We start from the raw sequence: 56096 nt of genomic DNA, 5'->3' as shown, positions 1-56096 counted from the left end.
TCGGGCGGCCTGCTCGGCTGTCACCCGCCCGGACGGGCCCTCCGCCGCCTCGGCCTCCTGAAGGTCGAGCAGGGTTCTGGATGCCTTCAGCTCCGCGGCGTGGTGGTGCCGCACGCGGGCCCATGCCTGTAGCCATTCTGCGTGGTCCCTCTCGGGTACTTCGCAGGCTCGCAGGAAGGCCACCAACTGCTCCGGTGAGCTGGGTACCTGCTGGCGGCTGACGATGCGCTGAGCGGCGCTGCTGGAGAGCGTGGTTCTGGCGGCCCGGGCCCGGCGCTCCATCTCGCGGCGCGAGGGCGCTCCCCCTCTCTCGTGGATATCGGCCAGTCCGGCGCCGAGGTCCGCCAGGTCTCGCATCATGCGCGGCTTGGGAACGGATCTGCGATCCCCCGCATGCTCCTCCGAGTGTTCCTCACGGCGCGCCGCCAGCCACAACCGATCGGTTTCGTCCACGTCCAGGCCACAGGCCGTGGCATACGCGCGGGCCACCTGACGTCCGGGCACGCTCCGGCCGCCGGCCGCGCGCTGCAGTGTCGCCGCGCTGTACGCCGAGGTGCGCTGGGCCAGTTCGGCGTAGCTCAGCCCCTTGCGGGAACGCCCCTTGCGTAAGAACAGGGCGAGTTCGGCTCTGGCCGTGCCCGGCCAGGGCACGGCTCGTTCTGGCCTCCCCACGTCCGTTGCCCGTCACCGGCACGGCGCCGCGGCGCGCCCGCAACCTGAGCGCCGTACCCGGTCGTTGCCTCCGAGCGCTGCCAGGGCGGAGACGGCTGTCGCGGCCTGCGCTGCCACAGCAACGGTGCCGGCCATGGTGAGACCTGACAGCACAAGAACGATCAGGACGACGACTACTACTGCGCCGATGGCCGTGGACGGGACGCGCGCCGGCCTGGAGCAGCAGGGCACTCGGCGCGACCAGTCGATGGGAGAATGCTTGGGCAATGGGTCCTCCTGACCTTTGAGAAAACAGATGTCGGCAGTGGCCGCACGACCACGCTCCTGGCTCCTAAGTGATCCGGCCGTGAGGAGTAGGCGCTCCTGAACGGCTCCCGAAATCCTGCCAGGAGCAGCACCACCGCAGGACCGAAGCGGGTGGGTTGGCGCATGGCTGAGTCAGCCTGCAAATCCGACCCAGCCGTCTGGCGACCGCTACGTATGCCACCAGCAACCCGCTTTCCGCTCTGGCGCGATCTGAGTCAACCCACTGACCAGGAACTCCACGTCATGGCCAGCGGGACACCCCGCGCCGTGATCGTTTCAGCACCATTGGAAAAGTCACTTCGGTCCGCCCTCGCTTGTCACAACGCCCGCTGCCTGACAGGCTCGCGGCCGCCGATGCTCCAGAGCATGGGCTCCTCCCTGACGCTCCTGGCTCCACCATCAGCGGTACGGGATTTCCCCGCAGGCCAGGTTGGCGCGTGGCTTGCCTCGGGGCCGGCCCGCGTCGGTCCGGCCCCGTTCATGGTCAGCCCCCACCGAGCCGCGCGCAGCCGCTCCGCCGGGCACACCGGCGCGATCCTGGCCGTCCGAGTGCCGCGCGATCGATGAAGGATGTGCTCCCGGGGCCGAGCCGATCGGACCGGGAGTCTGGCCGGTCGGCAGGCGCGGGCGGGGGGCGGGGGTGCCTAGCGTTGTCCGGGCAGGCGGGACGGACCGCCGGGCAGTGAGGAGGCGTTCGATGGGGCAGCGAGGGACGACGGCGGACCTGGCCGGGCTCGGGGTGACCACGGAGTTCGAGCCGGACGTCATGGAGGTGCTCGTCGCGACGGTGCGCCGGGCGGTTCGGAGCGAGCCGGCGTGCGCGGGGACGGACACCCTGCTGGAACAGCTGGTGAGGGAGGACTCGGAGGCGGGGGCGGCGATCGCCCCGGGGATGCGGAAGTCCGGTGGGCTCAGTGGCTTCATACAGGCCCGGGCGGGCCGGGGCTGGGTCAGCGAGGACGAGGCACACGGCGGACCGGGGACGGAGGCCGACGAGGCCGAGGTCGATGCCGCCTGGCGGGAGGCGTGGTGGCGGTTCGGGCTGGGGTCGCGCCAGGCGGCGCGGGAGGGGAGCCCGGCCGGGCCGCCCGCGATGAGCGGGGGGATGCGGAGCTGTCTGCTGCACGCGCTGGCGTCCGCGCGTGCTGAGGGGACGGTCTCCGTGCGCGGCCGGCACGTGGCCAGGGCGCTGCTCGCCCTGCCGGGCAGCAGGGCGAGGGAGGCGCTGCTGCTCCGGCGGCTGGACCCGGCCGAGGCGCTGACCCGGCTGGACCGGCTGGGCGCCGAGGCCGAGGCCGAGGAGAGCGAGCGGCCGGAGTCGTACGGCGTGCTGCTGCTGCGTCGGGCCGGGACGGTGGGCAGGAGCGGCAACCGGCTGTCCCGCGCGTTCACTTCGTGGACCGCGCAGTCCGGGCTGAACGGTTCACCGGTGCTGTTCGCCGTGAACGTCGAGGCCAGGCGCCAGGCGGTGCGATGCGGGCGGGACGTGGCGGAACCGGTGGATCTGCTGCTGGGGGTGCTGGCCCTGGACCGGGCGTTGGCCGTGGCGGGGCGTTCGCTTCCGGAGGGGCTGGCGGAGGCCAATGCCGCGTCGGCGGTCCTGCGCCGGCACGGAGTGCGGCAGGTCACCCTCGTCGCTTCGGCCGTCGCTTCGGCCGTCGCTCCGGTCGCGGCGGTGTCGGCCGGTGATGCCGGGGAGGGGGACCGGGCGCGGCTGACCGCCGCTGCCGAACGCGCCGTCGCCGTCGCCCGGCTGCGGGCCGCCGAGCGGGAGTCGCCCACCGTCGGCACCGTCCATCTGCTGTCCGCGCTGCTCGACGACGCCCACGTGGCGGAGCTGCTGGCCGCCGAGCAGGTCGACCTCGCCGCGTTGCGGGCCGAGCTGGACGGCCTGCCGGGTGCGTGAGAGCGGGGACGGCCGGGCGGATAGCGTTCCGGGGGTGCGGGTGCGTAGCGGTGGTCAGGAATACGGCGGCACGGGCGCGCCCCGGCCGTCCGTACGGGTGCGGCGCGCGCTGGCCCGTGTGCCGCACCGGGTGCGGCGGGAGGCGGTCGCCGGATGGGCCGCGGCGCGTGGTGCCGAACGTCGTACCGTCCTCGTCGAGGGGCTGCTCTGTCTCCTCACGGCCTCTTTCGGGCTGGTGCCGCTGTTGCTCGTGGTACCCGCGCGGCCGGGGCTTGCCGTGCTGGAGGCCCTGTGGGCGGTGCTGCTCGTCGCCGTGCGCCGGGGCCGGCCGGTCGCCGCGGTGCTGGGCGCCTCCGTGCTGGTCGTGGGGGTCAACGTGTGGACGGTGGCGGTGGCGCCGCTCGTCGTGATGTCCGCGACCCGGCGCATCGCACCGACGCGACGGGCATGGCAGGTCGTCGGGGCGGCCTCGGCCGTGGTCGGGGTGCTGACCGTCGCCACCGCACCGTTCCGGACCGAGCGCCTCGCGTTCCAGGTGGTGGGCAACGCCGTCTCCTTGGTGCTCCTCCTGGTGCTTCCCGCCCTGGCCGGGACGCTGCTCGGGCAACGGCGGCCGCTCGTCAGCCTGTTGCGCGAACGCAACGCCTATCTGGAGCGGGCCCGCGCCCTGACCGCCGAGGCGGCCCGGACCGAGGAGCGGAACCGGATCGCGGGCGAGATGCACGACCTCCTGGGTCACCGGCTGAGCCTCATCTCCGTGCACGCGGGGGCACTCGAACTGGCGGCCGCACGGCAGGCGCCGGCCCTCGCCGGGCAGACCGAGCTGCTGCGCACGACCGCCGGTACGGCGATGGAGGAACTGCGCGAGATCCTGGGCGTCCTGCGGCACGCCGACCTCACCGGTCCGGGGGACGACCGGTCCGGGGACGGGCGGGGGACCCGGGAGGACATCGCCGCGCTGGTGGACGAGTCCCGGCGGACCGGCAGCGCCGTCGAGCTGGACTGGTCCGTCCCCGACGGGGAGGAGCTGGGACCGCGGACGCGGCAGGCCGTTCACCGGGTGGTCCGCGAGGGACTGACCAACGTGCTGAAACACGCGTCCGGCGCGCCCACCTGGGTACAGGTGAGGAGCGTCGGCGGCGGGATCGAGGTGTCCGTCACCAACGCCCCGCCGCCCGTGGCCGGGCCCTCCCGCGGGGGCAGTCACAGCGGACTGGCCGGCTGCGAGGAGCGGGTCGGGCTGCTCGGCGGCACGTTCGAGGCGGGCGCCCTGGTGAACGGCGGCTTCCGCGTCGCCGCCCGGTTGCCCGAGCGATCGGCCGTCGGGCAATCGGCCGTCGGGCAATCGGCCGTCGGGCGCTCGTCCCCCCGTCGCCCGTCTGCTCCTCACCCGCTCGTCCGCCCCGGGCCGGGAGGGGCCCGTGCCCCGCTGCCGGACGAGATCCTGACCTGGCCGCGCGTCCTCGGTTCGGGCTGTGCCGCGCTGGTCGTGGTGCTGCCCACCGTGGGCTTCCTCGTCGTCCTGCTGGTGCTGGCGGTCCTGGGATGAGCTGAGGACGGGCGGTCCTAGGATGAGCCGATGATCCGAGTCCTGGTCGCCGACGACGAGGCGCTGATGCGCGCCGGAATCCGGCTCATCCTGGAGAACGCCGACGACATCGAGGTGGTCGCCGAGGCGGGCGACGGCAGGGAAGCCGCCGCGGCCTGTCGCGACCAGGACGTCGACGTAGCCCTGGTCGACGTCCAGATGCCGGTGCGCGACGGTATCGCCGCGGCCGAGGACATCTCCCGTCTCTCGCCCCGGACCTGTGTCGTGATGCTGACCGCCTTCGGGCAGGACGCGCACGTGACGCGGGCCCTGCGGGCCGGGGCGAGCGGCTTTCTCCTCAAGGACACCGGCCCCGCCGACCTGATCCGCGCCGTCCAGCTCGCCGCCAGGGGCGAGCCGGTGCTGGCCCCCCGGATCACCCGGCAGCTGCTGGAGCGGCATGTGCGGTCCGGCCGGGACACCGAGGCCGCGCTGCGCCGGATCGACGAACTGGCCCCGGCCGAACGCGATGTGCTGCGGCTGCTCGGCACCGGTCTGTCCAACGGGGAGATCGCCGACCGGCTGTATCTGAGCGCCGGCACGGTCAAGGCGCACATCAGCCGCATCCTCACCCGCACCGGCTGCGCCAACCGCGTCCAGGCCGCCGTCCTCGCCCACGACGCCGGGCTCCTCGACGAGCCGTAGGTCACCGCGCGTCCGCCTGACCCCCGCTCACGTCGCCTCCGCCTGCCCCCCGCTCGCGTCGCCTCCGCCCGACCCCGCTCACTTCGCGTCCGCGTAGCACTCCACCACCGCCGTCGTGAACGGGAACCGCACCGGCGTCGGCCCGAACGTCAGCCGTCCCGCCAGCTCCGCCGCGTCCCGGATCGCCGCGACGACGGTGTCGGCCTCCTCCTCGGGACAGTGCACGATCACCTCGTCGTGCTGGAAGAAGACCAGCTCGGCCGCCATGTCCGCGCAGGTCCGGCGCAGCGCGGCGAGCAGCAGCAGGGCCCAGTCGGCGGCGCTGCCCTGGACGACGAAGTTACGGGCGAAGCGGCCCCGCGCGCGGGCGTTGGAGGACGCGTACCCCGGCACCCACTCCTGCGGACGCTCCCCGGAACCGGAGGAGCCGGAGGCGTCGGAGGAATCGGAGGGGCCGGAGGGGTCGTCCTGCGGCAGGCCCGCCTCCTCCGTGCCGTCGGCCGCGCCGGCCGCGGGCGGGCAGGTGCGGCCCAGCCAGGTGCGCACGAGCCGCCCCTCCTCGCCCGCGCGGGCCGCGTCGTCGACGTACGCCACCGCGCGGGGGAAGCGGCGTCTGAGCGCCGCCAGGTTCTTCAGGCCGTCGCCGGAGGTCTGGCCGTAGACCGCGCCGAGCACGGCGAGCTTGGCCTGGGCGCGGTCGCCGGAGAAGGCGCGGTCGGAGACGGACTGGTAGAGGTCGCTCTCGCGCCCCGCCACCTCCATCAGACCGGGGTCGCGGGAGATCGCCGCCAGCACGCGCGGCTCCATCTGGTCGGCGTCGGCGACGACCAGCCGCCAGCCCGGGTCGGCGACGACGGCCCGCCGGATCACCTTGGGGATCTGCAGCCCGCCCCCGCCGTTGGTGACCCAGCGCCCGGTGACGGTGCCGCCGGCCAGGAACTCGGGGCGGAACCGCCCGTCGCGCACCCAGTCCTGGAGCCAGGACCAGCCGTGGGCGACCCAGACCCGGTACAGCTTCTTGTACTCGATCAGCGGCTTCACGGCCGGGTGGTCCAGCGACTCCAGCTCCCAGCGGCGGGTGGAGGCGACCTTCACGCCCGCCTGCCCGAACGCCTTGACCACGTCCGCGGGCAGATCGGGCCGCACCCGGCGGCCGAACGCCGCCGACACCTCCTCGGCCAGCTCGGCCAGGCGCCGCGGCTCGCCCCCGCCCGCATACCGCTCGCCCAGCAGATCGTGCAGGACCTGGCGGTGCACGTCGGCCCGCCAGGGCAGCCCCGCGCGGTTCATCTCGGCGGCCACCAGCATCCCCGCCGACTCGGCGGCCGTCAGCAGCCGCAGCCGGTCGGGGTGCGCCGAGCGGTCGTGGCGGCGCTGCTGCTCGGCGTAGACGGCGAGCAGGTCGGACAGGGGGAGGTGGACGGCCTGGGGTTCGAACAGCGGGGACTGCGCGCCCGGCTCGGCGGAGCGCTGCGGCGGGTCGGGCGGTACCGGGCCGCCGTGCAGCCGGGCCAGGGCGGCCGCGGCCGAGTGGGGCTCCCCGTACCGCCCCTCGTGGCCGAGCAGGAGGGTCTCGGCGGCCTCCACGTCGTAGCACCGCTCCACTCGCACCCCCGCGGCGAGCAGGCGCGGCGCGATCTCGGCGGTGGACCGCCACACCCAGCGCGTGACGTCCGGCCTGGCCCGTACGGCCTCGGCGAGGTCGGGCTCCCGCCGCACCGGTCCGGCGGGCAGCCCGTCGGGGCCGAGGGCGGCGACCTCCACGCCACCGTCCTCGGCCACCGCGAGCGCCCACCTCTCGGCCATGTCGCGAGTGTCGCAGGCGGGACTGACAACGCCCTCGTGACGGACGCCTTCGTGACGGCCGCCCTCGCGACGACGGCCTCAGCCCGCTTCGGACGTGGGTCCGGTCTCCCCGGCCGCGCCGGTCTTCTCCTCGGTGGCCTGGACGAGCTGCGCCAGCGCAGCGACGATGAAGCGCTCGGTGGCCTCCTTGTCGAGGCCGAGCCCGCTGAGCACGCCCTCGCCGTGCTCGTGCTCCAGCAGGGCGAGCAGGAGGTGCTCCGTGCCGATGTAGTTGTGGCCCAGGCGCAGGGCCTCGCGGAAGGTGAGTTCGAGGACCTTCTTGGCCGCGGGACCGTAGGGCACCAGCTCCGGGACCTCCGCGGCGGCCGGCGGAAGTGCGGCGGTCGCCGCCTCGCGGATCGCGTCCAGGGTCACGCCCTGCCCGGCGATCGCCTTGGCGGAGAGGCTCTCGCGCTCGGTGATCAGGCCGAGGACGAGGTGTTCGGGCAGGCCCTCGGCGTTGCCGGCGTTCTTGGCCGCGTTGTGGGCGGCCATCACGGCGTTGCGCGCGCGGGGCGTGTAGCGGCTGAAGCCCTGGCTCGCGTCCAGGTCGGCCGACTCCTTGGGCACGAAGCGCTTCTGCGCCGCCTGCCGGGTGACGCCCATGCTCTTGCCGATGTCCGTCCAGGACGCGCCCGAACGCCGGGCCTGGTCCACGAAGTGGCCGATCAGGTGGTCGGCCACCTCTCCGAGGTGCTCCCCGGCGATGACGGCGTCCTGGAGCTGCTCCAGGGGCTCCGGGTGCACCTTCTTGATCGCGGTGATGAGTTCGTCGAGGCGTACGGATGACGTGATGCTCGGGTTCGTCGTCATGTGTCAACCGTAGGTTGCACCCCGGCGGCTGTCAACTAATGGTTGACAGTCGGTCGGAGGGCTCCCGGTCACTTCGGCGACGCCACCACCAGACGCACCGCCAGCCCCGTGAACACCGTCCCGGAGACGATGTTGAGCCAGCGGTTCACCCGGGCGCTGCGCCTGAGGAGACTTGCCAGCCGCCCCGAGAGCAGCCCGACGAAGCCGTCCCACAGGAAGCCCATCATCACCAGCGTTCCGCCGAGCACCAGCAACTGGCCGGGGACGTGCCCGAGCGAGGGGTCGACGAACTGCGGCAGGAACGCCACGTTGAAGAGGATCACCTTGGGGTTGAGCAGGTTGGTGATCGCGCCCTGCCAGAAGGCCCGCCGCATCCCCGCGGCCCTCGGCGCCGCGTCGTCCTCGCCCGGCACCGACCGGTCCCGGAAGGCCTTCACCGCCAGGTACAGCAGATAGGCCGCGCCCGCCCAGCGCAGCACGTGGTACAGCGTGGGCAGCGTCGTGAAGAGGGCCGACAGTCCGAGGGCCGCGGCGACCGCGTGCACGAGCATCGCGCAGGCCACCCCGAACGCGGCCATCACACCGGCCGTGGGACCTCCCCGCCCGCCCATCGCCACGATGAACATCATGTCGGGACCCGGCGTGACGCACAGGGCGAAGGCGGCGACCAGGAACGCCGTGTAGAGAGTTGTGTCCACCATCGGGCCATGGTGGACCCCGGCGGGTGCGGACCCGGCCGAATTCCGCGGAGTGAGACGGACCCGGCGGCCGTGGCACCATCGCCGGGTGAGTACGCCCCGCACCGTCGACCGTGCCTTCGAGACCGCCCTGTACGACACCGCCGACGCCGCCCTCGACACCGCCGCCTCGCTGCTCGCGGCCGATCCGGCGGCGGACGCGGAACTGGCCCGGCGCGGCGAGGAGTTCGTGGCCACGGCCTGGCGGCGCGGCTGGCAGCCCGCCGACCTCGTACGGATCGTGCGACGCGAACTGGACGACGCGCACGTACGGCTGGTGGCCGCGCTGATCCGCGCCCAGGCGCCGCACGACCGTCCGCGCGGTCACCGCTGGGCCGCGCAGCTCGACGACGTACCGGACGCGGACGACACGGCGCCGCCCCGCACCGACCGCTTCTCGCACGCCACCGCCGTACTGGAGCTGTACCGCCTGCTGGTGCGGCTGCCCGGCCTGGAGCCGCTGGAGGCGGGGGAGGCGCCGCGTCGGGAGCGGGGGAACCGGCCGGAGTCCCGTGCCCTCGCCCGCATCCGCGCGCTGCTCGCCAAGGCGGAGGCGACCGGGTACCCCGAGGAGGCGGAGGCGCTGAGCGCGAAGGCGCAGGAGCTGATGGCCCGGCACAGCGTCGACGAGGCGCTGCTGGCCGCGCACGCGCACGCGTCCTCGCCCGACACTCCGGGCGCCTGCCGGATCGGGGTGGAGCCGCCCTACGAGCAGGCCAAGGCGGTGCTGCTGGACGCGGTGGCCGACGCCAACCACTGCAGGGCGGTGTGGAACGAGCCCTTCGGTTTCTCCACCGTCGTCGGTTTCGAGGCCGACCTGGAGGCGGTGGAACTCCTCTACACCTCCCTGCTGGTGCAGGCCGAGGCCGCGATGACGAAGGCGGAGGCCGGGCAGCGGGCCGGCGGGCGCAAGCGCACCAAGACCTTCCGGCAGTCGTTCCTCGCCGCCTACGCCCACCGCGCGGGCACCAGGCTGCGGGCCGCGGCGGAAGCGGCCACGGGTGCGGCCACGGACGCGGCGGCGGACGCGGACCTGCTGCCGGTGCTCGCCTCCCGCGAGGTCGCGGTCACCGACCGCATGGAGCGCATGTTCCCGGAGACGGCCACGACCCGGCTGCGCGGCGCCGCGGACGCGGCCGGCTGGACGGAGGGCACCCGGGCGGCCGACGCGGCCCGGGTCGGCCACCACCGGCCACTGGGACGGGGCTGAGGCGAGACCGGCGCCGACCGTCCGGCCCCGCTTCCCGCTCACCGCTTCCCGCTCCCCACTCCCCGCTCAGGAACCGATGCCGGTGGTCGGCAGGCCCGGGGGCAGGGAGCCGCCCTCCGACTTGGTGTACGTCTCCTCGCCGAGGCCGCCCTCCCAGGCCACCGTGAGCGAAGTGGCGTCGACCGAGGCGACCTTGCCGGTCGACCGGTCGTCGCTGCCGCCGGTGCACTTGAGGCGGATCGTCCGGGTGCCGGAGGTGTCTTCCGTCGCGCCGCTGCACACGGTCCCGCCGGTGGCGAACAGGGCCGCCTTGTCGCCGGTGACCATCAGGGCGACGGCCTGGCCGTCGGTGGTCGCCAGCCAGCTGCCCTCCAGCTCGCCCGCGGCACCGGCGGACGGCGATCCGCCCGCGGTGCCGCCCGGGTCCGTGCTCGCGGACGCGCCGGGCGCCGCCGAGGACGCGTCGCCGCCGCCCGAGCCGTCGTCGGAGCCCCCGTCGTCGGTGCACGCGGTCAGGGCCAGCGCGCCCGCCAGCCCGAGGCCCAGCGCCACGGCCCGCACGGACCGGCGCGCCCGACGGCCCGGGACCCCACCGCGCGGGACGCCCCTACGCGGCACGGTCGCCGTATCCGCCGTATCCGCCGTATGCGTACCGTCCGCCGCGTTCGCCGTACCCGCGGCCCGCGCAGTGCGTGCCGTGGTCTCCGCGTCCTCCGTGCTCGCCGTGTTCCCCGCAGTCACCCACGTCACCGGAAGCTCCAAGCTGTAGCCGGACGGCCCTTCGGCCCCGAACAGCCGCAAGCTACCAGGAGGACTTGCGCACCCCGGGGAAGATGCCCGGCATGTGCCTGCCCGCGCAGATGCACCCGGGAGTGCCCGAAGACCCGGAAGTACGCCCCGACGGCCGGCCGCCACGTCGACTTCCGAGCGGAGCGCTGAGACGCCGTGCGCAAGGGAATCCACCCCGAGTACCGCCCCGTCGTCTTCCGCGACCGGGCCGCGAACCACGCAGAGATCTCGAACGTCCGTGGCCCGGCCGCTCGCGGACGTGCCCGGCGGCGTCGTCCTCCACCACGACCTGGCGACGGCCGCGTGACGAACGCGTCGAGGCCCCGGTGTTGTCGTAAGTTGTTGCATATTCTTCGAATTCGGGGGCACATGCGGGAACGACTTTCCGGGGCCCGGCGTCGTAGAGGGCAGGGCTCGGTAAGGCGGTCGTCACAGCTGTAACCGCGGGAACACCGCGCGTGCACGTGCATTTGCTCATGCATCCCGCACGTGAACAGGGTTATGATCCGGATCAGTTGACCACTGCATCAATGGCCACATCAGCCAGTGCACACCGGGGAGCGACCTGTGAACCACGACGTGTACGACGTGTACAACGGCATGGCCGCCACGCAGTTGCACGACGCGGCCTGGCAGAAGAGCCGGCGCAGCAACTCGCAGGGATCGTGCGTGGAGTTCGCGCGCCTGCCCGACGGCGCGGTGGCGGTGCGCAACTCCCGCTTCCCCGACGGTCCCGCGCTCGTCTACACGCGTGCCGAGATCGAGGCCATGCTGCTCGGCATCAAGGACGGCGAGTTCGACCACCTGATCGCGAGCTGATCCCGGCCCGCCCGGCCGGCCGGGCGGCGCCTAGACGCGGAACAGCGCCCAGACCACCTTGCCGTTGAGGGTTCCGGCGAGCGGGTGCCAGCCCCAGCTGTCGCTGAAGGAGTCGACGAGGAACAGGCCGCGGCCCGACTCCGCCGAGAAGTCGTCCGTCTCACGGGCCACCGGGCTGTCGTGGCTGGGGTCGCGCACCGCGCACACCAGCCGCTCGGTCCAGCGCATCAGGTGCAGCCGTACCGGACCGTGCCGCTCGTCGTGGCGCGGGGTGTCCGCGGGCAGCGCGTGGCGCAGGGCGTTGGTGACGAGTTCCGAGACCACCAGGCAGACGTCGTCGAAGCGGTCGCCGGTGTCCCAGCCCTCAAGCGTTCTGCGGGTGAACCGCCGGGCCTCGCGCACCGCTTCGAAACGGGGCGGCAGGGCGCAGGAGGCGGCGTTGGACACGGCTGCGGGATCGAGTGGCGGAAGGCCCTGCCGTAACGGCTCGAGCATGGTCGATCCATTCGTCCCCATGCGAGGCACTCCCGGGAGTTCGCGGTCGTAGCGATGCGGCGCGGTGGTGCGGGGACCATGGTTTCGGATGCGTACCTCAGATGCAAGGGCAGATGCACGTGCACGTGACCGAAATGGACCTGCCCGTACCGCTTGTTGGGCAATTTTTCCGTCATCTTCGCCTCCCCTTCATCTCTTTCGACGGCCGGTTCCGGTCCGCCGCGTGCATGATCCTGCACGTTTCCTTTGGCTCGATTCCGTTTCCGTAACCGGACGAGTACTGCTCGAAGTGTTTTAGTGGCAGACTGCGGCCCCTGAAGACGGTTGGGGAGGCTGGCGAACGTGAGCGCGGGAGAGCCCGGATCGGTGGTGCGGCGCATGCTGCTCGGATCACAACTCAGGCGACTGCGTGAGACGCGGGGGATCACGCGAGAGGCGGCGGGCTACTCGATCCGCGCCTCCGAGTCGAAGATCAGCCGGATGGAGCTGGGCCGGGTGAGCTTCAAGACGAGGGACGTCGAGGACCTGCTGACGCTGTACGGCATCACGGACGAGCAGGAGCGCGCCTCCCTGCTCTCCCTGGCCAAGGAGGCCAACGTCGCGGGGTGGTGGCACAGTTACTCCGACGTGCTGCCCAGCTGGTTCCCCACCTACGTGGGGCTTGAGGGCGCCGCCTCGCTGATCCGGGCCTACGAGGTGCAGTTCGTGCACGGCCTGCTGCAGACCGAGGAGTACGCCCGCGCGGTCGTCCGGCGCGGCATGAAGGGCGCCGGCGAGGCGGACGTCGAGCGGCGGGTGGCGCTGCGCCTGGAGCGGCAGAAGCACCTGTTCGCGGAGAGCGCCCCCGAGTTCCACATCGTGCTCGACGAGGCCGCCCTGCGCCGCCCGTACGGCGACCGCGAGGTGATGCGCGGGCAGCTCCAGCACCTCATCGAGGTGTCCGAACGCCCCAATGTGCGGCTCCAGATCATGCCGTTCGGCTTCGGCGGCCACTCCGGCGAGAGTGGCGCGTTCACGCTCCTCAGCTTCCCCGAGTCCGACCTCTCGGACGTCGTCTACCTGGAGCAGCTCACCAGCGCGCTGTACCTGGACAAGCAGGAGGACGTCACCCAGTACGAGACGGCGCTGAAGGAACTCCAGCAGGACAGCCCGGGGCCGGACGAGAGCCGGGACCTTCTGCGGGGACTCCTTCAACTCTCGTGAAACCTCAGTACGATGACGCCCAATCAGGCGGCTCGCTCGGCGGCTGCGGCAGCTAAGGGGATTGAGGGAACACATGTCGTCGTACTTCACCGACCTCGCGCAGCAGTACATCGACGGCGAGTGGCGTCCGGGCACCGGCTCCTGGGACATCATCGACTTCAACCCGTACGACAACGAGAAGCTGGCCTCGATCACGATAGCCACCGTCGACGAGGTCGACGCCGCCTACCGGGCCGCCGAGCGCGCGCAGAAGCAGTGGGCCGCGACGAACCCGTACGCGCGCCGCGCGGTGTTCGAGAAGGCGCTGCGGCTGGTGGAGGAGCGCGAGGCGGAGATCAGCGAGGCGATCATCGCCGAGCTGGGCGGCACCCGCCTGAAGGCCGCCTTCGAGCTGCACCTCGCCAAGGAGTTCCTGCGCGAGGCGGTCCACCTGGCGCTGCGCCCCGAGGGCCGGATCATCCCCTCCCCGGTCGACGGCAAGGAGAACCGCGTCTACCGGGTGCCGGTCGGCGTCGTGGGCGTCATCAGCCCCTTCAACTTCCCCTTCCTGCTCTCCCTGAAGTCGGTCGCCCCGGCCCTCGCCCTGGGCAACGGCGTCGTCCTCAAGCCGCACCAGAACACGCCGATCGTCGGCGGCACCCTGGTCGCGAAGATCCTCGAGGACGCGGGACTGCCGGGCGGCCTGCTCAACGTCGTGGTCACCGACATAGCGGAGATCGGCGACGCCTTCCTGGAGCACCCGGTCCCGAAGGTCATCTCCTTCACCGGCTCCGACAAGGTCGGCCGCCACGTGGCCACGGTCTGCGCCGGGCACTTCAAGCGCTCGGTCCTGGAACTGGGCGGCAACAGCGCGCTGGTGGTCCTCGACGACGCCGACGTCGACTACGCGGTCGACGCCGCCGTCTTCAGCCGCTACGTCCACCAGGGCCAGGTCTGCATGGCCGCCAACCGCGTGCTGGTCGACCGCGCGGTGGCCGACGAGTTCACCGAGAAGTTCGTCGCCAAGGTGAAGACCCTCAAGACCGGCGACCCGCGCGACCCGTCGACCGTCATCGGCCCGGTGATCAACTCCTCGCAGGCGGACGCGGTCTCCGGCGTCGTCGAGCAGGCCCTCGCCGAGGGCGCGACCGCCCTGGTGCGCGGCTCGGTAACCGACAACCTGGTCGAGCCGTCGGTCCTGACCGGCCTGCCCGCCGACTCCGCGCTGCTGCGGCAGGAGGTCTTCGGCCCGGTCGCCTTCCTCGTCCCCTTCGACGGCGAGGAGGAGGCCGTACGCCTCGTCAACGACACGCCGTACGGGCTGAGCGGTGCCGTGCACACCGGGGACATCGAGCGCGGCGTCGACTTCGCCAAGCGGATCGACACCGGCATGTTCCACGTGAACGACGGGACCGTGCACGACGAGCCGATCGTGCCCTTCGGCGGCGAGAAGCACTCCGGCATCGGCCGTCTCAACGGCGACACCATGCTGGACGCCTTCACCACGCAGAAGTGGATCTCGGTGCAGCACGGGCGGAGCGGGTTCCCCTTCTAGGGGTTCTGGACGTTCCAGAGGTTCCAGAGGGGCGCGGCGGGCGGACCGCGGCGCCGGATCTAGTCTGGTTCCCATGTCAGCGATCCGTCTCCTCGTGCTCGGCGCCGTCCGCCAGCACGGGCGGGCCCACGGCTACCAGGTGCGCAACGACCTGGAGTACTGGGGCGCGCACGAGTGGTCCAACGCCAAGCCCGGCTCGATCTACCACGCGCTGAAGCAGATGGCGAAACAGGGACTGCTCGTCGCGCACGAGGTCGCGCCGTCCACGGCGGGCGGGCCGCCGCGGGTGGAGTACGAGATCACGGAGCAGGGCACCGAGGAGTACCTCACCCTGCTCCGCGACTACCTCACCGCCTACGACCAGCGGCCGGACGTGCTCACCGCGGCGCTCGGCTTCATGGTCGACCTCCCGCGCGAGGAGGCCCTCGCGCTGCTGGAGGAGCGGGTGCGGAAGATCGAGGAGTGGCGTAGCGCCGTCACCGAGTACTACCTGCCCGCGGAGGGGCCCGGCCAGTACGGGCACATCGGCGAGATCATGAACTATTGGGTCCACTCGGCCGACTCGGGCGCCGAGTGGACCCGCGGCCTCATCGAACGCGTCCGGGGCGGCGCGTACACCTTCGCCGGCGAGGGCGAGCCGTTCGTCGGGGTGCTGGCGGAGGACGAGGAGAACCCCTTCGCGGCGGGGCGGCCGCACTACGGGGACGCTCGCTAATCAAGTTTGACCAATCGGAGAGCGGGCATTATCTTCTGAGCCGGTAGTCAAATTTGGCTAGCTTGGCCTCTCGAAGGGGAACGGGGAGGGACAGTGGCCGACGCGGCGATCACCGTCGAAGGTGCACGCAAGGAGTACGGCAGCAAGAACGCGTTGGACGGACTCGACCTCACGGTCACGCGCGGCACGGTGCACGGCGTGCTGGGCCCGAACGGAGCGGGCAAGACGACCCTGATCCGGATCCTGTCCACCCTGCTGCGGCCCGACGCGGGCCGCGTCGAGGTGGCGGGGCACGACGTCGTCGCCGAGGCGTACGCGGTACGGCTGCGCATCGGTCTGCTCGGCCAGCACGCGGCGCTCGACGAGGAGCTGGGCGGCCGGCAGAACCTGGAGATGTTCGGCCGCCTCCACCACCTGGGCGCCCGGCGTGCCCGCGCGCGTGCCGACGAACTGCTCGCGCGCTTCGACCTCGCCGACACCGGACGCAAGCCGGTCGGCGCCTACAGCGGCGGCATGCGGCGCCGCCTGGACCTGGCCGCGTCCCTCATCACCGAACCGGAGGTGCTCTTCCTGGACGAGCCGACCACCGGCCTCGACCCGCGCGGCCGCGCCGAGGTGTGGGACTCGGTCCGCTCGCTGGCCGGCGCGGGTACGACGGTCCTGCTCACCACCCAGTACCTGGAGGAGGCCGACCAGCTCGCCGACCGCATCTCGGTCGTCGACGCGGGACGGGTCGTCGCCGACGGCACGGCGGACGAACTCAAGGCGGCCACCGGCGGCGACCGCGTCGACGTCGTCCTGCGCCACGCCGGCCAACTGGGCGCCGCGGTGGCCCTGCTGCCGCTCACCGGCGTCCGCGTCGACCCCGACCGGCGGCTGCTCAGCGCTCCGGTCACCGACCGGATGGCGGCGCTCTCCGGCGTCGTACGGGCGCTGGAGGAGGCCGGTGTCGAGGCCGAGGACGTGGCGCTGCGCCGGCCGACCCTGGACGAGGTGTTCCTGCACCTCACCGACCGCACGAAGGAGGCCGCGTGAGCGCGAGCGCCACCACCCAGGGCACCACTCCCACTTCCCCCATGACCCATGCCCTGTCCGACTCCTGGACCATGACCCGCCGCGAGCTGGCCCGCTGGCAGCGTCAGCCGGTGACGGTCGTGGTCAGCCTGGTCTTCCCGGTCATGCTGCTGCTGATGTTCGGCTACCTGGTCGGCGGCGGCCGGGGCGTGAGCGGCGAGTACGTCGGCTACCTGGTCCCCGGCATGCTGGCCCTCACCATGGCCTTCGGCCTGGAGGGCACGATGATCGCCGTCACCCGGGACCTGGACAAGGGCGTCGTCGACCGGTTCCGCTCGCTGCCGATGGCCAACGGGGCGGTCCTGGTGGGCCGTTCCGCCGCCGACATGCTCCAGTCGGCACTCGGCCTCGCCGTACTGATCGGCGTCGGGTGGGCCCTGGGCTGGCGGGCCCACGGCGGCCCGGGCGCCTTCCTGGGCGCGGTGGGCCTGCTCCTGCTCTTCCGTTTCGCCATGCTGTGGATCGGCATCTTCCTGGCCCTGGTCGCCGGGAAGCCCGAGCTGGTGCAGGCGGTGCAGATCCTGGTCTGGCCGGTCGGCTTCCTGTCCAACGCCTTCGCCACGCCCGGCTCCATGCCCGGCTGGCTGGGCACGGTCGTCCAGTGGAACCCGATGTCCCAGACCGCCACGGCCGTCCGCGACCTCTTCGGCAGCCCCGGCGGCGAGTCCGGCCACCTCTGGGCGGCCGTCGCCTGGCCGCTGGCGCTGCTCGCGGTGTTCTTCCCGCTGGCGGTGGCGAGGTTCGCCCGGCTGAGCCGCTAGGGCCCGTCCGGCGGATCCTGCCGCGGACGCGGGGTCACCGGCTTCGACGAGGTACCGCGTCCTTCCTGCGACCCGGTCCGCCGGACATCCCTCAGTGGTGGAAGCCGGTCGCCGCGCCCTTGTCCCGGGTCAGCGGGTGCGGCTGCCGGCGCAGCTCCGGCAGCAGCCGCTCCAGGTCCTCCAGGAGCAGGTCCGCCATGTCCGCCGAGAAGCCGTTGCGGCACACCACCCGCAGCACGGAGAGGTCCTCGCGGTGCGGCGGGAAGGTGTACGCCGGCACCAGCCAGCCGCCCTCGCGCAGCCGCCGGGACACGTCGAAGACGTCGTACGCCGTCACGTCGTCGGCCGTGGTGAAGGCGAACACGGGCAACTGGTCGCCGCGCGTCAGCAGCCGGAAGTCGCCCAGCGCCTCGACCCGCCCGGCGATCGAGCCCGCGATGTCCCGCGCGGCCTGCTGCACGGCCCGGTAGCCCTCGCGGCCCAGCCGCAGGAACGTGTAGTACTGCGCGACCACCTGCGCGCCCGGCCGGGAGAAGTTCAGCGCGAAGGTAGGCATGTCGCCGCCCAGGTAGTTGACCCGGAACACCAGCTCCTCCGGAAGCGCCTCCGAGTCCCGCCACAGCGCCCAGCCCACCCCGGGGTAGACCAGCCCGTACTTGTGCCCCGAGGTGTTGATCGAGGCGACCCGCGGCAGCCGGAAGTCCCACACCAGGTCCTCGTCGAGGAAGGGCGCGACCATGCCGCCGGAGGCCCCGTCGACGTGCACCGGGACGTCCAGCCCGGTCCGCTCCTGGAGGGCGTCCAGGGCGGCGCACAGGTCGGCGATCGGCTCGTAGGAACCGTCGAAGGTGGAACCGAGGATGCCGACGACCCCGATGGTGTTCTCGTCGCACAGCTCGGCCGCGGCCTGCGGGTCCAGGTGGAAGCGGTCGCCCTCCATCGGGACCTGCCGGGCCTCCACCTCCCAGAAGTTGCAGAACTTGTCCCAGCAGACCTGCACGTTCACGCCCATCACCAGATTGGGCCGCACGTCCTTCGCCGGGTACCGGTCGGCGTTGCGGAGCGCCCAGCGCCGCTTCAGCGCCATCCCGGCCAGCATGCACGCCTCGCTCGACCCGGTCGTCGAGCAGCCCACGACCGCCTCCGGGGCGGGCGCGTGCCACAGGTCGGCGAGCATCGCCACGCAGCGCCGCTCCAGCTCGGCGGTGCGCGGGTACTCGTCCTTGTCGATCATGTTCTTGTCCCGGCACTCGCTCATCAGCACCCCGGCCTGCGGCTCCATCCAGGTGGTGACGAAGGTTGCCAGGTTCAGCCGGGCGTTGCCGTCCAGCATCAGCTCGTCGTGGACCAGCCGGTACGCGCTCTCCGGCGGCAGCGGGGAGTCCGGCAGCCGGTGGGAGGGCGGGGCCTCGGTCATGCCGCCGAGCGGGTTCGCCGCCGCGTGGAAGGGGTTCACGGCGAGCCGGCGCCGGTCGCGGTCGTCGTCGTGGTGCGGGCGGGGACCCTTGTGCAGTGACATGCAACCGACGGTAGGCCGGGGTCCCGCGCCCCGCACCCGGGGCCGTACCGGCGTGCACGGGCTTGCACCTCACGTCACGTGAGGAGGCAGCGTGGTGGACATCGGAGAAAGGAGCGGAAGTGAGCTACTCCGTGGGACAGGTGGCCGGCTTCGCCGGAGTGACGGTGCGCACGCTGCACCACTACGACGACATCGGCCTGCTCGTACCCAGCGAGCGCAGCCACGCGGGCCACCGGCGCTACAGCGACGCCGACCTCGACCGGCTGCAGCAGATCCTGTTCTACCGGGAGCTGGGCTTCCCGCTCGACGAGGTCGCCGCCCTGCTCGACGACCCGGCCGCGGACCCGCGCGCGCACCTGCGCCGCCAGCACGAGCTGCTGACCGCCCGGATCGAGAAGCTGCGGAAGATGGCGGCGGCCGTGGAGCAGGCCATGGAGGCACGCAGCATGGGAATCAACCTCACGCCGGAGGAGAAGTTCGAGGTCTTCGGCGACTTCGACCCCGACCAGTACGAGGAGGAGGTCCAGGAGCGCTGGGGGAACACCGACGCCTACCGCCAGTCCAAGGAGAAGACCGCCTCGTACACCAAGGAGGACTGGCAGCGCATCCAGGACGAGGCCGACGAACTCACCCGGCGCTTCGTCGCCCTGATGGACGCGGGTGAGCCCGCCGACTCCGAGGGGGCCATGGACACCGCCGAGGACCACCGGCAGGGCATCGTCCGCAACCACTACGACTGCGGGTACGAGATGCACACCTGCCTGGGCGAGATGTACGTGTCGGACGAACGTTTCACGCGGAACCTCGACGCCGCAAAGCCGGGCCTCGCCGCCTACCTGCGCGACGCGATCCTCGCCAACGCCGTCCGGCACCGGGGGTGACGCCCACCGGGACGGCGGCCGAGGGGGGTGGGCCGCCGTGGTGATCCGCCGGCGGCGGGAGGGGCCGTTACTTTTCCTTGCGCGGCCCCACGGCTTCCGGCAGGCACGCGATCGAGGCCGACCGGTCAAGTTACCCCTAACTTGAGGCCTGGCCTGCGTGTTACGTTCGGTCGCCTTGACGACGGGCTCGTGCGGCAGGGCTGTCCACCCGACCCGGCACGTTCACCGTGACCGTCGGCACCGCGGGGGGAGCGCTTGTGCTGGGCCACAGGGGAGAGGCGAGCCCGGGAGCCGGGGCCGCGAAGGGCGCGGGGTCGGTCGCGAGCGTCAGCAGACACCACTCCCGGCTGCTGCTCACCGGTGTGCTGCTCGGCCTGCTGGGCGTGGCCGCCTCGCTCGCTCAGCCCCGGGCCATCGGCGAGCTGATCGAGGCGGCGGGACGAGGCACCCCCATGGCCGGGCCCGCCGCCACGCTCGTCGGTCTCTTCTGCGCCGGCGCGCTCTTCTCGGCGCTGCAGGCGTACACCATCGGGCGGGCCGGCGAGGACATCGTCCTCGATGTCCGCCGCCTCCTCGTAGGACGGCTGCTGCGGGCCGACCTCACCGCATTCGCACGGCAGCCCCAGGGAGACATCCTCACCCGCACGGTCACCGACACCTCACTGGTGCGGATCGCCCTCTCGCAGAGCCTCGCCCAGTTGATCGTCAGCGGCGCGACGGTCGTCGGCGGTGTCGTGCTGATGTTCCTCATCGACTTCTGGCTGATGGTCATCACCCTCAGCTGCCTGGGAACCGCCAGCATCGTCTCCGTCGTGCTCGCCCGCAGACTGCGCAGGGTCGCCCTGGAGAACCGCGACGACACCGGCGCCTTCGCCGCCGACGTGCAGCGGGTGCTCTCCGCGCTGCCCACGGTGAAGGCGTCCCGGGCCGAGTCCCGGGAGGCCGCCCGCATCGGGGAACTGGCCGAGCGGACGCGCCGCTCGGGTGTGCGCGTCAGCGCCTACAACGCCCTGTTGATGCCGTCCATGAACGTCGGCACGCAGGGCGCCCTGGCCGTGGTCGTGGGTGTGGGAATGTCGTGGGTGGCCCGGGGCGAGATGGACATGGCGAGCCTGACCACCTTCATCATGTACCTGTTCCAACTGGTGTCGCCGCTGGTGATGTTCTTCATGGGTGTGGGCCAGTTCGTGCAGGGGAGGGCCGCCGTCCAGCGGGTGGACGAGCTCGCCCGGCTGCCCCAGGAGGACCCCGGCCCGCCCGGCACGGTGCCCTCAGCCCTCCCCGCACGGCTCCCCCCGGACGAACCGGCGGTCGAGTTCCGCGACGTCCGCTTCGGCTACCGCCGCGGACGGGAGGCGGAGCGCACGCAGGTGCTCGACGGGGTCTCGTTCAGGGTCCCGGCACGGGGGCTGACGGCGGTGGTCGGGCCGTCGGGGGCGGGCAAGACCACCATGTTCCAGCTCATCGAACGGTTCCACGCGGCGGACGGCGGCCAGGTCCGGCTCGGCGGACGGGACATCGGGGCCCTCCCCCTCGACACGGTCCGCACCCTGGTGGGCTACGTGCAGCAGGACAGCGCGGCCCTGCGCGGAACCATCAGGGAGAACCTGACCTACGCCAGCCCGGACGCCGACGACGCCGCCATCCGGGAAGCGGTGGAGCTGGCCGGCCTCACGTCGGTGATCGCCCGGCTCCCGCGCGGCCTCGACACCGAGCTGGGCGACCAGGGCAGTGGGCTGTCCGGGGGGCAGCGCCAGCGCCTGTGCATAGCCCGCACGCTGCTTCAGCGGCCCGCGGTCATGCTGCTCGACGAAGCCACGTCCAACCTCGACTCCGACTCGGAACGGGACTTCCGCGCCGTGCTGCGCCAGGTCTCCCGGCGGTGCGCCGTGATCGCCATCGCCCACCGGATCTCCACGGTGATCGATGCCGACGGCATCGTGGTGCTGGAAGAGGGCCGGGTCCGGGCCGTCGGAGTGCACCACGAACTGATGGAGCACGACCAGCTCTACCGCCGCCTGGCCGGTTCCCAGCTGAACGCCGGGCCCCGGCCGGCCGGCCACACGCCGCGGCTTCGGCCCGTCACGAGTGAGGAGTACCGGTGACCGCAGCGGACGTCGCCATCGTGGGTACCGGACCCAACGGCCTCGCGGCCGGCGTGGTCCTCGCCCGAGCCGGACTGCGGGTGCACCTCCACGAGGCGGCCGACACCATCGGGGGAGGGCTGCGCACCGCCCCCCTCTTCGACTCCGGTGTCGTGCACGACATCTGTTCCGCCGTCCATCCCATGGCCGCCGCGTCGCCGTTCTTCCGCGCGTTCGACCTGGCGGCCCGCGGGGTCGAGCTGATGCAGCCGGAGATCGGTTACGCCCATCCGCTGGACGGCGGACGCGCCGGACTCGCCTACCGCTCGCTCGCCGAGACCTGCGCGCGTCTGGGAGCCGACGGAGCCGCCTGGCACCGGTTGATGAGCCCGCTGCTCGAGCGCAGCGAAGCGGTCGTCGACCTCATCCTCTCCGGGCAGCGCTCGGTACCCCGGGACCCCGCCGCCGCCCTGTTGCTGGCCGGCCGGATCGCGGCGCACGGCAGCGGTCTGGGTGTCCGGGCCTTCCGGGGGCAGGAGGCCCCGGCCCTGCTCGCGGGCGTCGCCGCCCACGCGGTCGGCAGGCTGCCGAGCCTGGCGTCCTCGGCGGTGGCCATGCTGCTGGGCCACCTCGCCCACGGCACGGGGTGGCCGGTGCCGCGCGGTGGCAGCGGCCGGATCGCCCAGGCACTGGCCGAGGACATCACGGCGCACGGCGGGGTCTTCCACACCGGGCACCACGTGACGGACCTGGCGGAACTGGGCGGTGCCCGTGCCGTGCTGCTCGACACCAGTCCCAAGGGGCTGCTGGCCCTCGCGGGCGACCGGCTGCCCCGCTCCTACCGGCGCGCCCTGGAACGGTTCCGGTACGGCCCGGGTGCCGCCAAGGTCGACTTCCTGGTGTCGGAGCCGGTCCCCTGGGCCGACCCCGAGGTGGGCCGTGCCGCAACGGTGCACCTGGGCGGCACCTACGCCGAGTTGGTGCGGCAGGAGACGGCGAACGCCCGCGGGGTGCGGACCGGGAAACCGTTCGTCCTGGTGGTGGACCCGGTGGTGGCCGACCCCGGCCGGGCCCTGCCCGGCAAACGTCCGCTGTGGGCGTACGCGCACGTGCCGAACGGCGACCCCACCGACCCCTACGAGCTGGTCCGGGCCGCCATCGAGCGCCACGCCCCCGGATTCGGGGACACGATCGTCGCCCACCGGTCCGTACCCGCCGCCGCCTACGAGGCGTACAACCCCAACTACGTCGGCGGGGACATCGGTTCGGGCGCCATGACGCTCCGTCAGAGCCTCGCGCGTCCCGTACCGCGCCTCGACCCCTACCGCACTCCGCTGCCCGGCCTCTTCCTGTGCTCCTCGGCCACTCCACCCGGGCCCAGTGTGCACGGAATGTCTGGTTATCTGGCGGCCCTTTCCGCGCTCAGGCATCGTTTCGGGATAGGTGACGCACCTGACTTGGCGCCCGGTCCGATGCCACTCGCATTCGCTCGCCCCAGGTAATGACGGGGCTCGCGCCACCTGACGCCCGGACAACTCCCGGCAGTGGCCCGAGTGGTGTCGGAATCGGCGGCGGATCTCCATAGAAGTGGCCACTCCGCATTTGGTACGGTGAGGCAACGAGGTCTCCCCACAGACTTCCGTTGGGGCGTTACCGTACGGCGTTCGACCGGCCGTACGGCTGGTTGTGCATTCTTTGCGGCCGATCCGTCGGCGCATCACGTCCTGGCCGGTTCCAGACCCCCGGCTTCATGACGCTCTCACCGGTTCGGCAGTGGGGACAGCATGAGGGGGAATAAATGGAAGACGGAGTTGACGATATAGGGTACGGCCGGCAGTTCGAGGGCTGGTACGACCGCTTGATCCCGGATGACAGGGTCACCCGCGAGGCCGTGAAAGGTCTGCGTGACCGCCATCCCGACCCCGAGTCCGGCACCCTGGAATTGGGTGTGGGGACCGGACGGATCGCGATCCCGCTCTCCCGCGAAGTCGGCCCGGTGACCGGTGTGGACAGCTCTCCGGAGATGCTCGACGCGCTGCGCGTCAAGCTGAAGGAGGGCGCGGACGTCACCCCGGTGCACGGGGACATACGCGCCTACACCTCGCCGGCCCGGTACGGGCTGGTGTACTGCGTGTGCGCGACCCTCTCGTGCCTGACGACCCCCGACGACCAGCGGCGGGCCGTGCGTCGCGCGGCCGACCTGCTGGTCAGCGGCGGTCGGCTGGTGATCGAGACCCACAACAAGCCGGCGATTCTCCAGCTGCACGAGGGCCGGGCCCGCACCACCTACTTCGTCCCCTACCCCGAGCCGGGAACGGGGGTGCAGACGCACTCCGTCCTGCTCGACGGCGGCCTGTGGCAGTGCTCGCACATCCTGTACCAGAGCGACGGGACCACCCGGGTGGGCAGCGAACTCACCCGCCTGACCACGCCGGACGACGTCGACGGATACGCCCGCGCGGCCGGTCTGGAACCGGAAGCCCGGATGTCGCGCTGGGACGGCACGCCCTACAGCGAGGCCGCACCGCTCTTCATGTGCAGCTACGTCAAGCCCTGAACGCTGTGCAGAAGGCCCAGTCGGCTTAGGAGGGGTTTCAACTTGGGACGTCCGCCAGTACTTCCGACAGACAAGAAACTCTGCCTGGTGGTCAGGGTGATGAGCGGCGAACTGACGGCGGCGGAAGCCGCGCGGGAAGCAGGAGTGTCCGAGCAATCGGTCTCCAATTGGCGCAGGCAGTTTATTGAGGGCGGCCGCAACGGGCTGGCCGGTGAAAGCGGAAGGGACACCGAGGAAGCGTCCCGTATGGCTGAGCTGGCCAAAGAAAATGCCATGTTGAAGGCGACGATAGGCGAGCTCTACATGGAGCTGCGGAAGTACGGCCGAGCCCCGGCGTTACGGCCGCCGCAGCCTCGTGGCAGAACGGCTCGGGTGCCTGGTCAACTAACGCGTTAATTGATTCCGGAATCGGCTGTTAGCCTTCCGGGCAGACAGTCACTTCACATCACGGGGGAGGGAATGTGGCGTCTTTGGAGCGCCAGTTTGCCGCCGGCCTGATCGGACTGGTCGGCACTAGCCTTCTGACCGGTGCGGCAACCCGGTTCACGGGTACACGCGAACGTGCGCGGCGGTGCATGCTGCACGAGCGGCCGGACGGAAGCCTCGTCGAGGTCGAGGTCCACCTTCCTCCGCAGGCGCGGCGGGCCGTTCTGCTCGACAACGGCATGGGCGCGCCCCACGAGTACTGGGACTGGGTGTGCGGCGCGCTTCCCGCGGACATGGGGTACGTACGGTTCAACCGTCCCGGTTACGGGCTGAGCACACCGGACACCCGGTACGGCCTGGAGTCGCGCTTCGAGCTGCTGCAGGAGCTGCGCGACACCTACCTGGCCGGCCTTCCCGTCGTCCTGGCGGGACACTCCCTGGGCGGGTACTTCGTCGCGGCCTACGCGTCGATGCACCCGGACGCGGCGCGGGGCGTGACCCACGTGGTCATGATCGACGCCACCGAGGTGGTCAGCCTGCGCCACGCCCGCCGGACCGACGTCGACCGCTGGTCCCACCAGCGGATGGTGATGGAGCAGGTCTTCGCCGCCACCGGCCTGTCGGTCTTCCGTCCCGCCATGAACGCCCATCAGCAGTACAGCCCGGAGGTCAACCGGTCCTACCGGGCGTTCCTGGCCACCCCCCGCACCTGGGCCACGGCCCACCGCGAGTACCGGGACGCCCAGACCTACCCGGAACTGACCGGCCTGGACTGCCCGTTGACCGTGGTCACGGCGGAGAACAACATCGGCGACAACACCCTGCACGCCGGTGTCCAGGCCAGGCTGGCCGTCATCTCCCAGCAGGCCCGGCACCACTTCGTCCTCGGTTCGGACCACGAGTCGCTCCTCGCCGTGCCGAAGCACGCGCAGGAGGTGGCGGACCTCATCGCCGGTGAACCGCCCGCGGGCCCGCTCGGACCGGAGTGGCAGCCGTCCACCACGAAGCGCCCGGCCGGCGAGGACGCCGCCGAACGGAAGGAGGAGATGGCGCGGTCATGAAAGTGAACCTCGAACGCGTGAAGACGGCCGCCGTCACGACGTCGCTCGCCGGGTGGCTGGTCGCGACCGCGGTGGCGCAGATCCCCGAGCAGCGCTTCGACGGACTCCTGCGTCGCGGGAAGCTGCGCGTCCCGACCCCTAACTGGCGCTTCTTCGGCCCCAATCCCGGCGTCAAGGACGCCCACCTGCTCTACCGGGACATCACGGACGGCAAGCCCGGGGAGTGGGCGGAGGTCCCGATCGTCCAGGACCGGACGTGGTACGCACTGGCGTGGAACGCGCGCAACCGGAGCCCGAAGGCCCTGTTCGACGCGACCCAGCACACACTCGCGCAGGCGGTCGCCTTCGGCTCGAAGGTGCTCCCCGTGACGACGGCGTCCGGCTACCGGCTGCTGGCCCGTTACATCCAGCTCCACCTGCCGCACGCCCCCGGGGCCACACGCAGCCAGTTCATGCTGCTGCACTCGTACCCCACCAGCCCCGACGACCGGCACATCGAACCGGTCTTCGTGTCGCTCGAATTCCCGCTGGAGGGAGACGTCACGCCCGCCGAGGCGCCGTCCCTCGCCCTCGCCTAGCGACTCGCACAGCCCTCTCGACTGGAAGCCGCGAGCTCACTCGGCACCTCGCGTGCCGCGTGAGTCCGCGCCCTCCCGCCGAACGGCTGGAGACTCGCTACGAGTTTTCTCAGAGAAAGAGGAACACCATGTCTGTCGTGGCTGACTTCGCCAACACCGAGCTGACCGACGTGACCCCGGGCCGCATGGGCAACGACGCGACGCCGACCATGCTGACCCCGCTGGCCACCCTCGCGACCCCCGAGGGCGTCGCCGTGACCTCCGCCACCGCCTACGCGCTGAACGAGATCACGAACGACCTCGCGGGCTGAACCACCGGCCCGCGGGCGGTGCTGACCGGCATCGCCGACCGGGCCGGATGAAAGACGCGGCGGCACGGTACGCCCGATACGCATACCGTGCCGCCGCTTTCGTTTCCACCGTACTCGCATCACATCACCCGGGAGCACCCATCCATGTTCCTCAGCGCTCCACCCGAGGTCACGGCACGCCGAGTGGCTTCGCTGGGCACGCTGGTCTCCGCACTGGAAATGCTGAGCCAGTCACGCAAGTTCGAAGACGGCGAAATGCTGAGCGGCCAGGTGGGCAACACGCGCCCCAGGTTCGCCAAGCGCTTTCCCCGGCTGACGCGGGCCCTCGAGTCGAAGAAGGCGGCGGTGGCCCTGTACGGGATACAGGCCGGTGCTTCCGCGGCCACCCTGGTCTGGGGCCACAAACGCGGGGTCCGCACGGTGGGCAGCGCCGTGCTCGCCGTGACGGGCGCGGCCGGCCGGCTGCGCTCCCCCTTCGGCGGGGACGGAGCCGACCAGCTCCAGCAGGTGATCAACGTCGTGCTCGCCTCGACCGGCACCTTCAAGGACGGTGAGAAGGCGCGCGACGTGGCCATGCGCGCGCTGGCCCTGGAGACGACCATCTCCTACGTCGCCTCCGGTGTGGTCAAGCTGGTCTCCCCGGTGTGGCTCAGCGGTGAGGCGTTCAACGGAGTCATCCGCACGCACAACTACGGCGACCCGCGCGTCTACCGGCTCATCCACCGGTACCCGGTGGCGGGGAAGCTGGTGACCTGGGGCACCATCGCCGCGGAGGTGTCCTTCCCACTGGTCTTCGTACTGCCCAAGCCCGTGTCCAAGGCGTTCCTCGGCTCGATGACGCTCTTCCACCTCGGCATCGGACAGTTCATGGGCCTCAACCGCTTCGTACTGGCCTTCGGCGCCACCCACCCCGCGCTCCTCTACGTCTTCGCCCAGCAGGAGAAGCGCGGAGAGCTGACCGGACCGGCCCCCAAAACCGTCGAGGGGTGACGGCGAAGAGCAGCGGGAGGCGGCGAGCCGCCGTATTGTTCCAGGGCCACGGTTCCCGGGTTTCCGGGGCCGGGGCGGCGCAGGCCCCGGGGTGTCCGGTGGAACCCGGGGCACAGCGGCTGCGTTGATACGTTTGGGCAGCCAGTTCCAGCCCGCCTCCCCCCAGCAGCAGGAGCCACAATCCCGTGACCACCCTTGCGCTCGGTCCCGAGTGGATCAGTCCGGACTACCTGATCGAGACGTTCAGTCTGCCCGGCATCCTGCTCATCGTCTTCGCCGAGTCAGGACTCTTCGCGTTCCTGCCCGGCGACTCGCTGCTCTTCACCGCGGGCCTGTTCGTCGCCCAGGGCGAGTTCATCAGCCAGCCGCTGTGGCTGGTGTGCGCCCTGATCGTGGCCGCCGCCGTCCTCGGCGACCAGGTCGGCTACATGATCGGCAAGTTCTTCGGCCCGAGGCTGTTCAGCCGTCCCAACTCCAAGCTCTTCAAACAGGAGAACCTGGAGAAGGCGCACGAGTTCATGGACAAGTTCGGCCCCAAGGCGATCGTCCTGGCCCGCTTCGTGCCCATCGTGCGCACCTTCGCGCCCATCGTGGCGGGCGCCGGCCGCATGCAGTACCGCACCTTCCTCACGTACAACGTGATCGGCGGCGTGGCCTGGGGCACCGGCGTCACCCTCGCGGGCTACTGGCTGGGCCAGATCGAGCTCATCCGGACCAACGTCGAGGCCATCCTCGTCCTGATCGTCCTGGTCTCGGTCGTCCCGATCGCCATCGAGTACCTGCGCGAACGCAAGAAGAGGCAGCGCGCCGCCGCGGCCGGTCCGACCCCTCCGGCGGCCCAGCAGCACCGGCCCCAGCCCCCGTACCCGGTGATGGACGACGCCACGACCCAGCTCCGCAGGGTGGACCCGTACGACCAGCCGCAGCAGCCCCAGCAACCGCAGCAGCCCCAGCAGTACCAGCAGCCCCCGCAGCAGCCGTACGCCCAGCAGTACCCGCAGGGCTACGGCCAGCAGCCCTACGGCGGCCAGCAGCCCTATGGCGGCCAGCAGGGCGGCCAGGACCCTTACCACCAGGGGTACTGAGACGCCTGAGGGGCGCGGGGAACGGCGCGACAAGCCACGACGAGCCACGACGAGCCGGCACCCGCCAACGACCCGCACACCCCCAGCTCGGAGGCGGCCGGCGCTAGAACCCCCGCGTCCGCTTGGCTGCCCGGCGTCCCGCCGCACTCGCGGCGCCGGGCACCTTCAGGAACAGCCGCGAGATCTCCCCGCCCAGGTTCACCCCGATCGCGATGGCCATCGCCAGCGCCACCGCCTTGGACAGCGACAGCAGCCCCGCGTCGACCTCGCTCTGCGCGATCGCCAGCAGACCGAAGTACGTCGCCGAACCGGGCAGCAGCGGCCCGATCGCCGCGGTCGTGTACGGCAGCGCCGACGCGAACCGGTACCGGGACATCAGCTGCCCGAACAGGCCCACGAGCCCCGCCGCGGCGGCCGTGGAGGCCACCGGTGAGATGTCGCCCGCGTAGTGCATGGCGCCGTACACGCACCAGGCCACGCCGCCGTTCAGGGTGACCGCCAGCACGGTGGACCGTTCCTGCTGGAGCAGGATCGCGAAGGCCAGCGACAGCAGCATCGAGGCGAAGATCTGCACGAACGGGTCGTCACCCGTGCCCAGGGCCGCGTCCGGGTTGAGCTTGGCGCCCAGCTGGACGCCGAAGTACAGCACCACCAGCACCCCGGCGACGATGCTGACGAAGAAGTACATGACCTCCAGCAGGCGCGCCGCCGCGGTGATGTAGAAACCGGTCAGACCGTCCTGCACGCCCGCGACCAGCGCCCGCCCCGGCAGCAGCGCGAACAGCCCACCGGTGATCACCGCGGAGGCCTTCACGTCGACGTGGGTCAGCGTCAGCGCGATGCCGATCGCGGCCGGCGGCATCGCGGCCACCGCGAACTGGTAGAACTCGGGCAGCCCGCGCCCCGCGCACAGCCACGCCAGCCGGTCGCCGAGCATCGCGCCGAACATCGCCGCGAAGAACACGATCACGTCACCGCCGACCAGCAGCGAGGCACCGCCGGCGAGCGCACCGCTCGCCGTGGTCAGCACCCAGGTGGGGTACGGGTGCCGGTTGCGGCGGATCTCCGCGAGGCGCCGGTAGGCCTCCTCCAGCGAGATGTGCGTCTCGGGGTCGCTGAGGTCGTCCACCAGCTGGAAGACGGCCGCGAGCCGGGTGTAGTCGGTGCCCCGGCGGCGTACCGTGCGCGACGCCGTCACCGGGTCCTCGACCAGGGACGGCTGGTGGGAGATCGACAGCAGGGTGAAGGTGACGTTCGGCTCGCAGCGGTCCAGGCCGTAGGACCGGCAGACGGCGAACATGGCCGCCTCCACGTCCTCGGCGCCCTCACCGCCCGCCAGCAGCAGCTCCCCGATACGCAGCGTCAGGTCCAGCACGCGCGGCACGGCGGGGCCGGACTCGTCGTCGTGCTTCTGCGAGGGCTCGGGCGCGGGCCGCTCGGCCACCGGCATCCGCAGCATGGCGCGCATCCGGTCCTGCCAGGGCACGTCCGTCAGGTTCACCGCCGGGAATCCGCTCGCCGGGGTGAAGGCGGTGGGGGCGGACCACGCGCTGTGGGTGCTCGGCATGGTGAACGCCGAGCCCTCGGCGTCGGCGGGCGCGGCGGCCGGCGCCTCCAGGCCGTCGGGGAGCGAGAACTCCGAGGTCGTCTCGGACTCGGTGGCGGTGTGCCGGGGGGCGGCGAGTCCCTGCGGGATCTCGAACTCGGACGTCGTCGACGACTCGCCGTCGATCGACGCCGCGACACCGCCCGGCTGCCGGAAGGCACTGCGGGCCTCGTCCGACTGCGGCTTGTGGTCCTCCTCCGTCACCTGCGCAACGCTCCCTGGTACGAACTCACCCTCCTCATGACCTCAGTATGGCCACTCAAACGCGAACAGGCCGCACGCGTGTGCGTGCGGCCCGTTGCGAGAAGGGTGCCCGGTCAGTGGCCGCCCTGGTCCTTGAAGCGCTTGTACGACCGCTCGATCTCGGCCTCGGCGTCGGTGCGGCCCACCCAGTCGGCGCCCTCGACGGACTTGCCGGGCTCCAGGTCCTTGTAGACCTCGAAGAAGTGCTGGATCTCCAGGCGGTCGAACTCCGAGACGTGGTGGATGTCACGCAGGTGCTCCACGCGCGGGTCGGTCGACGGCACGCACAGCAGCTTGTCGTCGCCGCCGGCCTCGTCCGTCATCCGGAACATGCCGATCGCGCGGCAGCGGATGAGGCAGCCCGGGAAGGTCGGCTCGTCCAGGATGACCAGCGCGTCCAGCGGGTCGCCGTCCTCGCCGAGGGTGTTCTCGACGAAGCCGTAGTCGGTCGGGTAGGCGGTCGAGGTGAACAGGCGGCGGTCCAGGCGGATACGACCGGTCTCGTGGTCCACCTCGTACTTGTTCCGCGAACCCTTCGGGATCTCGATCGTGACGTCGAACTCCACCGGACGCTCCTCCATGATCAGCACATAGTTCTGGTGGTTAAGTGTCCCTCACGCAGGTGTGTGATCGCGAAAGGGGCTGGTGACAGTGCCAGAGCTGAGGCCTTGGCGGACCGCGAGACCGCACGTGGTGCGGGCCGTGGATACCGTACGCCCCCGTCTGGCCCGCTTCGTCCGGGCCGCCGAACCGCGGGTCGCACGGTTCGCACGGGCCACGGCGCCGCAGCTCGCCCGGATCACGAGGCCGAAGACCTGGCAGTACACCGCCGGTGCCGCCACCGCCGGGCTGGCACTGGCCGCCGGAGTGGTGACCGCCGCCGGCCCCTGGGACTCCACGGGTCAGCGTACGGCCGAGCAGGACCGGGCCGTCGCCCTGGGGCACACGGGTGGCACAGATCACGACCGCGGACCCGGGGCCTCCGGTACGTCGTCCGGTTCACCCCGTCCCGCGCCCAGCGCCGGGGCCGTACTGACCGGCCTCGGCGGCGCCGCCACCCCGGGCGGCGTCAAGGCGGCACCCGGCGACCGGGCGGCCCTCGCGGACCTCCTCGACCCCCTGCTGAAGGACGACCCCACGCTCGGCGAGCACCGCGCGGCGGCCGTCGTCGACCTCACCACCGGAAAGCGCCTGTACGGCCACGGCGTCGACGTCCCCCTCACCCCCGCCTCCACCACCAAGATCGCCACCGCCGTCGCCGCCCTCACCGCCCTGGGCCCCGACCACCGCCTCACCACCCGCACCGCCCTGGAGGGCGACACCGGCGAACTCGTCCTGGTCGGCGGCGGCGACCCCACCCTCACCGCGCGCGAGGACCCCCGCGGCCTCGCCGACCTGCGCACCCTCGCCGAGAAGACCGCAGCCGCCCTGAAGAAGCGGGACCTGCGCAAGGTGACGCTGTCCTACGACACGACGCTCTACGCCGGTACGCAGACGCACCCGATCGGGGTCAACGAGAACCTCGCCCGCGTCACCGCCCTGATGACCGACGAGGGCCGCACCGACGACTCCACCAGCGGCCCCGCCCCGCGCGTGCCCGACCCGGCCGCCGACGCCGCCCGCACCTTCGCCGGCCTCCTCAAACAGCACGGCGTCACCGCGTCGGCCCCCGGCCCCTCCAAGGCCACGGCCCGCGCCGACACCCTCGCCACGGTCTCCTCGCCCCCGCTGTCGGCCCTGGTCGAGCGGATGCTGACCAACAGCGACAACGACCTCGCCGAGGCCCTGGCCCGCCACACCGCCGTGGCGACCGGCAAGCGCGCCGACTTCGCCGGGGCGGGCGCCGCCGTCACCGCCCGCCTCGAGCAGCTCGGCCTGCCGGTGCGCGGCGCGCGGTTCCACGACGGAAGCGGCCTGGACCGCACCGACCTGGTCAGCGCCGACCTGCTCACCGCCCTGCTGGCCGAGGCGGCCGACCCGGCCCGCCCCCAGCTGCGCCCCGTGCTCACCGGCCTGCCCGTCGCGCACTTCACTGGCACGCTGGCCGGCCGTTACACGGACGGAGCAGCGGGCCTCGTCCGCGCCAAGACCGGCACCCTCACGGGCGTGAACACCCTCGCCGGCACGGTGACCACCCCCGACGGCCGCCTCCTGGGCTTCGCCTTCCTGGCCAACGGCACGACGGACGCCTGGGCGGCCCAGTCGGCCCTGGACCGAGCGGCGACGGCGTTGGCGTCACCGTAGCCGCGGGCGATCGTGCCTCCCCAGTGCCTGAACGGCCTGGGAGGTACCCCCGGGCGGCACGGGTGGGCGGCAAGGGAGGCACCGCACAACGCCGGGCCGCGCACCAGCCCCCGGACCCACCCCGCCGCACGACTGCCCCCCAGCGGCAGCGCTCCCGTACCGTTGACGCATGACGAGCATCGGCGCAAATTCCGGCATGGTCGACTGGAACCTCGCGGTGGCGACCGCGACCCGGCTCGTACGGCCGGGCCCCGAGGTGAGCCGCGACGAGGCCAGGGCCGTCGTCGCCGAGCTCCGCCGCCATGCCAAGTCCTCGGAGGAGCACGTCCGCGGCTTCACCCGGATGGGCACCGAGGAGACCCACGACACCCCCGTCCTGGTGGTCGACCGGCCCGGCTGGGTCCGGGCCAACGTCGCCGGGTTCCGGGAGATCCTCAAACCCCTGCTGGAGAAGATGCAGGAGCGGCGCGGCGGCGGCGCGGGCAACGCGGTCCTCGGCGCCGTCGGCGGCAAGGTCACCGGCGTGGAGCTGGGCATGCTGCTGTCGTTCCTGTCCTCCCGCGTGCTCGGCCAGTACGAGACGTTCGCCCCCGCCACCCGCGAACTGCCGGCCGGCGCGAACGGCGGCGGGCGGCTGCTCCTGGTCGCGCCGAACATCGTGCACGTGGAGCGCGAACTCGACGTGGAGCCGCACGACTTCCGCCTGTGGGTGACCCTGCACGAGGAGACGCACCGCACCCAGTTCACCGCCGTGCCCTGGCTGCGCGACCATCTCGAGGGCGAAATCCAGTCGTTCCTGGCCGAGACCGACGTGGACCCCATGACCGTGCTCGAACGCGTCCGCGAGGCCGCCCAGTCCCTCGCCGGGGGCCGTCCCGACGCGGAGGAGGACGACGGCGGCCGCTCGCTCGTCGAACTGGTGCAGACCCCGGCCCAGCGGGAGGTCCTCGGCCGCCTCACCGCCGTGATGTCCCTCCTGGAGGGGCACGCCGACTTCGTGATGGACGGCGTCGGACCGGCGGTCGTGCCGAGCGTCGGCGAGATCCGGGAGAAGTTCCAGCAGCGTCGCGCCAAGGGCGCCTCCCGCCTCGACATGGCGCTGCGCAAGCTGCTCGGCCTGGACGCCAAGCTCCGCCAGTACCGGGACGGCGAACGGTTCGTACGGGCCGTCGTCGAGGAGTGCGGCATGGACGGCTTCAACCGGGTCTGGACCTCGCCCAACACCCTCCCCACCAAGTCGGAGATCGCCAAACCGGCGGACTGGATCGCGCGGGTGCACCGCAAGCCGGAGGCGTGAGCCGCGCGGGCGGGGCGTGAAACGATTCCGGCCGAGGCAGGCGAACGACCCTTCAATCACCCGTCCGAGGGACCGTGAGCCTTCGACAGGCGTGCGATGCTCGGGGAACGGCCCGTTTCTGTCACCATCTACACACTCTGCGTGACTGAACCTCGGGCTCACCCCCGACAACTTCATGAAGGGCACCGGACATGGGTCCCCATCCTGCGGTCGCGGCGATACGCCTGGCGGTCCGCCGCGTCCTCCACGACATCCTCACCGAACTGAACACTCCGGCCGGCGTCCCCGCCGCGACGGCCGTCGAGCGAACGCCCGAGCGCGAGCCCGGACTTCCGGCGGCACCGCTCGTGCTCGTGGCGTGCTCCGGCGGTGCCGACTCCATGGCGCTCGCCTCCGCCCTCGCCTTCGAGGCCCCCCGGCTCGGCGTCCGCGCCGGCGGCGTCACCGTCGACCACGGCCTGCAGAGCGGCTCCGACCTGCGCGCCGAAGAGGTCGTCCTGCGCCTGCGCGAACTGGGCCTCGACCCCGTGGAGGCCACCGCCGTGACCGTCGGCCGCGCGGGCGGCCCGGAAGCCGCCGCCCGCGACGCCCGCTACGCCGCGCTGGACGCCGCCGCCGCACGCCACGGTGCCGCCGCCGTCCTGCTCGGCCACACCCGCGACGACCAGGCCGAGACCGTCCTGCTGGGCCTCGCCCGCGGCTCCGGCATCCGCTCCCTGTCGGGCATGGCCGCGGTCTCGGGGGCCGACGGCCGTTACCGGCGCCCCTTCCTCCAGGTCGACCGCCAGACCGCCCGCAAGGCGTGCATGGCCCAGTCCCTCCCCGTCTGGGACGACCCCCACAACGCCGACCCCGCCTACACCCGCTCCCGGCTGCGCCACGAGGGCCTGCCCGCCCTGGAGAAGGCCCTCGGCAAGGGCGTCGTCGAGGCCCTCGCCCGCACGGCCCAGCTCTCCCGGGACGACGCCGACGCCCTCGACACCTGGGCCCGCCAGGCCGAGGCCGGCGTCCGCGACGCCACCGGCGGACTGGAATGCGCCAAGCTGTACGCCCTGCCGCCCGCCGTACGCCGCCGGATCCTGCGCCGCGCCGCCCTGGAGGCCGGTGCTCCCGGCGGTGCCCTGTTCGCCCGCCACCTCGAGGAAGTCGACCGGCTGATCACCGGCTGGCGCGGTCAGGGGGCCATCAACCTCCCCGGCAAAGTCGTCGCCCGGCGGCAGGGTGGCAGACTGGTGATTCGGCAAGGCTGAATCCGGACCCTTCCACCGATCCGCGCACGGATCGCCGGGGTGCTCCGGAGCGGCCGGTGGGACGGACGACCGAAAGTGATGCGGGTGGACGCGAACGACATGGGTGCCGACCTCGAGAAGGTACTCATCACCAAGGAAGAGATCGACGCGAAGCTGGCCGAGCTGGCCGCGAAGATCGACGCGGAGTACGCGGGCAAGGACCTGCTCATCGTCGGCGTCCTCAAGGGCGCCGTGATGGTCATGGCCGACCTGGCGCGCACGCTGTCCACCCCCGTCACGATGGACTGGATGGCGGTGTCCTCGTACGGCGCGGGCACCCAGTCCTCCGGTGTGGTGCGGATCCTCAAGGACCTCGACACCGACATCAAGGGCCGCCACGTCCTGATCGTCGAGGACATCATCGACTCCGGACTGACCCTGTCCTGGCTGATCTCCAACCTCGGCTCGCGCGAGCCCGCCTCCCTCAAGGTGTGCACGCTGCTGCGCAAGCCCGACGCCGCCAAGGTCGCCATCGACGTGGAGTGGGTCGGCTTCGACATCCCCAACGAGTTCGTCGTCGGCTACGGCCTCGACTACGCCGAGAAGTACCGCAACCTCCCGTTCGTCGGTACGCTCGCGCCCCATGTCTACGGCGGCTGACGCGGCCCTGTAACGGACTTCACGGCGTTTCGGCGGGCCACCGGGAACCCCTCGGGCCCTCGCGCCGTTGGAGCATGCAGACGGGACGTCGGCCCGCCCGTGCGGCTGAGGGCCGCCACGCTGGGGTACCGTCAGAAGAACTGTCTTATCAAACTCACTATGGCAGGAGGGACGGGGCGGCACCGCTCCGTGTGGATGGACGTGAAGCGATACTTCCGTGGGCCGGTCATGTGGATCGTGCTGGCCGTCCTTGCCGTGGTCGTGTTGATGCAGGTCGTCGGCTCGTCCGGCGGCTACAAGACGGTGGACACAGGCCAGGTCGTCCAGGCGATCAACGACAACAGGGTCGAGTCGGCCAAGCTGACCACCGGTGACGAGCAGACCATCAAGGTCCAGCTCAAGGACGGCCAGAAGGTCGAGGGCAGCTCGAAGATCCAGGCGAGCTACATCGGCGACCAGGGCGTGACCCTCGCCAACACACTTCAGAACAAGTACCAGGACAAGCAGATCACCGACGGCTACACCGTGTCGCCGTCGAAGCAGAACCCGTTCGTCGGGCTGCTGATCACCCTGCTTCCCTTCGTCCTCATCATCGTCATCGCCCTGTTCCTGATGAATCAGATGCAGGGCGGCGGCTCCCGGGTCATGAACTTCGGCAAGTCCAAGGCCAAGCTCATCACCAAGGACACCCCCAAGACGACGTTCTCCGACGTCGCCGGGTCGGACGAGGCCGTCGAGGAACTCCACGAGATCAAGGAGTTCCTCCAGGAGCCGGCGAAGTTCCAGGCCGTGGGTGCCAAGATCCCCAAGGGCGTGCTGCTGTACGGCCCGCCCGGCACCGGCAAGACCCTGCTCGCGCGTGCCGTCGCGGGCGAGGCGGGCGTGCCGTTCTACTCGATCTCCGGTTCCGACTTCGTCGAGATGTTCGTCGGTGTCGGTGCCTCCCGAGTGCGCGACCTGTTCGAGCAGGCCAAGGCGAACGCCCCGGCCATCGTCTTCGTCGACGAGATCGACGCGGTCGGCCGCCATCGCGGCGCCGGCCTCGGCGGCGGTCACGACGAGCGCGAGCAGACCCTGAACCAGCTGCTCGTCGAGATGGACGGCTTCGACGTCAAGGGCGGCGTGATCCTCATCGCCGCGACCAACCGGCCCGACATCCTCGACCCGGCGTTGCTGCGTCCCGGCCGCTTCGACCGGCAGATCGCCGTCGACCGCCCGGACATGCAGGGCCGTCTGGAGATCCTCAAGGTCCACCAGAAGGGCAAGCCGGTCGCCCCTGACGTCGACCTGTCGGCCGTCGCCCGCCGTACGCCCGGCATGACCGGTGCCGATCTGGCCAACGTGCTGAACGAGGCCGCCCTGCTGACGGCCCGCGGCGACCAGAAGCTGATCGACAACCACATGCTGGACGAGGCGATCGACCGCGTGGTCGCGGGCCCGCAGAAGCGGACCCGGATCATGTCGGACAAGGAGAAGAAGATCACCGCGTACCACGAGGGCGGTCACGCCCTGGTCGCGGCGGCCTCTCCGAACTCCGACCCGGTCCACAAGATCACGATCCTGTCCAGAGGCCGGGCCCTCGGCTACACGATGGTGCTCCCGGACGAGGACAAGTACTCGACCACGCGCAACGAGATGCTCGACCAGCTCGCCTACATGCTGGGCGGCCGCGCGGCCGAGGAGCTCGTCTTCCACGACCCGACGACCGGCGCGGCCAACGACATCGAGAAGGCCACCGGCCTGGCCCGCGCGATGGTCACGCAGTACGGAATGACCGATCGCCTCGGCGCGATCAAGTTCGGCAGTGACAACTCCGAGCCGTTCCTGGGGCGTGAGATGGGGCACCAGCGCGACTACTCGGAAGAGGTCGCCGCGCTGGTCGACGAAGAGGTCAAGAAGCTCATCGAGACGGCGCACAACGAGGCCTGGGAGATCCTGGTCGAGAACCGCGACGTCCTCGACAACCTCGTCCTCGCGCTGCTGGAGAAGGAGACGCTGGGCAAGGAGGAGATCGCCGAGGTCTTCTCCCAGATCGTCAAGCGTCCGGCCCGGCCCGCCTGGACCGGGTCCTCCCGCCGCACGCCCTCGACGCGTCCGCCGGTGCTCTCCCCGAAGGAGCTCGCACTGACGAACGGGGCGAACGGCGCGACGGCGGCGATCTCCACCGCCAAGAGCACCACGGCGGAGCCCGCTCCGGCACCGGAGCGAGCACCGGAGGACCGTCCGGAGAGCTGACCCCGGTCCGCCCCGGGGCGCCCGCCAGGGCGGCCCCACCAGGCCCGGAATGTATGCCGCGCCCCCCAGGTTCTAGCCTTGGGGGGTGCGGCGTTTTCGTATGCCGACCGCAGGACGGATCAGGAACGAGGCAGCAGATGACCGACCCCGTGACGTTGGACGGCGAGGGCGAGATCGGCGAGTTCGACGAGAAGCGGGCCGAGAACGCCGTACGCGAACTGCTGATCGCGGTCGGCGAGGACCCGGACCGCGAGGGCCTGAAGGAGACTCCGGGACGCGTGGCGCGGGCGTACAAGGAGATATTCGCCGGACTGTGGCAGCAGCCGGAGGACGTGCTGACGACGACGTTCGACCTCGGGCACGACGAGATGGTGCTCGTGAAGGACATCGAGGTCTTCTCGACATGTGAGCATCACCTGGTGCCGTTCCGCGGTGTGGCGCACGTCGGCTACATCCCGTCCACCAGCGGGAAGATCACCGGCCTGTCCAAGCTCGCCCGTCTCGTGGACGTCTACGCGCGCCGCCCGCAGGTGCAGGAACGTCTCACCACGCAGATCGCGGACTCGCTGATGGAGATCCTCGAGCCGCGCGGGGTGATCGTCGTGGTCGAGTGCGAGCACATGTGCATGTCCATGCGGGGCATCCGCAAGCCCGGCGCGAAGACCCTCACCTCGGCCGTGCGGGGTCAGCTGCGGGATGTTGCTACGCGCAATGAGGCGATGAGTCTGATCATGGCTCGCTGAGTGCGCTGAGTGCGCTGAGTGCGCTGAGTGCGCTGAGTGCTGTGGGGTGGCTGGGGTGGAGTGCGGTGTGTTTACACCGCTGATGCCGCGCCCGGGTGGTCGTCGTCCTCCGGGAGTCTGCAGACTCGCTCCATGAAGAGGGCGGCCGCTATCACGGCGATGCCCGCGACGACCGAGGCGCCCGCATAGATGGCCTGGTCGCGGCGGGCGGGGATGTCGAGGTACGACAGCAGGAAGACGCCCGTGCCGCCGTAGATGCCGGCCACGAGAGCGGCCACCAGGGCGCTGGCCTGGCCGAAGACCACGGCGCGGGCCGCCATCATCGGGTCGACGCCCTTGGCGCCCGGGACGCGCTCCCGCTGGGCCTTGAGGCGGGCCCGGATCGAGAGCGCCGCGGCCAGCAGGAACACCGCGATCAGGGCGAGGACGACGGGGGCGGCCAGGGGGACGCTCGGGAGGGTCCCCACCGAGTTCCACAGGCGGGCGCCGGCCCAGGACAGCACTCCGGCGGCGACGAACTCGACGGCCAGCACCCTGATGCGCAACTCTTTCACGGTGTTCCGGTGTCCCTTCGGTTCCCCTGCGCGGTCGTCCTGACCTCGTCGTCCTCGTCGACCTTAACGACTACTCGGGCAGCCGGAGTTCCAGGTCGGCGCGGGGCGCGACGCCCTCGCGGGAGACGGCCGCCAGGAGGTCGGCGACCCTGCCCCGCCCGGGCAGGGCGGCCTCGGGGTCCACGTCGAGCCAGGGGGCCAGCACGAAGGCCCGTTCGTGCGCGCGCGGGTGGGGGAGGGTGAGCCGCGGGTCGTCGGAGACGACCTCGGCGTAGGCGACGATGTCGACGTCCAGGGTGCGCGGGCCCCAGCGTTCGTCGCGGACCCGGTGGAAGGCCTCCTCGACCGCGTGCGCCCGCTCCAGGAGCGAGGACGGGGGCAGCGTCGTCTTCACGACCACGACCGCGTTGAAGTACGAGGGCTGGCTGTCCGGGGCGACGCCCCACGGCTCCGTCTCGTAGACCGCGGAGACCCCTTTGACGCGCACGCCCGGGGTGTCCTCCAGGGCGTCGATGGCGCCCTGGAGGGTCTCCAGCCGGTTGCCGAGGTTGGCGCCGAGGGCGATCACCGCGCGCTTGGGGTTGGACAGGGTGGTGTCCGCGGCGTCGACCTGCTCGATGACGGAGGCGGGCACGGGCTGTACGGTCGGGTCGCTCGGACCCTTGGCGAAGGGGGCGCTCATACACGGCTCCGGATGATGGTGACGGTCACGTCGTCGAAGGGGACGGTGATCGGCGCGTCCGGCTTGTGGACGCAGACCTCGACCTCCTGGACCCCTTCGTGCTTCAGACAGACCTGGGCGATGCGTTCGGCGAGGGTCTCGACGAGGTTGACCGGCTCGCCCTCGACGACGGCCACGACCTCCTCGGCCACGATGCCGTAGTGCACGGTCTTCGCCAGGTCGTCGTCGGCCGCGGCCGGGCGGGTGTCCAGGCCAAGGACGATGTCCACGAGGAAGGTCTGGCCGTCCTCGCGTTCCTTGGGGAACACACCGTGGTGCCCACGGGCCTTCAGGCCGCGCAGCGCGACACGATCCACGCGAATCACTCCTGCAGTCGTCGGTTCGGCCGGTCGCACCACGTGCGGGTGGTACGGCGGCCCCAGTCGAATCTACCCGCGTGCACCGACAGCGCCGGGCCACGGGGTGTGGGGCGGGTGGGGCGCCGGCTGGTTTTCGGCGGGCGTTTTCCCTGGCGGTCCCGGTGGATCACGGGTTGGTAGCCGCCCCTACCCGCCGGGCCGTGATTCCAACCACTTCTCGGTCGGTCACGGTGGTGTGTCCTCGCCGTCCTCGTCCTCGGTTTCCGCGAGTACGGGGGAGGCGTGGTGCGACCAGAGCTTCCAGCCGGCGGGAGTGCGCCGGAACGTGTTGGTGGCGACCACGAGCTGGCCGACGAGCGGGCCGAGCTCCTCGTCGCCGTCGGGGGCGGGGCCGCCGCTGAGGATGTTCTCGGTGCAGGTGACCAGGGCGGTGTCGCCGGTGACGGAGACGTGCACGTCGGTGAGGAAGAACTGGATGTAGTCCGTGTTCGCCATGATCAGGGCGTAGGAGCGCAGGACCTCGCCGCGGCCGGTGAGCACCGGCCAGCCCGGGTGCACGCAGGAGACCACGCCGGCGTCGGCGGGGTCGTGGTAGGACTCGTCGATGCCCAGGTCGGAGGGGGTGAGCCAGAAATCGGAGACCTTCTCGAAGTCACCCTCCTCAAGTGCCTCGTAGAAGGCGGTGTTGGCGGCCTCGACCTGTTCGACGTCGAGGTGCGGCGCGTTCACCGGGCGCCTTCGACGGCGCGGGCGACGCGGACGGCGTCGGCGGTGGCGCGGACCTCGTGGACGCGCACCGCCCACGCGCCGGCGTGCGCGGCGAGCGCGGAGACCGCGGCGGTGGCGGCGTCGCGCTCGCGCGCGGGGGGCGGGGCGGCCTCCGGGCCGGCGAGGACCCGGCCGAGGAAGCGCTTGCGGGAGGCGGCGACGAGGAGGGGGTGGCCGAGGGCGAGGAGGCGGTCCAGGTGGGCGAGCAGGACGAGGTCGTGCTCGGCGTCCTTGGAGAAGCCGAGGCCGGGGTCGATGACGACGCGGTCGGGGGCGATGCCGCCGTCGAGGACGGCCTCCACGCGTGCGTGCAGCTCGTCGACGACCTCGGTGACGACGTCGGTGTAGGTGCCCCTGACGTTGCCGCCCGCCAGGAGGCCGCGCCAGTGCATGACGACGAAGGGGGCGTTCGCGTCGGCGACGACCGGGATCATGCGGGGGTCGGCGAGGCCGCCGCTGACGTCGTTGACCAGGGCGGCGCCGGCGGTGAGGGCCTGTTCGGCGACGGAGGCGCGCATGGTGTCGACGGAGACCGTGACACCCTCGGAGGCGAGGCCGCGCACGACCGGGACGACGCGCCTGAGCTCCTCGTCCTCGTCGACGCGGGTCGCGCCGGGACGGGTGGACTCGCCGCCGACGTCCACCAGGTCGGCGCCCTCGGCGACCAGGTCGAGGCCGTGTTTGATGGCGGCCGTGGTGTCGAAGAAGCGGCCGCCGTCGGAGAAGGAGTCGGGGGTTACGTTGACGACCCCCATGACCGCGCAGCGGTCCCATGCGGTCAGTCCCGCGAGGTGGCGTCGGCGGCCGGTCTGCTTGCTCATGTGTTCAGCGTAGGTGGTGGGCTGGGGTGGGGTGCCTGTGGCGCCTGTGCGGGATGGGTGGGGTGCGCGTAGCGCCTGGGGTCCGGTGGGTGGGTCGGGGCCGCGCCGGGGGGTGTCCGTCCTCGGAACGGCGCGGAATCGGGTGCTTACAGGGGCTCGGGGCGTTGACGCGCCAACCGCTGCGGGCGGACACCCCCCGACACGACCCCTTCCCGCCGTACGCGGCTGCGGCTCGGCAACCCTGCGGGGCCCGTCCCGCCGTGCGCGGCTGTCCGTCCATCCCCAGTGCCGGGTGCCAAAGGAACGCCGGCGGAGGGCTACGTCACGCCGTTCGTGCCGGTGCCTGGTGGGCGCAGGGGCGGCGGGACGGTGTCCGGTGTCGCAGGAAGCGCGGCAGCGACAGTGTGACGAAGCCCTCCGCCTGCATCGCGGCGAAGCCGATGCGGGGGAGGTCGGCGGAGCGGCGGTAGACGACGAAGCGCGGCTCCCACCGGGGCCGGAACTTCGCGTTGAACTTGTACAGGGACTCGATCTGGAACCAGCGGGAGAGGAAGACCAGCAGGCCCCGCCATGCCCGGAGGACCGGGCCCGCGCCGATCTTCTCGCCGCGTGCGAGCGCCGCGCGGAACATGGCGAAGTTCAGCGACACCCGCGCGATGCCCAGCTTCGGGGCGGCCTGGAGCGCGGCCACGATCAGGAGTTCGTTCATGCCGGGGTCGGCCGCGCGGTCGCGGCGCATGAGGTCGAGGGACACTCCGTCCCCGCCCCACGGCACGAAGTGCAGGACCGCCTTGAGGTCGCCGTATTCGCCGGGTTCGGCGTCCTGCTTGTGGGCCGTCGCTATCAGGCAGTCCCCGTCGGACGGATCGCCGACGCGGCCCAGGGCCATGGAGAAGCCGCGCTCGGTGTCCGTGCCGCGCCACGCGTCGGCGGCGCGGCGGACGCGGTCCAGTTCGGCGTCGGACAGGTCAGCCACGCGCCGTACCCGGGTCTCGTAACCGGCGCGCTCGATGCGCTTGACCATCTGGCGCACGTTGCGCATCGCGCGGCCGGCGAGGGAGAAATCCGCTACGTCCACCACCGCCTCGTCGCCCAGTTCGAGGGCGTCGAGGCCCGTCTCGCGGGTCCAGACCTCGCCGCCGGTCTCGGAGCAGCCCATGACGGCCGGGGTCCAGGAGTGGGCGCGGGCCTCGTCCATGAAGCGTTCGATGGCGCCCGGCCAGGCCTCGACGTCGCCGATCGGGTCGCCGCTGGCCAGCATGACGCCGGAGACCACGCGGTAGGTGACGGCGGCCTTGCCGCTGGGGGAGAAGACGACGGCCTTGTCGCGGCGCAGCGCGAAGTGGCCGAGGGAGTCGCGGCCCCCGTGCCGGGCGAGCAGGGCGCGCAGCTGGGTCTCGTCGTCCTCGGTGAGGCGGGCCGCGGGGTGTTCGGGGCGGAAGGCCAGGTAGATGGTGGTGATGGCGGTCAGGAGGCCGAGGGCGCCGAGCGAGAAGGCGACCGTCCAGGAGGTGTTGCCCTGGTAGTCGACCGGGCCCTCGACGCCGAAGAGGCCGTACAGGACATGGGTGAGGCGGTCGGCCAGGCTCGGGTCGCCGATCATGCGGTGCGGGTGGGCGTTGACGACGAGCAGGCCGAGCAGGACGGAACCCGCGCTCATGAGGACGAAGTTGGCCAGGGCCCGCCAGCGGCTGCGTGGGTCGGGGAGGGCGGCGAACTCGTCGCGGTGGCGCAGGAGGGGGGCCAGCAGGGCCAGGGAGATCAGTACGCCGAGGAGGGAGTGGCGGTACGTGAACTGCGCGACCGCGCCGAGCGGCAGCAGGGCCACGGCCGCCCGCCAGGCCCGGCGCTTGCGGCGCTTGAGGCCGTGCGCGAGCAGGAGGAGCAGGACGCCGGCGCTGAGGGAGAGGGCGGCGGCGAAGGGGCCGAAGGAGCCGGGGAGGACTTCGGCGAGGGCGTGCATACGGCTGTGGCGGAAGCGGGGGAAGGCGCCGGCCGCGATGTCCAGCAGGCCGACGAGCGCGCAGGCGCGGCCGACGAGGAGGGGGACGCGCTCCGGGCGGGGGCCGCGCAGTGCACGGTGTACGCGGGTGGGCCTCGTCGGAACCCCGCCCGACATTTCCTCATCTGTCCTGACAGACATCGCACCTGTTTGTTCTGCGAGAGAGCGTGGATCCGGGCCCGTTTCGGGCATCCGGCGACATTGCGCCCTCTAGGACGGTGTCTCGGAGGGAGAGGTTCACTCCCCTGATCACAAAGCCCGGACGAACGGACGAACGGACGAACGGGCGCACGGAAAGCGCGGGCAGGTAGCAAGGCATGGGTCTCACGAGCAACAAGGTGCTGGCGCTGGCGGTGGTGGCCGGCGTGCTGCTGTTCGCCGGGACGGTGTGGCTGTGGCCACGGCTGGCCCGGCGGAGCGTGCGGGCCGTTCTGGGGAGGGTCGGTCTGCTGTTCGCCACCCAGGTGGCGGTCTTCGCGGCGGTGGGGCTGGTCGCCAATCAGTCCTTCGGGTTCTACGGCAGCTGGGCCGACCTGTTCGGGCGGGAGGGCGGCCAGGGCGTGGTCGTGGACCACTCCGGCGGTGCGGGTGACGGGCCGTTGCGGGTCGTCGGCGAGCGCCGGGTGACGCCCGCGGGCGGGGCGCGGCCGGAGGTCTCGGGACGGGTGGAGGAGATACGGGTCGTCGGGCGTACGTCGCGGATCGCGTCGCCCGCGTACGTCTATCTGCCGCCGGAGTACTTCCAGGCGCGGCACCGTGCCCGTACCTTTCCCGCGGCCGTCGTCCTGACCGGTTATCCGGGGACCGCCGAGGCGTTGGTGGACAAACTCCATTACCCGCGTACGGCGCTGGAACTGGCGAAGGCCGGGCGGATGCGGCCGATGATCCTGGTGATGCTGCGGCCCACGGTGGCGCCGCCGCGCGACACGGAGTGCGTGGACGTACCGGGCGGACCGCAGACGGAGACGTTCTTCGCCAAGGACCTTCCCGAGGCGGTGAGCGCCCACTACCGGGTGACCAAGGGGCCGCGCGGCTGGGGCGTCGTCGGCAACTCGACCGGCGGCTACTGCGCCCTGAAACTCGCCGCGCACCACCCGGAGGTGTACGCCGCCGGGGCCGGGCTGTCCCCGTACTACGAAGCGCCGAACGACCCCACCACGGGCGACCTCTTCCAGGGGGACGAGGAGCGCGAGAAGCGGGCCGACCTGTGGTGGTACCTCAAGAACGCCCCCGCTCCCGACACTTCACTGCTCGTCACCAGCAGCCGCACCGGCGAGACGAACTACAAGGACACGCTGAAGTTCATCGAACTGGTGAAGGGCAAGAGCCCGACGCGGATCTCGTCGATCATCCTGGAAAGCGGCGGGCACAACTTCAATACCTGGCGGCGGGAGATTCCCGCGACACTGCGGTGGTTGGATGAGCGGCTGGGCGGCGGGCCGGAGTCATAAATGATCTTGAAATCCTGGAGTAATTCGCCCGTCGCCGGGGATGTGGATTCCCAGTTCCCTGTGAACACGTCGGAGACAGCCGTGTTTTTACGGGGCGGGGCGCCAAGATTCGCCTACGCGCGGTAAGTTTCTGGCCATGCCACGTGGACGTCACCGCCATTCCCCGCCTCTGCACAGGCTGCTTCCCCCGTCGGCGATCGCAGGCGTTTCGGTCGTCTGCGCCCTCGGCCCCTGGTTGTTCAGCGAGACCATGATCCTTCGCGTGCTGGCCGCGGCCGCCGCGGTGACGGCCGTGGTCGGCGCGGTCGTCATGCGGCACTGGGACGCGCAGGCGGGCCGGCAGGTCGCCGACCTCACCCGCGCGCGGGCGAGCGACGAGTGGCGCTTCGAGGAACGGGTCGCCGAACTGGAGTCCGACCTGGAGGAGTCGCGCGAGCTGCGGCAGAAGCTGGAGCACCGGCTGCGGGCCAAGCGCACCGAGCTGGCGGGGCTGCGCAACGAGCACGCCTCGCTGCTGCGGCGCTACGCCACGGCGGAGACCGAGCGCGCCAGCGCGCTGGAGGGCCGCCGGCTGCTGGAGATAGAGGCCGCGCCGCAGACACCCGCGTTGCCGGCGGCCCGGCCCGCCCCGGCGCAGGAGACGCCGGAGCGGGAGACGCCGGAGAAGGTGGCGTCGGCACAGGACGTGTCCGCGGAGGAGGTGACGGACGAGGAGGGCGGCGGCGAAGAGGTCTCCGCGCCCGCGGTCTTCTCGCCCGAGGGCTCCCGGCTGTTCCTGCGCGCGAACGCGGCACTGGCCCGCCTCGACGGTGACGCGCCCGACCCGGACGGTGGCGACCGGGCCGAAGCGTCCGACGACTCCGACGACTCCGACGGCGACGGCGGCGGTGACGGCGGTGGCGAGGGCGCGGCGGCCGAGGCGGGGCAGGAGGACGAGGCACAGGGGCAGACCGAGGCGGCCGACGGCCACGAGCGCACCGGCGCCGACTCCCCGACGCCCGCCACCGACGAGGGGCCCGCGCAGCCCACCCAGTCCACGCAGCCCACCCGGCGGACGGAGGGGCACTTCACGGTGCCGACCGCGGTGGCCGTCGTACCGCCGGCTCCGGCGCGGCGTCCGGCGGTCGAGGGCGGTTTCGACTTCTTCGGCACCAAGCCTTCCGAGGGCGCGGGGGACGCGGCGGCCGCGTCCGGCGCCGCTCTGGAGACCGTCCAGAACGAGGACCTCGCCGACGTAGTCGGCCAAGAGGCGCTCGCCCTGCACAAGGCCGAGGCCGAGGTCGCCTTCAAGCAGCCCGGTGAGGAGTCCCGGGGCGTGGGCCAGGTGATCGACCTGACCGCCCACGACGAGACCGAGCAGATCGACGTGCAGGGGCTGCGCAGCGCGGTCTCCTGACCGCCCCGGGCGCCGCGGGCCGGACTCGGGCGGGTCTCAGGCCATCCAGCGGTCCGGCAGGGCGTCCCGGCGGCCGGTCCTGGACCGTTCCGCCTGGCTCCGCAGCAGCTCCGCGGCCTCGTCCGCGTCGCGCAGGCGGGCCGTCACGGTCTTGTTCGCCCCCGTGTCCACGTGGACGTCGGCCAGCCGCAGGGCGCGCCGCCAGGGCCCCTGCGTCAGGCGGACGCTCTGCACCTTGGCGTGCGGCACCAGGGCCAGGCTGCGGCGCAGCAGGCCGTACCGGGCGGCGAAGACCGCGTCGGTGACGGCGAGCCCGTGGCCGCGCCACCACAGCGGTCTGCACCGCGCCGCCCGCCGTGGCGGGCGCGACAGCTCCGGCCCCGTCGGCACGACGACCCCGGGCAGCACGCGCGCGACGACCGACTCGGCGATCTCGCGCGGGGCGACCGGCAGCAGCACCGAGTTCGACGACCCGGCCACGTCCAGCTCCACCCGTACCCAGCGGCGGCGCCGCCACAGCAGCGGCTCGACGAGGCGCACGGTCTGCACCCGGCCCGGCGGCACCGTCTCGTGGGCGCGGTCCAGCAGTCCGTGGTCGATGCGGAGCCCGTCCGGGGACTCGGCCACCGTCCAGTCGTACTCCCCGACGAACCGGCCCGCGCTGCTCGCGCCCGCGGCGCCCACCAGCGGCAGGGCGGTCGCCAGCACCGTCCACAGGTTGTGGGTGGCCAGCCACAGCAGTGTCGGTACGACGACGGCGGCGAGCAGCGTGCCCCAGGTCGCGCCGGTCAGCAGGAGGGAGACGGCGAGGACGCCCGGCGGCACCCGGAGCAGCTGCCGCGCGGGGGCCTCGCCGACCTCGTGCGCGGTCTCGGGCGCGAAGCCCGCCGCGCGCGCGAGCAGCTCGGCCCGCAGCGCACGCGCGTCGTCGGCGCCCAGGAAGGCCAGTTCGTCCTTCTTGCCGGTGCCTATGACGTCGAGCTTGAGCTTGGCGACCCCCGCGACCCGGGCCAGCAGGGGCTGGGTGACGTCGATCGCCTGGATGCGTTCGAGGCGGATGTGCGCGGTGCGCCGGAACAGCAGTCCGGTGCGGATCCGCAGCTCGGTGTCGGTCACCGCGTAGTGGGTGAACCACCAGGTGAGGAAGCCGTACAGGGCGGCGGCCGGGATCAGTACGGCGAGGCCGATCAGCAGGTGGGTCGTGGTCAGCCGGGTCAGCTGGCGCTGTGCCTGGTCGGGGTCGTGCACGGCCCATCCGACGAGCACGGCGACCGGCGCCCACGCCCGCCGCAGGGGCGTGACGGGGTGCAGGCGCCGCTCGACGACCTCGTCGACGGGCGGGAGCGCGTCGGCGCCGGTGCCGGCTTCCACCGGGGTGGGTCCGGTGACGGGGGTGCTGTCCTGGCGTCCGCCCGCGCCGTCTCCCCTGGCCGCGGTCCCGCCGGGGGTGTCGCCGGCGGAGACCGGGGCGGGCCCGGGGGCGGGGTCTGTCGTACGGGCGGTCGGGCCCGGTGTGTGGTCCGGGGACCGGGGCAGGTCGTGCGGGGGCCGGCTCGGCGTGCCGTCCTCGCTTCCGGCGGCGCCCACCGGGTCCGCCGCTCCGGGCTTCCCGGCGCCGTCCGCCGGCCCGCCCGCGCGCTCCGTCGTGCCGTCCTCGGCCGTGTCCTCCCCGGCCCCTGGCCCGGCCCCGGGCCCGGTCACAGTCCCGCCGATCGGGCCTCGCCCAGCTCGGTGAGGCGGTCGCGGAGGCGTTCCGCCTCGGCCGGGTCGAGGCCGGGGATGGTCGCGTCGGTCGCGGCGGCGGCCGTGTGCAGCTGCACGCTGGCCAGGCCGAAGTGCCGCTCGACCGGCCCGGAGGTCACCTCGACCAACTGCATGCGTCCGTACGGGACGACGGTCTCCTCCCGCCACAGCACGCCCCGGTCGATCAGCAGGTCGTCGGCGCGCTCGGCGTACCGCCAGGAGCGCCAGTTGCGCCCCAGCATCACCCACCCCCAGGCCAGCAGGGCCAGCGGCAGCAGCGCCAGGGCGGCCCAGTAGGGGGCCAGGAACAGGGCGGGCAGCACACCCGCGGCGAGCGTCAGCAGGCCGAGCCACACCACCAGCAGCAGTCGCCGCATGTGCAGCAGCCCCGGCGGCAGGCCGGTCCACACCGGCTCCTCCCGCGCCGGAACCGCCGCCGTACCCGGCTGTTCCGCCGGACCCGCCTGCTCCGCCGCGCCCGCCGCCCGCGTCGCCCCCGCCGTGCCCGTGTCGTCCGGGCTCCCCGTCTCCATGGGGCCAGCGTACGTAGGGGAGACTGTGTTCATGACTCCTACGACGGAGACCACGGTCGGAATCGGCGGTGCCGCGGAGAGCACCGACATGGTGCTCAACATCGGGCCCCAGCACCCGTCCACCCACGGCGTGCTGCGGCTCAAGCTGGTTCTGGACGGCGAGCGCATCACGAGCGTGGAGCCGGTGATCGGCTACATGCACCGCGGCGCGGAGAAGCTGTTCGAGGCCCGTGACTACCGTCAGATCATCATGCTCGCCAACCGCCACGACTGGCTGTCGGCCTTCTCCAACGAGCTGGGCGTCGTCCTCGCCGTCGAGCGGATGCTCGGCATGGAGGTCCCCACGCGCGCGGTGTGGACGCGGACGCTGCTCGCCGAGCTGAACCGGGTGCTCAACCACCTGATGTTCCTCGGGTCGTACCCGCTGGAGCTGGGCGGCATCACCCCGGTCTTCTACGCCTTCCGGGAGCGGGAGGTCCTCCAGAACGTGATGGAGGAGGTCTCCGGCGGGCGCATGCACTACATGTTCAACCGCGTCGGCGGTCTCAAGGAGGACCTCCCGGCGGGCTGGACCACGCGCGCGCGTGCCGCCGTCGCCGCCGTGCGCTCGCGGATGGACGTCTTCGACGACCTGGTGCTCGGCAACGAGATCTTCCGGGGGCGTACGCGCGGAGTGGGCGCCCTGAGCGCCGGGGCCGTGCACGCCTACGGCGTCAGCGGGCCGATCGCGCGCGCCTCCGGCGTCGACTTCGACCTGCGCCGCGACGAGCCCTACCTCGCCTACGGCGAACTCCAGGACACCCTCAAGGTCGTCACCCGTACCGAGGGCGACTGCCTGGCCCGCTTCGAGTGCCTCCTGGAGCAGACGCACAACGCCCTCGACCTCGCCGACGCCTGCCTGGACCGCCTCGCCGGGCTGGCGCCGGGGCCGGTGAACCAGCGGCTCCCGAAGGTGCTGAAGGCGCCCGAGGGCCACACGTACGCCTGGACCGAGAACCCGCTCGGCATCAACGGCTACTACCTGGTCAGCAAGGGCGAGAAGACCCCGTACCGGCTGAAGCTGCGCTCGGCGTCGTACAACAACATCCAGGCGCTGGCGGACCTGCTGCCCGGGACGCTGGTCGCGGACATGGTGGCGATCCTGGGGTCACTGTTCTTCGTGGTCGGCGACATCGACAAGTAGCGCGGCGGCGTCGAGGGCGCCCACCGGCTGGAGCAGCCACCAGAAGTCGCCCAGGCCGCCCGCAGCGGTCAGTTCGGCGGCCTGGGAGGCGCTCGCGAGGGCGCGCACATAAGCCGCCGGGTCGGTGGAGGCCAGCGCGAGCGGGGGACGTACGCCGGTGACACCGAGGGCGTGCAGGGCCTCGCGCTGGGGGCGCATGAGCGCATCCGGGGGCGCGTGCCCCGGAGTGCACCTCGCGGTGTGGGCGGCCGCGCACGCGTCCAGGGCCACGTGTGCGGTGATGTCGCACGACCCGTCGGGCACCGGCTCCGTCTCCCGCCCCTGCCGGAAGCCCGTGAGCGTCCCGAACGGGGGGCGGGCGGCCGCGGTGTGCGCGTAGTCGGCGGCCACCGCGAGCCCGGCGTCCAGCGCCGCCACGGCCGACGCCCAGGCCGCGTCGCGGGGAAGCCCGATCTCCGCCCGCAGCCCCTCCTCGCCGGTCAGCGGCCACCACCGGGCCAGCCACTCGGCCTCCGCCCCGGCCACCGGCTCCCCGAGCCGCTGCGCCCCGTCGCCCCGTACGAGCACCCGGCGCGCCACGCCCGCGGCGTCCACCTCCGCCACCTCCACCGGCACGTTGTCCAGCCACTCGTTGGCGAACAGCAGCCCGGTGAGGCCGTGCGGCGGCTCGCGGAGCCACCGGATGCGGGGGTCGAGGCCCTCGGGGCGGGCGGCGACCTCGACGGCGTACGCGCGCGTGCGGGCGGCCACCTCGGCGGGCAGGGCCGCCAGCACCCCGGTGACCAGCTCGCCCCGTCCGGCCGCCAGGTCCACGAAGTCCAGCACCGCGGGCCGGCCCAGCGCCGCGTCGACCCGGCACAGCAGCCGCGCCACGGCCCCCGCGAACAGCGGCGACGCGTGCACGGACGTCCGGAAGTGCCCGGCCGGGCCCTCGGGCCCCGCGCGGTAGAAGCCCTCCGGTCCGTAGAGGGCCTCGTGCGTGGCCTCCCGCCAGCCCCGCCATTCCTCATGCGTCCCTGGAGACCCTCTGAACCCTGCCGTCCCTGGTGTCACAGAGCCAGGCTAGGGGCACAGGAGAGCGGAGCCTCCACCTTGGGGAGTATGCGCGGACGATGCGGATCGGCCCTCCGGTTGACCCCTGCACCTATTCCACTTCCCTACGCTGGGTTACGTGCAGCGCCTCTACGACTTCCTCCGCAGGCACCCGACCGGTGTCGACTCCTTCTGGGCCCTCGTCGTGCTCGGAATCTCCCTGGTGTCCTCGGCGACCCCGGGGACGCGGGCGGACGGGACGGACAACGTGGCGCTGATCGTCCCCTTCATGGTGCTGCTCAGTCTCGTGATCGCGCTGCGCCAGCGGGCGCCGGAGAGGATGCTGCTGCTCGCCGTCGCCCTCGGCGTGGGGCAGTTGGTCTTCGACGTCTCGACGATGCCCGCCGACTTCGCCTTCCTGGTGATCATCTACACCGTGGCCGCGACCGGCGCCCGCTGGGCCTCCCGGACCGCGCTGGCCACCGGTCTGTGCGCGGCGCCCCTGGCCCAGCTGCGCTGGTCCGACAGCGAGCTGGGCATGGGCACCACCATCGCCGTGACCGTCTTCCAGGCGGTTCCCTTCGCCCTCGCCTGGGTGCTCGGCGACTCCATCCGCACCCGGCGCGCGTACTTCGCGCAGCTGGAGGAGCGCGCGACCCGGCTGGAGAAGGAGCGCGAGGCGCAGGCCAAGGTCGCGGTCGCCGCCGAGCGCGCCCGGATCGCACGCGAGCTGCACGACGTCGTCGCGCACAACGTCTCCGTCATGGTGGTGCAGGCCGACGGCGCCGCCTACGTCCTGGACGCGGCGCCCGACCAGGCGAAGAAGGCCCTGGAGACGATCTCCTCCACCGGCCGGCAGGCGCTCGCGGAGATGCGCCGCCTGCTCGGCGTGCTGCGCACCGGCGAGCACAAGGAGGCCGGGGAGTACGTTCCGCAGCCCGACGTCGAGCAGATCGAGGACCTCGTCGAGCAGTGCCGCGTCTCGGGGCTGCCGGTCGACTTCAAGGTCGAGGGCACCCCCCGGCAGCTGCCCAGCGGAGTGGAGCTGACCGCGTACCGCATCGTGCAGGAGGCGCTGACCAACACGCGCAAGCACGGCGGCGAGAACGCGGGCGCGAGCGTGCGTCTGGTCTACTTCGACGACGGGCTCGGCCTGCTCGTCGAGGACGACGGCAAGGGCGCCCCGCACGAGTTGTACGAGGAGGGCGGCTTCGACGGCCAGGGCCACGGCCTGATCGGCATGCGCGAGCGGATCGGCATGGTCGGCGGAACCCTGGACGCGGGCCCGCGTCCGGGCGGAGGATTCCGCGTCAGTGCGCTGCTGCCGTTGAAACCCTCGCCCTGACCACCGCGCCCCCACGCACGTACGACGTTGACACCTGTAAGGAAGATGAGGCCCCGATGGCGATCCGCGTGATGCTCGTCGACGACCAGGTGCTGCTGCGCACCGGGTTCCGGATGGTGCTGGCGGCCCAGCCGGACATGGAGGTCGTCGCGGAGGCGGGCGACGGCGTCGAGGCGCTCCAGGTGCTGCGCTCGACCGCCGTGGACGTCGTCCTGATGGACGTCCGCATGCCCAAGCTCGACGGCGTGGAGACCACCAGCCGGATCTGCGTGGACCCGGACGCGCCGAAGGTGCTGATCCTGACCACCTTCGACCTCGACGAGTACGCGTTCTCGGCGCTGAAGGCGGGCGCCTCCGGCTTCATGCTCAAGGACGTGCCGCCCGGCGAGCTGCTCGCCGCGATCCGCTCCGTGCACAGCGGCGACGCGGTGGTCGCGCCCTCCACCACCCGGCGGCTCCTGGACCGGTTCGCGCCGATGCTGCCGGCCACCGGACAGGAGCCCCGGCAGAAGGAGTTGCAGCGGCTCACCGAACGGGAGCGCGAGGTGATGGTGCTGGTGGCGCAGGGCATGTCCAACGGCGAGATCGCGGCGCGGCTCGTGCTGTCGGAGGCGACCGTCAAGACGCACGTGGGCCGCATCCTGACCAAGCTGGGCCTGCGCGACCGCGTGCAGGTGGTCGTCCTCGCCTACGAGACCGGGCTGGTGCGGGCCGGCGGCGGACAGGGCTGACGGGCCCGTGCGCGGGGCTCCGCGCCGGTAGGGTCTGCTCGTGCTCCTGTGGATCAACGGCCTCTTCGCGGGCGGGATCGGCAGGTGGAGGTCGGCATCCGGCGCATCCGGCTCGACTGACCGGCCGGCCCGCGACGGCGGGGGAGGGCCAGGGGTGTCGTCCGGGCCTCGCCGGAGTCGCGGGGCCGGGCATCGCCGCACCTAGCGCAGGATCCCCTCCAGGAAGTCGCTGCCCAGGCGGGCCACCACCGTGACGTCCAGCTGGTGCAGGACGTACCGGCCGCGGCGCCGGGTGGTGATCAGTCCGGCCTTCTTCAGCACGCCCAGGTGCCGGGATATCTCCGGGGCCGTCATGCCGTGCGCCTGAGCCAGCTCGCTCGTGGTGTACGCGCTGCGGGCCAGGTGCCGGCAGATCCGCATCCGCACCGGGTGGGACAGCGCGGTCATCCGCAGGGTGAGCTGCTCGACCGAGGGCGGTGAGGCCAGCTCGGGGGAGCCCACCGGGTAGTGCAGCACCGGCTGCCAGTCGTGCCGGTGCAGGACCATCAGGTGCGGCCAGCCCAGGCTGGTCGGGACCAGCAGCAGACCGCCGTCCGCCGTCGCCGAACGGCCGTCGCCCAGCTTGTCGACGATGATCCGGGCGGCGCCCTCGTCCAGCGTCACCGCCGGGGACACGGCGGCCAGCGCCTCGGCGAGGCCCTTGTGGCGCAGCAGGTCCGTCTTGTGACGGGCGTCCGCCGCGAGCTGGTGGCGCAGCCGGGACCAGGCCTCCGCGAAGAACGCCTCGTCGCAGTCCCGCGCGAACTGCCGCAGCCAGTCCCGGATCCGCGGCGGATCGGCCAGCAGCCGCTCGCTGAAACGCAACTGCTGCGGTCCCCGCGCGGCGGCCAGGTCCAGCGCGCGCCGGCGCACCTCCGGGTCGTCCAGCGCCGAGACCCCACCGGTGCTGTACGGCAGCGCGCAGGTGAACTCCAGGGCCGCGTCGACGAACTGCTCGTCGGACAGCTTGTCGAGCAGGTCCAGGTCCTCGGCGAGGGTGGCGCCGGGCAGGGTGCTGCGGCCCGGCACCCCGGCGAACGGCATGAACAGGTCCGAGAAGGTCGTCCGCCACAGGAAGTCGGCCTCGCACATCCGGTCGGCCAGATGCGAGTCGAGCCGCGCCGTCACGCCGGTCGCCCAGCCCTGCAACCCCGGGTGGTGCCCCGGCTCGGACAGCGCGTGCAACGCCATGCCCAGCTCGGCCAGCGGTGAGGGCACGACGGCGACCCTCTCCGGCCGCAGCCCCGTGATGTCGATGCGCACGCTCATGCCCCCATGGTGCACGCCGCCACCGACAACGCGGCCGCCGATTGACCGCCGCCGTCAATCGGCGCGACCGCGCGCGCGGACCGGAGCAGTCTGGGTCATCGGGGCGGCCGCGGAGCCCCCTCCCTCACGTTCCCGACGTTCGCGTCCCACGACGAAGGCGATCCGCCATGAGCATCACGCAGCAGTACCTCCTCGACACCTACCGGGCCCGGCAGCTCGGCGAGCCCGCGCCGCCCGCGCCCGGCACCCACGACCGGCGGGTCGTACGCGAGTGGCACGACCGCCGCCGGTTCCGGGCCGTGCTCGCCGGCCGCCCCGCGCGGGGCCGGGTACGGCGGGCCCTGCGCCGGTGGTGGTCCCTGTGGCCGCGCGCCCTGGGCTGACCGGCCGGGCCTCCCGCGTCAGGCCGTCAGCCGGGCGGCGAAGTCGGCGACGGCGGCCCGCACGTCGTCGGCCGTCCACTCCAGGCCCGACTCGCCCACCGAGACCTCGGTGAGGGCGATCCCGGGACCGGCCGCGTTCCAGGACTGGGAGAACAGCATCGTCCCGGTCTCCTCGGCCTGCCGCAGCGCGGTCTCACCGGCCACCTCGGGGTCGCAGGGCAGCCAGACCTGGAACTCGTGCGTGTGCGGCACCTCCGGGTGCACCCGCGCCCACGGCAGCCCGGTCGCCGCCAGTCCCTCGCGCAGCGCGGCCGCCACCACGCGCGCGTGGGCCACGTACGCGGGCAGCCGGGGAAGCTCGCGCTCCAGGCCGGCCAGGGCGGACAGCACCGTGGGGAACTGCTGGAACACCTGGCCGCCGTACCGGTGCCGCCAGGCCCTCGCCTCCTCGACCAGCGTCCGGGGGCCGGCCAGGGCGGCGCCGCCGTAGCCCTTGAGGGACTTGTAGAACGAGACGTACACGCTGTCCGCCAGGCCCGCGATCTCGGTCAGGGGGCGGCCGAAGTGGACGGTGCACTCCCACAGGCGGGCCCCGTCGAAGTGCACCACCGCGTCGCGCTCCCGGGCGGCCTCGACGACCTCGGTGAGCTCCTCCCAGGTGGGCAGCAGGTACCCGGCCTCCCTGAGCGGCAGTTCCAGCATCAGCGCCCCGAACGGTTCCTCGAAGTCGCGCACCTCGTCGGCGGTCGGCTGCCGCGGCGCGGCGGTCAGCCGTACCGGACGCAGTCCGCCGACCCGGCTGAAGGCGTCGCGCTCGTGCACCTCGGGATGGCCGAGCCCGTGCAGGGCGACGACCGGGTTGCCGGTGCGGCCCGCCCAGCAGCGCAGGGCCACCTGCTGGGCCATGGTCCCGGTCGGGAAGAAGGCGGCGGCCTCGGTGCCGA

The 56096-nt window shown here is 72.4% G+C and carries 52 protein-coding genes and 1 pseudogene (2 of these 53 cut by a window edge); 33 read left to right on the top strand and 20 right to left on the bottom strand.

Annotated elements, in window-relative coordinates; translation table 11 throughout:
• Positions 1–651, bottom strand: partial view of a helix-turn-helix domain-containing protein gene (locus tag BZZ08_RS11500; protein ID WP_157953333.1) — the 5' portion only. The gene continues 447 nt to the left of window position 1, outside the view; 651 of the gene's 1098 nt are visible here — the first part of the coding sequence; its start codon is at positions 649–651; the stop codon falls past the left edge of the window.
• A gap of 1024 nt (positions 652–1675) precedes the next feature.
• Between BZZ08_RS11500 and BZZ08_RS11495 the strand changes: the two genes are divergently transcribed.
• From BZZ08_RS11495 to BZZ08_RS11485, 3 genes are read left to right on the top strand one after another with little or no spacing between them, the layout of a single operon-like run.
• Complete coding sequence (locus BZZ08_RS11495) at positions 1676–2884, top strand: Clp protease N-terminal domain-containing protein (protein ID WP_104632068.1); 1209 nt, start codon at positions 1676–1678, stop codon at positions 2882–2884.
• 34 nt (positions 2885–2918) lie between these two features.
• Positions 2919–4433: a histidine kinase gene (locus BZZ08_RS11490; RefSeq protein ID WP_241965445.1), complete on the top strand. Its 1515-nt coding sequence runs from the start codon at positions 2919–2921 to the stop codon at positions 4431–4433.
• Positions 4434–4463: 30 nt separating this feature from the next.
• Complete coding sequence (locus BZZ08_RS11485; RefSeq protein WP_104632066.1) at positions 4464–5117, top strand: response regulator; 654 nt, start codon at positions 4464–4466, stop codon at positions 5115–5117.
• 78 nt (positions 5118–5195) lie between these two features.
• Here the strand turns inward: BZZ08_RS11485 and BZZ08_RS11480 are convergent, their stop codons facing one another.
• The 3 genes from BZZ08_RS11480 to BZZ08_RS11470 all read right to left on the bottom strand — a co-directional run bounded on the left by BZZ08_RS11480 (position 5196) and on the right by BZZ08_RS11470 (position 8476).
• Positions 5196–6923 carry a bifunctional 3'-5' exonuclease/DNA polymerase gene (locus BZZ08_RS11480; protein WP_104632065.1) on the bottom strand — a complete coding sequence of 576 codons (1728 nt, stop codon included), beginning with the start codon at positions 6921–6923 and terminating at the stop codon, positions 5196–5198.
• 78 nt (positions 6924–7001) lie between these two features.
• Positions 7002–7775, bottom strand: a complete 774-nt coding sequence (locus tag BZZ08_RS11475; protein ID WP_104632064.1) for a Clp protease N-terminal domain-containing protein — start codon at positions 7773–7775, stop codon at positions 7002–7004.
• A gap of 68 nt (positions 7776–7843) precedes the next feature.
• Complete coding sequence (locus BZZ08_RS11470; RefSeq protein WP_104632063.1) at positions 7844–8476, bottom strand: LysE family translocator; 633 nt, start codon at positions 8474–8476, stop codon at positions 7844–7846.
• Between the two features lie 85 nt (positions 8477–8561).
• Between BZZ08_RS11470 and BZZ08_RS11465 the strand changes: the two genes are divergently transcribed.
• Positions 8562–9722 (top strand): DUF2786 domain-containing protein, encoded by a 1161-nt coding sequence (locus tag BZZ08_RS11465; protein ID WP_104632062.1) that lies wholly within the window; start codon positions 8562–8564, stop codon positions 9720–9722.
• A 66-nt stretch (positions 9723–9788) separates the two neighbouring features.
• On the opposite strand, the gene BZZ08_RS11460 is transcribed toward BZZ08_RS11465, so the two are convergent.
• Positions 9789–10283, bottom strand: coding sequence for a hypothetical protein (locus BZZ08_RS11460; protein WP_198601413.1), 495 nt, complete (start codon positions 10281–10283; stop codon positions 9789–9791).
• Between the two features lie 384 nt (positions 10284–10667).
• Here BZZ08_RS11460 and BZZ08_RS11450 point away from each other — a divergent pair.
• Positions 10668–10733 (top strand): annotated as a pseudogene (locus BZZ08_RS11450) (type B 50S ribosomal protein L31); the annotation flags it as partial.
• 378 nt (positions 10734–11111) lie between these two features.
• Positions 11112–11330 (top strand): DUF397 domain-containing protein, encoded by a 219-nt coding sequence (locus BZZ08_RS11445; RefSeq protein WP_174855328.1) that lies wholly within the window; start codon positions 11112–11114, stop codon positions 11328–11330.
• 30 nt (positions 11331–11360) lie between these two features.
• Here BZZ08_RS11445 and BZZ08_RS11440 read toward each other — a convergent pair whose 3' ends face one another.
• Complete coding sequence (locus BZZ08_RS11440; RefSeq protein ID WP_059301672.1) at positions 11361–11825, bottom strand: ATP-binding protein; 465 nt, start codon at positions 11823–11825, stop codon at positions 11361–11363.
• Between the two features lie 378 nt (positions 11826–12203).
• On the opposite strand from BZZ08_RS11440, the gene BZZ08_RS11430 reads away from it, so the two are divergent.
• The 5 genes from BZZ08_RS11430 (at position 12204) to BZZ08_RS11410 (ending at position 17112) form a co-directional block, all read left to right on the top strand.
• Positions 12204–13028 (top strand): helix-turn-helix domain-containing protein, encoded by an 825-nt coding sequence (locus BZZ08_RS11430; RefSeq protein WP_104632093.1) that lies wholly within the window; start codon positions 12204–12206, stop codon positions 13026–13028.
• Between the two features lie 73 nt (positions 13029–13101).
• On the top strand, positions 13102–14562 hold the full coding sequence (locus BZZ08_RS11425) for an aldehyde dehydrogenase family protein (protein WP_104632059.1): 1461 nt from the start codon (positions 13102–13104) through the stop codon (positions 14560–14562).
• A gap of 73 nt (positions 14563–14635) precedes the next feature.
• Positions 14636–15277 carry a PadR family transcriptional regulator gene (locus BZZ08_RS11420; RefSeq protein WP_104632058.1) on the top strand — a complete coding sequence of 214 codons (642 nt, stop codon included), beginning with the start codon at positions 14636–14638 and terminating at the stop codon, positions 15275–15277.
• 93 nt (positions 15278–15370) lie between these two features.
• On the top strand, positions 15371–16312 hold the full coding sequence (locus tag BZZ08_RS11415; RefSeq protein WP_104632057.1) for an ATP-binding cassette domain-containing protein: 942 nt from the start codon (positions 15371–15373) through the stop codon (positions 16310–16312).
• Positions 16313–16353: 41 nt separating this feature from the next.
• Positions 16354–17112: an ABC transporter permease gene (locus BZZ08_RS11410; protein WP_104632092.1), complete on the top strand. Its 759-nt coding sequence runs from the start codon at positions 16354–16356 to the stop codon at positions 17110–17112.
• A 91-nt stretch (positions 17113–17203) separates the two neighbouring features.
• Here BZZ08_RS11410 and BZZ08_RS11405 read toward each other — a convergent pair whose 3' ends face one another.
• Complete coding sequence (locus tag BZZ08_RS11405; protein WP_104632056.1) at positions 17204–18631, bottom strand: glutamate decarboxylase; 1428 nt, start codon at positions 18629–18631, stop codon at positions 17204–17206.
• Between the two features lie 119 nt (positions 18632–18750).
• Here BZZ08_RS11405 and BZZ08_RS11400 point away from each other — a divergent pair, with 119 nt between their 5' ends.
• From BZZ08_RS11400 to BZZ08_RS11355, 10 genes are all read left to right on the top strand, one after another.
• On the top strand, positions 18751–19512 hold the full coding sequence (locus tag BZZ08_RS11400; RefSeq protein WP_104632055.1) for a MerR family transcriptional regulator: 762 nt from the start codon (positions 18751–18753) through the stop codon (positions 19510–19512).
• Between the two features lie 257 nt (positions 19513–19769).
• Positions 19770–21617, top strand: coding sequence for an ABC transporter ATP-binding protein (locus BZZ08_RS11395; protein ID WP_241965444.1), 1848 nt, complete (start codon positions 19770–19772; stop codon positions 21615–21617).
• Positions 21614–23098 carry a phytoene desaturase family protein gene (locus BZZ08_RS11390; protein ID WP_104632054.1) on the top strand — a complete coding sequence of 495 codons (1485 nt, stop codon included), beginning with the start codon at positions 21614–21616 and terminating at the stop codon, positions 23096–23098. The genes BZZ08_RS11395 and BZZ08_RS11390 overlap by 4 nt, the downstream gene beginning before the upstream one ends.
• A gap of 296 nt (positions 23099–23394) precedes the next feature.
• Positions 23395–24153, top strand: coding sequence for a class I SAM-dependent methyltransferase (locus tag BZZ08_RS11385; RefSeq protein WP_104632053.1), 759 nt, complete (start codon positions 23395–23397; stop codon positions 24151–24153).
• 42 nt (positions 24154–24195) lie between these two features.
• A complete protein-coding gene (locus BZZ08_RS11380) occupies positions 24196–24549 on the top strand; it encodes a helix-turn-helix domain-containing protein (RefSeq protein WP_104632052.1) in 354 nt (117 codons plus the stop codon).
• 179 nt (positions 24550–24728) lie between these two features.
• Positions 24729–25640 carry an alpha/beta fold hydrolase gene (locus BZZ08_RS11375; protein ID WP_241965442.1) on the top strand — a complete coding sequence of 304 codons (912 nt, stop codon included), beginning with the start codon at positions 24729–24731 and terminating at the stop codon, positions 25638–25640.
• Entirely contained in the window at positions 25637–26218 is a 582-nt protein-coding gene (locus BZZ08_RS11370; protein ID WP_241965441.1) for a hypothetical protein, read from the top strand. The genes BZZ08_RS11375 and BZZ08_RS11370 overlap by 4 nt, the downstream gene beginning before the upstream one ends.
• A gap of 128 nt (positions 26219–26346) precedes the next feature.
• Positions 26347–26529 (top strand): linaridin family RiPP, encoded by a 183-nt coding sequence (locus tag BZZ08_RS11365; protein ID WP_104632050.1) that lies wholly within the window; start codon positions 26347–26349, stop codon positions 26527–26529.
• A 144-nt stretch (positions 26530–26673) separates the two neighbouring features.
• Positions 26674–27519, top strand: a complete 846-nt coding sequence (locus BZZ08_RS11360; protein ID WP_104632049.1) for a hypothetical protein — start codon at positions 26674–26676, stop codon at positions 27517–27519.
• Between the two features lie 185 nt (positions 27520–27704).
• Positions 27705–28604 (top strand): DedA family protein, encoded by a 900-nt coding sequence (locus tag BZZ08_RS11355; RefSeq protein ID WP_104632048.1) that lies wholly within the window; start codon positions 27705–27707, stop codon positions 28602–28604.
• A gap of 103 nt (positions 28605–28707) precedes the next feature.
• Here BZZ08_RS11355 and BZZ08_RS11350 read toward each other — a convergent pair whose 3' ends face one another.
• Together BZZ08_RS11350 and BZZ08_RS11345 are read right to left on the bottom strand one after the other, a co-directional pair.
• On the bottom strand, positions 28708–30414 hold the full coding sequence (locus BZZ08_RS11350; RefSeq protein ID WP_104632047.1) for a threonine/serine ThrE exporter family protein: 1707 nt from the start codon (positions 30412–30414) through the stop codon (positions 28708–28710).
• Between the two features lie 113 nt (positions 30415–30527).
• Complete coding sequence (locus BZZ08_RS11345; RefSeq protein WP_007452023.1) at positions 30528–31019, bottom strand: inorganic diphosphatase; 492 nt, start codon at positions 31017–31019, stop codon at positions 30528–30530.
• Positions 31020–31098: 79 nt separating this feature from the next.
• On the opposite strand from BZZ08_RS11345, the gene dacB reads away from it, so the two are divergent.
• The 6 genes from dacB (at position 31099) to folE (ending at position 38861) form a co-directional block, all read left to right on the top strand.
• Positions 31099–32697 (top strand): D-alanyl-D-alanine carboxypeptidase/D-alanyl-D-alanine endopeptidase, encoded by a 1599-nt coding sequence (gene dacB / locus BZZ08_RS11340; RefSeq protein ID WP_446750251.1) that lies wholly within the window; start codon positions 31099–31101, stop codon positions 32695–32697.
• A 169-nt stretch (positions 32698–32866) separates the two neighbouring features.
• Entirely contained in the window at positions 32867–33994 is a 1128-nt protein-coding gene (locus BZZ08_RS11335) for a zinc-dependent metalloprotease (RefSeq protein ID WP_104632046.1), read from the top strand.
• A 191-nt stretch (positions 33995–34185) separates the two neighbouring features.
• The gene (gene tilS, locus BZZ08_RS11330) at positions 34186–35244 is read left to right on the top strand and encodes a tRNA lysidine(34) synthetase TilS (RefSeq protein ID WP_104632045.1); all 1059 of its coding nucleotides are present in this window, start codon (positions 34186–34188) and stop codon (positions 35242–35244) included.
• A 78-nt stretch (positions 35245–35322) separates the two neighbouring features.
• A complete protein-coding gene (gene hpt, locus BZZ08_RS11325; protein ID WP_007452004.1) occupies positions 35323–35883 on the top strand; it encodes a hypoxanthine phosphoribosyltransferase in 561 nt (186 codons plus the stop codon).
• Positions 35884–36078: 195 nt separating this feature from the next.
• Positions 36079–38118 carry an ATP-dependent zinc metalloprotease FtsH gene (ftsH, locus tag BZZ08_RS11320; protein WP_104632044.1) on the top strand — a complete coding sequence of 680 codons (2040 nt, stop codon included), beginning with the start codon at positions 36079–36081 and terminating at the stop codon, positions 38116–38118.
• Between the two features lie 137 nt (positions 38119–38255).
• Positions 38256–38861, top strand: coding sequence for a GTP cyclohydrolase I FolE (gene folE, locus BZZ08_RS11315; protein ID WP_076974934.1), 606 nt, complete (start codon positions 38256–38258; stop codon positions 38859–38861).
• A gap of 71 nt (positions 38862–38932) precedes the next feature.
• Here the strand turns inward: folE and BZZ08_RS11310 are convergent, their stop codons facing one another.
• The 6 genes from BZZ08_RS11310 to BZZ08_RS11280 all read right to left on the bottom strand — a co-directional run bounded on the left by BZZ08_RS11310 (position 38933) and on the right by BZZ08_RS11280 (position 44164).
• Entirely contained in the window at positions 38933–39415 is a 483-nt protein-coding gene (locus BZZ08_RS11310; RefSeq protein WP_104632043.1) for a DUF3180 domain-containing protein, read from the bottom strand.
• A 70-nt stretch (positions 39416–39485) separates the two neighbouring features.
• Positions 39486–40097, bottom strand: coding sequence for a 2-amino-4-hydroxy-6-hydroxymethyldihydropteridine diphosphokinase (folK, locus tag BZZ08_RS11305; protein ID WP_104632042.1), 612 nt, complete (start codon positions 40095–40097; stop codon positions 39486–39488).
• Entirely contained in the window at positions 40094–40453 is a 360-nt protein-coding gene (folB, locus tag BZZ08_RS11300) for a dihydroneopterin aldolase (RefSeq protein WP_052836365.1), read from the bottom strand. The genes folK and folB overlap by 4 nt, the downstream gene beginning before the upstream one ends.
• Positions 40454–40681: 228 nt before the next feature.
• On the bottom strand, positions 40682–41185 hold the full coding sequence (locus tag BZZ08_RS11295) for a nuclear transport factor 2 family protein (RefSeq protein WP_104632041.1): 504 nt from the start codon (positions 41183–41185) through the stop codon (positions 40682–40684).
• The gene (folP, locus tag BZZ08_RS11290; protein ID WP_104632040.1) at positions 41182–42045 is read right to left on the bottom strand and encodes a dihydropteroate synthase; all 864 of its coding nucleotides are present in this window, start codon (positions 42043–42045) and stop codon (positions 41182–41184) included. The genes BZZ08_RS11295 and folP overlap by 4 nt, the downstream gene beginning before the upstream one ends.
• Positions 42046–42367: 322 nt before the next feature.
• A complete protein-coding gene (locus tag BZZ08_RS11280; RefSeq protein WP_104632039.1) occupies positions 42368–44164 on the bottom strand; it encodes a phosphatidylglycerol lysyltransferase domain-containing protein in 1797 nt (598 codons plus the stop codon).
• A gap of 200 nt (positions 44165–44364) precedes the next feature.
• Between BZZ08_RS11280 and BZZ08_RS11275 the strand changes: the two genes are divergently transcribed.
• Both BZZ08_RS11275 and BZZ08_RS11270 read left to right on the top strand, forming a co-directional pair.
• Entirely contained in the window at positions 44365–45498 is a 1134-nt protein-coding gene (locus BZZ08_RS11275) for an alpha/beta hydrolase (protein WP_104632038.1), read from the top strand.
• A gap of 250 nt (positions 45499–45748) precedes the next feature.
• Positions 45749–46894 (top strand): hypothetical protein, encoded by a 1146-nt coding sequence (locus BZZ08_RS11270; RefSeq protein WP_104632037.1) that lies wholly within the window; start codon positions 45749–45751, stop codon positions 46892–46894.
• 36 nt (positions 46895–46930) lie between these two features.
• Here BZZ08_RS11270 and BZZ08_RS11265 read toward each other — a convergent pair whose 3' ends face one another.
• Positions 46931–48265 carry a PH domain-containing protein gene (locus BZZ08_RS11265; protein ID WP_104632088.1) on the bottom strand — a complete coding sequence of 445 codons (1335 nt, stop codon included), beginning with the start codon at positions 48263–48265 and terminating at the stop codon, positions 46931–46933.
• 326 nt (positions 48266–48591) lie between these two features.
• Positions 48592–49170, bottom strand: coding sequence for a PH domain-containing protein (locus BZZ08_RS11260; RefSeq protein WP_241965439.1), 579 nt, complete (start codon positions 49168–49170; stop codon positions 48592–48594).
• Between the two features lie 31 nt (positions 49171–49201).
• On the opposite strand from BZZ08_RS11260, the gene BZZ08_RS11250 reads away from it, so the two are divergent.
• A complete protein-coding gene (locus BZZ08_RS11250) occupies positions 49202–50353 on the top strand; it encodes an NADH-quinone oxidoreductase subunit D (protein ID WP_104632036.1) in 1152 nt (383 codons plus the stop codon).
• Here the strand turns inward: BZZ08_RS11250 and BZZ08_RS11245 are convergent.
• On the bottom strand, positions 50318–51406 hold the full coding sequence (locus tag BZZ08_RS11245) for an SAM-dependent methyltransferase (RefSeq protein WP_104632035.1): 1089 nt from the start codon (positions 51404–51406) through the stop codon (positions 50318–50320). The two genes, BZZ08_RS11250 and BZZ08_RS11245, sit on opposite strands and share 36 nt — an antisense overlap.
• A gap of 118 nt (positions 51407–51524) precedes the next feature.
• On the opposite strand from BZZ08_RS11245, the gene BZZ08_RS11240 reads away from it, so the two are divergent.
• Positions 51525–52730, top strand: a complete 1206-nt coding sequence (locus tag BZZ08_RS11240; RefSeq protein ID WP_104632034.1) for a sensor histidine kinase — start codon at positions 51525–51527, stop codon at positions 52728–52730.
• Between the two features lie 56 nt (positions 52731–52786).
• On the top strand, positions 52787–53461 hold the full coding sequence (locus BZZ08_RS11235; protein ID WP_087807986.1) for a response regulator: 675 nt from the start codon (positions 52787–52789) through the stop codon (positions 53459–53461).
• A gap of 201 nt (positions 53462–53662) precedes the next feature.
• Here BZZ08_RS11235 and BZZ08_RS11230 read toward each other — a convergent pair whose 3' ends face one another.
• Complete coding sequence (locus tag BZZ08_RS11230) at positions 53663–54769, bottom strand: DUF5937 family protein (RefSeq protein WP_104632033.1); 1107 nt, start codon at positions 54767–54769, stop codon at positions 53663–53665.
• Between the two features lie 167 nt (positions 54770–54936).
• Between BZZ08_RS11230 and BZZ08_RS11225 the strand changes: the two genes are divergently transcribed.
• The gene (locus BZZ08_RS11225; protein WP_104632032.1) at positions 54937–55152 is read left to right on the top strand and encodes a hypothetical protein; all 216 of its coding nucleotides are present in this window, start codon (positions 54937–54939) and stop codon (positions 55150–55152) included.
• Between the two features lie 18 nt (positions 55153–55170).
• Here BZZ08_RS11225 and BZZ08_RS11220 read toward each other — a convergent pair whose 3' ends face one another.
• On the bottom strand, positions 55171–56096 hold the 3' portion of the coding sequence (locus BZZ08_RS11220; protein WP_104632031.1) for a threonine aldolase family protein. The gene runs 259 nt beyond the window's last position; 926 of the gene's 1185 nt are visible here — the last part of the coding sequence; its start codon lies off the right edge, out of view — the gene reads right to left on this strand; its stop codon occupies positions 55171–55173.

Origin of the sequence: Streptomyces sp. MH60 (genome assembly GCF_002939385.1) — a bacterium.
In the GTDB taxonomy this organism is placed as follows: domain Bacteria; phylum Actinomycetota; class Actinomycetes; order Streptomycetales; family Streptomycetaceae; genus Streptomyces.
This window is presented reverse-complemented; position numbering and strand designations above follow the sequence as displayed.

What these genes read in the sequence shown, in the direction of transcription:
- BZZ08_RS11495 (WP_104632068.1), top strand. Translation starts at nt 1,676, where the DNA reads ATGGGGCAGCGAGGGACGACGGCGGACCTGGCCGGGCTCGGGGTGACC.
- BZZ08_RS11485 (WP_104632066.1), top strand. Translation starts at nt 4,464, where the DNA reads ATGATCCGAGTCCTGGTCGCCGACGACGAGGCGCTGATGCGCGCCGGA.
- BZZ08_RS11480 (WP_104632065.1), bottom strand. Translation starts at nt 6,923, where the DNA reads ATGGCCGAGAGGTGGGCGCTCGCGGTGGCCGAGGACGGTGGCGTGGAG.
- BZZ08_RS11475 (WP_104632064.1), bottom strand. Translation starts at nt 7,775, where the DNA reads ATGACGACGAACCCGAGCATCACGTCATCCGTACGCCTCGACGAACTC.
- BZZ08_RS11470 (WP_104632063.1), bottom strand. Translation starts at nt 8,476, where the DNA reads ATGGTGGACACAACTCTCTACACGGCGTTCCTGGTCGCCGCCTTCGCC.
- BZZ08_RS11445 (WP_174855328.1), top strand. Translation starts at nt 11,112, where the DNA reads ATGGCCGCCACGCAGTTGCACGACGCGGCCTGGCAGAAGAGCCGGCGC.
- BZZ08_RS11440 (WP_059301672.1), bottom strand. Translation starts at nt 11,825, where the DNA reads ATGCTCGAGCCGTTACGGCAGGGCCTTCCGCCACTCGATCCCGCAGCC.
- BZZ08_RS11430 (WP_104632093.1), top strand. Translation starts at nt 12,204, where the DNA reads ATGCTGCTCGGATCACAACTCAGGCGACTGCGTGAGACGCGGGGGATC.
- BZZ08_RS11425 (WP_104632059.1), top strand. Translation starts at nt 13,102, where the DNA reads ATGTCGTCGTACTTCACCGACCTCGCGCAGCAGTACATCGACGGCGAG.
- BZZ08_RS11420 (WP_104632058.1), top strand. Translation starts at nt 14,636, where the DNA reads ATGTCAGCGATCCGTCTCCTCGTGCTCGGCGCCGTCCGCCAGCACGGG.
- BZZ08_RS11410 (WP_104632092.1), top strand. Translation starts at nt 16,354, where the DNA reads ATGACCCATGCCCTGTCCGACTCCTGGACCATGACCCGCCGCGAGCTG.
- BZZ08_RS11405 (WP_104632056.1), bottom strand. Translation starts at nt 18,631, where the DNA reads ATGTCACTGCACAAGGGTCCCCGCCCGCACCACGACGACGACCGCGAC.
- BZZ08_RS11385 (WP_104632053.1), top strand. Translation starts at nt 23,395, where the DNA reads ATGGAAGACGGAGTTGACGATATAGGGTACGGCCGGCAGTTCGAGGGC.
- BZZ08_RS11375 (WP_241965442.1), top strand. Translation starts at nt 24,729, where the DNA reads ATGCTGCACGAGCGGCCGGACGGAAGCCTCGTCGAGGTCGAGGTCCAC.
- BZZ08_RS11370 (WP_241965441.1), top strand. Translation starts at nt 25,637, where the DNA reads ATGAAAGTGAACCTCGAACGCGTGAAGACGGCCGCCGTCACGACGTCG.
- BZZ08_RS11365 (WP_104632050.1), top strand. Translation starts at nt 26,347, where the DNA reads ATGTCTGTCGTGGCTGACTTCGCCAACACCGAGCTGACCGACGTGACC.
- BZZ08_RS11360 (WP_104632049.1), top strand. Translation starts at nt 26,674, where the DNA reads ATGTTCCTCAGCGCTCCACCCGAGGTCACGGCACGCCGAGTGGCTTCG.
- BZZ08_RS11335 (WP_104632046.1), top strand. Translation starts at nt 32,867, where the DNA reads ATGACGAGCATCGGCGCAAATTCCGGCATGGTCGACTGGAACCTCGCG.
- tilS (WP_104632045.1), top strand. Translation starts at nt 34,186, where the DNA reads ATGGGTCCCCATCCTGCGGTCGCGGCGATACGCCTGGCGGTCCGCCGC.
- hpt (WP_007452004.1), top strand. Translation starts at nt 35,323, where the DNA reads ATGCGGGTGGACGCGAACGACATGGGTGCCGACCTCGAGAAGGTACTC.
- ftsH (WP_104632044.1), top strand. Translation starts at nt 36,079, where the DNA reads ATGGACGTGAAGCGATACTTCCGTGGGCCGGTCATGTGGATCGTGCTG.
- folE (WP_076974934.1), top strand. Translation starts at nt 38,256, where the DNA reads ATGACCGACCCCGTGACGTTGGACGGCGAGGGCGAGATCGGCGAGTTC.
- folK (WP_104632042.1), bottom strand. Translation starts at nt 40,097, where the DNA reads ATGAGCGCCCCCTTCGCCAAGGGTCCGAGCGACCCGACCGTACAGCCC.
- folP (WP_104632040.1), bottom strand. Translation starts at nt 42,045, where the DNA reads ATGAGCAAGCAGACCGGCCGCCGACGCCACCTCGCGGGACTGACCGCA.
- BZZ08_RS11280 (WP_104632039.1), bottom strand. Translation starts at nt 44,164, where the DNA reads ATGTCGGGCGGGGTTCCGACGAGGCCCACCCGCGTACACCGTGCACTG.
- BZZ08_RS11275 (WP_104632038.1), top strand. Translation starts at nt 44,365, where the DNA reads ATGGGTCTCACGAGCAACAAGGTGCTGGCGCTGGCGGTGGTGGCCGGC.
- BZZ08_RS11270 (WP_104632037.1), top strand. Translation starts at nt 45,749, where the DNA reads ATGATCCTTCGCGTGCTGGCCGCGGCCGCCGCGGTGACGGCCGTGGTC.
- BZZ08_RS11260 (WP_241965439.1), bottom strand. Translation starts at nt 49,170, where the DNA reads ATGGAGACGGGGAGCCCGGACGACACGGGCACGGCGGGGGCGACGCGG.
- BZZ08_RS11250 (WP_104632036.1), top strand. Translation starts at nt 49,202, where the DNA reads ATGACTCCTACGACGGAGACCACGGTCGGAATCGGCGGTGCCGCGGAG.
- BZZ08_RS11235 (WP_087807986.1), top strand. Translation starts at nt 52,787, where the DNA reads ATGGCGATCCGCGTGATGCTCGTCGACGACCAGGTGCTGCTGCGCACC.
- BZZ08_RS11230 (WP_104632033.1), bottom strand. Translation starts at nt 54,769, where the DNA reads ATGAGCGTGCGCATCGACATCACGGGGCTGCGGCCGGAGAGGGTCGCC.
- BZZ08_RS11225 (WP_104632032.1), top strand. Translation starts at nt 54,937, where the DNA reads ATGAGCATCACGCAGCAGTACCTCCTCGACACCTACCGGGCCCGGCAG.